54 protein-coding genes, 2 tRNA genes and 1 riboswitch (2 of these 57 only partly in view) are annotated in these 56,391 nt (G+C 58.0%); of the genes, 30 read left to right on the top strand and 26 right to left on the bottom strand.

Features of this window, described 5'->3' with window-relative positions; genetic code table 11:
• The 4 genes from ACEWZM_RS14560 to ACEWZM_RS14545 form a co-directional block, all read right to left on the bottom strand.
• Positions 1-2,353 carry the 5' portion of a sarcosine oxidase subunit alpha family protein gene (locus ACEWZM_RS14560; protein WP_414007119.1) on the bottom strand. The gene continues 572 nt to the left of window position 1, outside the view, so the window shows 2,353 of its 2,925 coding nt (coding positions 1-2,353); its start codon is at positions 2,351-2,353; the stop codon falls past the left edge of the window.
• Entirely contained in the window at positions 2,353-2,613 is a 261-nt protein-coding gene (locus ACEWZM_RS14555; protein WP_414007118.1) for a sarcosine oxidase subunit delta, read from the bottom strand. Before ACEWZM_RS14555 ends, ACEWZM_RS14560 begins: the two co-directional genes overlap by 1 nt.
• 81 nt (positions 2,614-2,694) lie before the next feature.
• Positions 2,695-3,948, bottom strand: coding sequence for a sarcosine oxidase subunit beta family protein (locus ACEWZM_RS14550; RefSeq protein ID WP_414007117.1), 1,254 nt, complete (start codon positions 3,946-3,948; stop codon positions 2,695-2,697).
• Between the two features lie 321 nt (positions 3,949-4,269).
• Positions 4,270-5,700 carry a Glu/Leu/Phe/Val family dehydrogenase gene (locus tag ACEWZM_RS14545; RefSeq protein ID WP_414007116.1) on the bottom strand — a complete coding sequence of 477 codons (1,431 nt, stop codon included), beginning with the start codon at positions 5,698-5,700 and terminating at the stop codon, positions 4,270-4,272.
• Between the two features lie 357 nt (positions 5,701-6,057).
• On the opposite strand from ACEWZM_RS14545, the gene ACEWZM_RS14540 reads away from it, so the two are divergent.
• Genes ACEWZM_RS14540 through ACEWZM_RS14530 form a run of 3 tightly spaced genes read left to right on the top strand, consistent with a single transcriptional unit; the run spans position 6,058 to position 8,900 of the window.
• Positions 6,058-7,740, top strand: coding sequence for a TadE/TadG family type IV pilus assembly protein (locus ACEWZM_RS14540; RefSeq protein WP_414007115.1), 1,683 nt, complete (start codon positions 6,058-6,060; stop codon positions 7,738-7,740).
• A complete protein-coding gene (locus ACEWZM_RS14535; protein ID WP_414007114.1) occupies positions 7,737-8,297 on the top strand; it encodes a TadE/TadG family type IV pilus assembly protein in 561 nt (186 codons plus the stop codon). The genes ACEWZM_RS14540 and ACEWZM_RS14535 overlap by 4 nt, the downstream gene beginning before the upstream one ends.
• A gap of 3 nt (positions 8,298-8,300) precedes the next feature.
• Complete coding sequence (locus tag ACEWZM_RS14530; protein ID WP_414007113.1) at positions 8,301-8,900, top strand: TadE/TadG family type IV pilus assembly protein; 600 nt, start codon at positions 8,301-8,303, stop codon at positions 8,898-8,900.
• Between the two features lie 95 nt (positions 8,901-8,995).
• On the opposite strand, the gene ACEWZM_RS14525 is transcribed toward ACEWZM_RS14530, so the two are convergent.
• Positions 8,996-9,484, bottom strand: coding sequence for a hypothetical protein (locus ACEWZM_RS14525; protein WP_414007112.1), 489 nt, complete (start codon positions 9,482-9,484; stop codon positions 8,996-8,998).
• A 281-nt stretch (positions 9,485-9,765) separates the two neighbouring features.
• Between ACEWZM_RS14525 and ACEWZM_RS14520 the strand changes: the two genes are divergently transcribed.
• Positions 9,766-10,677 (top strand): pirin family protein, encoded by a 912-nt coding sequence (locus tag ACEWZM_RS14520; RefSeq protein WP_414007111.1) that lies wholly within the window; start codon positions 9,766-9,768, stop codon positions 10,675-10,677.
• Between the two features lie 2 nt (positions 10,678-10,679).
• Here the strand turns inward: ACEWZM_RS14520 and ACEWZM_RS14515 are convergent, their stop codons facing one another.
• Positions 10,680-10,880 (bottom strand): hypothetical protein, encoded by a 201-nt coding sequence (locus tag ACEWZM_RS14515; protein WP_414007110.1) that lies wholly within the window; start codon positions 10,878-10,880, stop codon positions 10,680-10,682.
• An 8-nt stretch (positions 10,881-10,888) separates the two neighbouring features.
• Positions 10,889-11,524, bottom strand: a complete 636-nt coding sequence (locus ACEWZM_RS14510) for a TetR/AcrR family transcriptional regulator (protein ID WP_414007109.1) — start codon at positions 11,522-11,524, stop codon at positions 10,889-10,891.
• A 97-nt stretch (positions 11,525-11,621) separates the two neighbouring features.
• Here ACEWZM_RS14510 and ACEWZM_RS14505 point away from each other — a divergent pair, with 97 nt between their 5' ends.
• The 6 genes from ACEWZM_RS14505 to ACEWZM_RS14480 all read left to right on the top strand — a co-directional run bounded on the left by ACEWZM_RS14505 (position 11,622) and on the right by ACEWZM_RS14480 (position 17,048).
• A complete protein-coding gene (locus ACEWZM_RS14505) occupies positions 11,622-11,957 on the top strand; it encodes a hypothetical protein (protein ID WP_414007108.1) in 336 nt (111 codons plus the stop codon).
• 187 nt (positions 11,958-12,144) lie between these two features.
• Positions 12,145-13,431 (top strand): homoserine dehydrogenase, encoded by a 1,287-nt coding sequence (locus tag ACEWZM_RS14500; RefSeq protein WP_414007107.1) that lies wholly within the window; start codon positions 12,145-12,147, stop codon positions 13,429-13,431.
• A gap of 133 nt (positions 13,432-13,564) precedes the next feature.
• Positions 13,565-14,548: a class II fructose-bisphosphatase gene (gene glpX, locus ACEWZM_RS14495; protein ID WP_414007106.1), complete on the top strand. Its 984-nt coding sequence runs from the start codon at positions 13,565-13,567 to the stop codon at positions 14,546-14,548.
• A 132-nt stretch (positions 14,549-14,680) separates the two neighbouring features.
• Complete coding sequence (gene recJ / locus ACEWZM_RS14490) at positions 14,681-16,423, top strand: single-stranded-DNA-specific exonuclease RecJ (protein WP_414007105.1); 1,743 nt, start codon at positions 14,681-14,683, stop codon at positions 16,421-16,423.
• 134 nt (positions 16,424-16,557) lie between these two features.
• Positions 16,558-16,632, top strand: a tRNA-Glu gene (locus tag ACEWZM_RS14485).
• 341 nt (positions 16,633-16,973) lie between these two features.
• A tRNA-Glu gene (locus ACEWZM_RS14480) sits at positions 16,974-17,048 on the top strand.
• 325 nt (positions 17,049-17,373) lie between these two features.
• Here the strand turns inward: ACEWZM_RS14480 and ACEWZM_RS14475 are convergent.
• The 6 genes from ACEWZM_RS14475 to ACEWZM_RS14450 all read right to left on the bottom strand — a co-directional run bounded on the left by ACEWZM_RS14475 (position 17,374) and on the right by ACEWZM_RS14450 (position 24,043).
• Complete coding sequence (locus tag ACEWZM_RS14475) at positions 17,374-18,405, bottom strand: diguanylate cyclase domain-containing protein (protein WP_414008048.1); 1,032 nt, start codon at positions 18,403-18,405, stop codon at positions 17,374-17,376.
• Positions 18,405-18,992, bottom strand: coding sequence for a heme NO-binding domain-containing protein (locus ACEWZM_RS14470; protein ID WP_414008047.1), 588 nt, complete (start codon positions 18,990-18,992; stop codon positions 18,405-18,407). Before ACEWZM_RS14470 ends, ACEWZM_RS14475 begins: the two co-directional genes overlap by 1 nt.
• Positions 18,993-19,086: 94 nt before the next feature.
• On the bottom strand, positions 19,087-20,874 hold the full coding sequence (locus ACEWZM_RS14465; RefSeq protein ID WP_414007104.1) for a DUF4153 domain-containing protein: 1,788 nt from the start codon (positions 20,872-20,874) through the stop codon (positions 19,087-19,089).
• A gap of 93 nt (positions 20,875-20,967) precedes the next feature.
• Positions 20,968-22,527 carry a trimethylamine methyltransferase family protein gene (locus tag ACEWZM_RS14460; protein WP_414007103.1) on the bottom strand — a complete coding sequence of 520 codons (1,560 nt, stop codon included), beginning with the start codon at positions 22,525-22,527 and terminating at the stop codon, positions 20,968-20,970.
• Between the two features lie 209 nt (positions 22,528-22,736).
• Complete coding sequence (locus ACEWZM_RS14455) at positions 22,737-23,426, bottom strand: HAD family hydrolase (protein WP_414007102.1); 690 nt, start codon at positions 23,424-23,426, stop codon at positions 22,737-22,739.
• A gap of 332 nt (positions 23,427-23,758) precedes the next feature.
• Positions 23,759-24,043 carry a DUF3572 domain-containing protein gene (locus ACEWZM_RS14450; protein ID WP_414007101.1) on the bottom strand — a complete coding sequence of 95 codons (285 nt, stop codon included), beginning with the start codon at positions 24,041-24,043 and terminating at the stop codon, positions 23,759-23,761.
• 115 nt (positions 24,044-24,158) lie between these two features.
• On the opposite strand from ACEWZM_RS14450, the gene ACEWZM_RS14445 reads away from it, so the two are divergent.
• Positions 24,159-25,586, top strand: a complete 1,428-nt coding sequence (locus ACEWZM_RS14445; protein WP_414008046.1) for a diguanylate cyclase — start codon at positions 24,159-24,161, stop codon at positions 25,584-25,586.
• 321 nt (positions 25,587-25,907) lie between these two features.
• On the opposite strand, the gene ACEWZM_RS14440 is transcribed toward ACEWZM_RS14445, so the two are convergent.
• The 4 genes from ACEWZM_RS14440 to ACEWZM_RS14425 all read right to left on the bottom strand — a co-directional run bounded on the left by ACEWZM_RS14440 (position 25,908) and on the right by ACEWZM_RS14425 (position 28,059).
• Positions 25,908-26,393: a periplasmic heavy metal sensor gene (locus tag ACEWZM_RS14440; protein WP_414007100.1), complete on the bottom strand. Its 486-nt coding sequence runs from the start codon at positions 26,391-26,393 to the stop codon at positions 25,908-25,910.
• Entirely contained in the window at positions 26,390-26,890 is a 501-nt protein-coding gene (locus tag ACEWZM_RS14435; protein WP_414007099.1) for a hypothetical protein, read from the bottom strand. Before ACEWZM_RS14435 ends, ACEWZM_RS14440 begins: the two co-directional genes overlap by 4 nt.
• Complete coding sequence (locus tag ACEWZM_RS14430) at positions 26,883-27,491, bottom strand: RNA polymerase sigma factor (RefSeq protein WP_414008045.1); 609 nt, start codon at positions 27,489-27,491, stop codon at positions 26,883-26,885. Before ACEWZM_RS14430 ends, ACEWZM_RS14435 begins: the two co-directional genes overlap by 8 nt.
• A 64-nt stretch (positions 27,492-27,555) precedes the next feature.
• Positions 27,556-28,059: an EF-hand domain-containing protein gene (locus ACEWZM_RS14425; RefSeq protein WP_414007098.1), complete on the bottom strand. Its 504-nt coding sequence runs from the start codon at positions 28,057-28,059 to the stop codon at positions 27,556-27,558.
• Between the two features lie 234 nt (positions 28,060-28,293).
• On the opposite strand from ACEWZM_RS14425, the gene ACEWZM_RS14420 reads away from it, so the two are divergent.
• Together ACEWZM_RS14420 and ACEWZM_RS14415 are read left to right on the top strand one after the other, a co-directional pair.
• Positions 28,294-28,710 carry a DUF983 domain-containing protein gene (locus tag ACEWZM_RS14420; RefSeq protein WP_414007097.1) on the top strand — a complete coding sequence of 139 codons (417 nt, stop codon included), beginning with the start codon at positions 28,294-28,296 and terminating at the stop codon, positions 28,708-28,710.
• A 37-nt stretch (positions 28,711-28,747) separates the two neighbouring features.
• Entirely contained in the window at positions 28,748-29,515 is a 768-nt protein-coding gene (locus tag ACEWZM_RS14415; protein WP_414007096.1) for an NUDIX hydrolase, read from the top strand.
• A gap of 32 nt (positions 29,516-29,547) precedes the next feature.
• Here ACEWZM_RS14415 and ACEWZM_RS14410 read toward each other — a convergent pair whose 3' ends face one another.
• From ACEWZM_RS14410 to ACEWZM_RS14400, 3 genes are read right to left on the bottom strand one after another with little or no spacing between them, the layout of a single operon-like run.
• Positions 29,548-30,450 carry an EamA family transporter gene (locus tag ACEWZM_RS14410; protein ID WP_414007095.1) on the bottom strand — a complete coding sequence of 301 codons (903 nt, stop codon included), beginning with the start codon at positions 30,448-30,450 and terminating at the stop codon, positions 29,548-29,550.
• A gap of 17 nt (positions 30,451-30,467) precedes the next feature.
• A complete protein-coding gene (locus tag ACEWZM_RS14405; protein WP_414008044.1) occupies positions 30,468-31,406 on the bottom strand; it encodes a fatty acid desaturase in 939 nt (312 codons plus the stop codon).
• A 52-nt stretch (positions 31,407-31,458) separates the two neighbouring features.
• Complete coding sequence (locus ACEWZM_RS14400; RefSeq protein WP_414007094.1) at positions 31,459-31,665, bottom strand: DUF2061 domain-containing protein; 207 nt, start codon at positions 31,663-31,665, stop codon at positions 31,459-31,461.
• Between the two features lie 109 nt (positions 31,666-31,774).
• Here ACEWZM_RS14400 and ACEWZM_RS14395 point away from each other — a divergent pair, with 109 nt between their 5' ends.
• Entirely contained in the window at positions 31,775-32,638 is an 864-nt protein-coding gene (locus ACEWZM_RS14395) for a helix-turn-helix domain-containing protein (RefSeq protein WP_414007093.1), read from the top strand.
• Positions 32,639-32,714: 76 nt separating this feature from the next.
• Here the strand turns inward: ACEWZM_RS14395 and ACEWZM_RS14390 are convergent, their stop codons facing one another.
• Positions 32,715-33,524: an SDR family oxidoreductase gene (locus tag ACEWZM_RS14390; protein ID WP_414007092.1), complete on the bottom strand. Its 810-nt coding sequence runs from the start codon at positions 33,522-33,524 to the stop codon at positions 32,715-32,717.
• A complete protein-coding gene (locus ACEWZM_RS14385; protein WP_414007091.1) occupies positions 33,521-34,996 on the bottom strand; it encodes a carnitine 3-dehydrogenase in 1,476 nt (491 codons plus the stop codon). The genes ACEWZM_RS14390 and ACEWZM_RS14385 overlap by 4 nt, the downstream gene beginning before the upstream one ends.
• Before the next feature lie 74 nt (positions 34,997-35,070).
• On the opposite strand from ACEWZM_RS14385, the gene ACEWZM_RS14380 reads away from it, so the two are divergent.
• Positions 35,071-35,544: a DUF1203 domain-containing protein gene (locus ACEWZM_RS14380; RefSeq protein ID WP_414007090.1), complete on the top strand. Its 474-nt coding sequence runs from the start codon at positions 35,071-35,073 to the stop codon at positions 35,542-35,544.
• A 61-nt stretch (positions 35,545-35,605) separates the two neighbouring features.
• Here the strand turns inward: ACEWZM_RS14380 and ACEWZM_RS14375 are convergent, their stop codons facing one another.
• Positions 35,606-36,523 carry a 3-dehydrocarnitine:acetyl-CoA trimethylamine transferase BcoG gene (locus ACEWZM_RS14375; RefSeq protein WP_414007089.1) on the bottom strand — a complete coding sequence of 306 codons (918 nt, stop codon included), beginning with the start codon at positions 36,521-36,523 and terminating at the stop codon, positions 35,606-35,608.
• A gap of 132 nt (positions 36,524-36,655) precedes the next feature.
• On the opposite strand from ACEWZM_RS14375, the gene ACEWZM_RS14370 reads away from it, so the two are divergent.
• Positions 36,656-37,732 (top strand): GlxA family transcriptional regulator, encoded by a 1,077-nt coding sequence (locus ACEWZM_RS14370; RefSeq protein WP_414007088.1) that lies wholly within the window; start codon positions 36,656-36,658, stop codon positions 37,730-37,732.
• Positions 37,733-37,862: 130 nt separating this feature from the next.
• Here the strand turns inward: ACEWZM_RS14370 and ACEWZM_RS14365 are convergent, their stop codons facing one another.
• On the bottom strand, positions 37,863-38,906 hold the full coding sequence (locus tag ACEWZM_RS14365) for an aldo/keto reductase (RefSeq protein ID WP_414007087.1): 1,044 nt from the start codon (positions 38,904-38,906) through the stop codon (positions 37,863-37,865).
• 190 nt (positions 38,907-39,096) lie between these two features.
• Here ACEWZM_RS14365 and ACEWZM_RS14360 point away from each other — a divergent pair, with 190 nt between their 5' ends.
• The 12 genes from ACEWZM_RS14360 to glpD all read left to right on the top strand — a co-directional run bounded on the left by ACEWZM_RS14360 (position 39,097) and on the right by glpD (position 52,335).
• The gene (locus ACEWZM_RS14360; protein WP_414007086.1) at positions 39,097-39,492 is read left to right on the top strand and encodes a rhodanese-like domain-containing protein; all 396 of its coding nucleotides are present in this window, start codon (positions 39,097-39,099) and stop codon (positions 39,490-39,492) included.
• Between the two features lie 86 nt (positions 39,493-39,578).
• Positions 39,579-39,980: a rhodanese-like domain-containing protein gene (locus ACEWZM_RS14355; RefSeq protein ID WP_414007085.1), complete on the top strand. Its 402-nt coding sequence runs from the start codon at positions 39,579-39,581 to the stop codon at positions 39,978-39,980.
• Between the two features lie 119 nt (positions 39,981-40,099).
• Positions 40,100-41,323 carry an MFS transporter gene (locus ACEWZM_RS14350; protein WP_414007084.1) on the top strand — a complete coding sequence of 408 codons (1,224 nt, stop codon included), beginning with the start codon at positions 40,100-40,102 and terminating at the stop codon, positions 41,321-41,323.
• Positions 41,324-41,437: 114 nt separating this feature from the next.
• Entirely contained in the window at positions 41,438-43,159 is a 1,722-nt protein-coding gene (gene metG / locus ACEWZM_RS14345) for a methionine--tRNA ligase (RefSeq protein WP_414007083.1), read from the top strand.
• Positions 43,160-43,700: 541 nt separating this feature from the next.
• Positions 43,701-43,868 (top strand): hemin uptake protein HemP, encoded by a 168-nt coding sequence (hemP, locus tag ACEWZM_RS14340; protein ID WP_414008043.1) that lies wholly within the window; start codon positions 43,701-43,703, stop codon positions 43,866-43,868.
• Entirely contained in the window at positions 43,865-44,371 is a 507-nt protein-coding gene (locus tag ACEWZM_RS14335; protein ID WP_414007082.1) for a hypothetical protein, read from the top strand. Before hemP ends, ACEWZM_RS14335 begins: the two co-directional genes overlap by 4 nt.
• A gap of 67 nt (positions 44,372-44,438) precedes the next feature.
• The gene (locus ACEWZM_RS14330; RefSeq protein WP_414007081.1) at positions 44,439-45,707 is read left to right on the top strand and encodes an imelysin family protein; all 1,269 of its coding nucleotides are present in this window, start codon (positions 44,439-44,441) and stop codon (positions 45,705-45,707) included.
• A 295-nt stretch (positions 45,708-46,002) separates the two neighbouring features.
• Positions 46,003-47,568: a di-heme oxidoreductase family protein gene (locus tag ACEWZM_RS14325; RefSeq protein ID WP_414007080.1), complete on the top strand. Its 1,566-nt coding sequence runs from the start codon at positions 46,003-46,005 to the stop codon at positions 47,566-47,568.
• On the top strand, positions 47,568-48,746 hold the full coding sequence (locus ACEWZM_RS14320; RefSeq protein ID WP_414007079.1) for an imelysin family protein: 1,179 nt from the start codon (positions 47,568-47,570) through the stop codon (positions 48,744-48,746). Before ACEWZM_RS14325 ends, ACEWZM_RS14320 begins: the two co-directional genes overlap by 1 nt.
• 4 nt (positions 48,747-48,750) lie before the next feature.
• On the top strand, positions 48,751-49,851 hold the full coding sequence (locus ACEWZM_RS14315; protein ID WP_414007078.1) for a DUF1513 domain-containing protein: 1,101 nt from the start codon (positions 48,751-48,753) through the stop codon (positions 49,849-49,851).
• Between the two features lie 98 nt (positions 49,852-49,949).
• Complete coding sequence (locus ACEWZM_RS14310; protein WP_414007077.1) at positions 49,950-50,750, top strand: DeoR/GlpR family DNA-binding transcription regulator; 801 nt, start codon at positions 49,950-49,952, stop codon at positions 50,748-50,750.
• Positions 50,743-52,335, top strand: a complete 1,593-nt coding sequence (gene glpD / locus ACEWZM_RS14305) for a glycerol-3-phosphate dehydrogenase (protein ID WP_414007076.1) — start codon at positions 50,743-50,745, stop codon at positions 52,333-52,335. The genes ACEWZM_RS14310 and glpD overlap by 8 nt, the downstream gene beginning before the upstream one ends.
• Positions 52,336-52,582: 247 nt before the next feature.
• Here the strand turns inward: glpD and ACEWZM_RS14300 are convergent, their stop codons facing one another.
• Positions 52,583-54,154: an adenylate/guanylate cyclase domain-containing protein gene (locus ACEWZM_RS14300; protein ID WP_414007075.1), complete on the bottom strand. Its 1,572-nt coding sequence runs from the start codon at positions 54,152-54,154 to the stop codon at positions 52,583-52,585.
• 237 nt (positions 54,155-54,391) lie between these two features.
• The gene (cobO, locus tag ACEWZM_RS14295) at positions 54,392-55,027 is read right to left on the bottom strand and encodes a cob(I)yrinic acid a,c-diamide adenosyltransferase (RefSeq protein WP_414007074.1); all 636 of its coding nucleotides are present in this window, start codon (positions 55,025-55,027) and stop codon (positions 54,392-54,394) included.
• Positions 55,028-55,077: 50 nt separating this feature from the next.
• A riboswitch (cobalamin riboswitch) is annotated at positions 55,078-55,292 on the top strand.
• A 100-nt stretch (positions 55,293-55,392) separates the two neighbouring features.
• Between cobO and ACEWZM_RS14290 the strand changes: the two genes are divergently transcribed.
• Positions 55,393-55,818: a DUF1636 family protein gene (locus ACEWZM_RS14290; RefSeq protein WP_414007073.1), complete on the top strand. Its 426-nt coding sequence runs from the start codon at positions 55,393-55,395 to the stop codon at positions 55,816-55,818.
• 4 nt (positions 55,819-55,822) lie between these two features.
• Positions 55,823-56,391: the 5' portion of a cobalamin biosynthesis protein CobW gene (cobW, locus tag ACEWZM_RS14285; RefSeq protein WP_414007072.1), read on the top strand. Its footprint extends 466 nt past the window's final position; 569 of the gene's 1,035 nt are visible here — the first part of the coding sequence; it begins with the start codon at positions 55,823-55,825; its stop codon lies off the right edge, out of view.

Below are 56,391 nucleotides of genomic sequence, written 5' to 3'. Positions count from 1 at the left end.
TCCGGAACAACCGGGCAGTGATATCACCCAGCGCAATCTCGCCACACGCCATAAACGGCCAGTCAGCCGCAACGAAGGCATCGCCCAGAAGCTCCTGCAATAGCACTCGCGCCTTGGGTCCCGCGATGGAAAATTGCGCCCATTGCTCCGTTACTGAATTGATCCGCACATCCCAATCAGGGCGCAACACCTGGGTCACAAACTCTAGATGCGCCATCACCTGCCCTGCGGCGGCGGTGGTCGTTGTCATCACATAGTGGTTTGGCGCGAGACAGGCCGTGGTGCCATCATCCATGACAAAGCCATCTTCACGCAACATCAGCCCATAGCGAACCCGACCCGGTTTCAGCTTGGCAAAGCCATTGGCATAGACGTAGTTCAGCAGCTGTGCTGCATCCGGCCCCTGAATGTCGATCTTGCCAAGGGTAGAGACATCCGCAACGCCCACCGCCTTTCGCACATACCCAACCTCCCGATCACAGGATTGCCGCCAGTTGGTCTCACCGGGTTTGGGAAAATAGCTGGCGCGATACCACAGGCCAACCTCCATCATATGCGCGCCGAGATCTTCTGCGATGGCATGCGAAGTAAGCAACCGGCGCGGCGCAAACCCTTGATCCTGCGCACCCGCGCCCAACGCACCAATCGGCACAGGCACATAAGGCGGACGAAATGTGGTAGTGCCCGTCTCGGGAATACTGCGATCCATAGCCTCTGCCAATACCGCCAAGGCCACCACATTGGAGCTTTTGCCCTGATCCGTCGCCATGCCCTGGGTCGTATACCGTTTCATATGCTCGACGGAGCGGAAATTCTCGCCTGCGGCCTGACGGATATCCTTCACTGTAACGTCGTTCTGAAAATCTACCCAGGCGCGGCCCCGCCCCGGAACAGACCAAAGCGGGGTAATCCGGTATGGTGTGTCCTCACACTCGGGCAGATCGACAGATGCAGCCCGTTTGCCCAGCGCCTCCAACGCACGTGCAGCCATCTCAAGGCCATCCTGCACAGCTGCGGCAGTACTAAAGCGCCCGCGACAGGCACCGGCGGCCTCCAGCCCCGGTACGGCACCAGGTTCCGGCACGAAACAGGCCCGATTGCGTTGCCAGCGTGGTCGCCCGTTCAAATGGCAGGTCAGGTGCAGTGTAGGATTCCAGCCACCAGACATGGCAAGGCAGTCAGTCTGCAGCTTTTCCTCACCTGACACTGATTGCAGCGTCAGGCTTTCCAGCCTTCGTCGACCCGCAGCATCGCATACCTGCGCGCCCCGGATCACCCGGAATTCGTCGCTCTGAGGCGCATCATGTCGGCTGTCAATTAACGCTGCTACATGTACACCGGCTGCAACCAAATCGCGTGCAGTACGGTGGGCGTCATCATTGTTGGCAAACACCGTAATCCGCTCACCCGGCGCAACACCCCAGCGATTAAGATAACTCCGCACGGCACCCGCCATCATGATACCCGGCCGGTCATTATTGGCAAAAGCCACCGGCCGCTCAAGGGCACCAGTTGCAAGGATGGCGCGTTTCGCAACAAGCCGCCAGAAGCAGCTACGCGCACGCTGGCCTGAACCTGCTACGCCCGTTTCTAGCGCGCCATAGGTGCCCTGATCGTAAACACCCGTCACCGTAGTGCGCGCCATGCGGCGCACGTTGTCCATAGAATCGAGTTCCGCAACAGTCTCAGCCACCCACTCGTGCGCAGCCAGGCCGTTGATAGTCTGTCGCTCACTCAACAACCGCCCCCCCGGCTGGCTGTCTTCATCACATAGGATCACATCCGCACCGCTGCGCGCCGCGGTCAGCGCGGTCATAAGCCCCGCGGGCCCAGCGCCGATCACCAGCAGATCACAAAACCCGTAAGCCTTTTCATAGATCGCATCGTCCGGAGCGCCTGATAGTGCACCCAGCCCAGCGGCGCGGCGAATGATCGGCTCGTAAATCTTCTCCCAAAAGGCGGCGGGCCACATAAAGGTCTTGTAGTAAAACCCGGCCCCCAAAAAGGGAGCAGCCAGATCGTTGATCGCCATGGCGTCAAACCCGACCGAAGGCCAGCAGTTCTGGCTATGGGCTTCCAGCCCGTCATAAAGCCGCAGCGTCGTCGCGCGCAGGTTCGGTTCCTGCGATGGACCACCATCCCCAACGGTGACCAGTGCATTGGGTTCTTCACTGCCCGCTGTCAGAATGCCGCGTGGGCGGTGGTATTTGAATGACCGACCCACCAAGTGAATATCATTGGCCAGCAGCGCCGCCGATAGAGGTTCACCCTCACGCCCGCGCAGGTCCCTGCCATTAAAACTGAAGCCAACCTCAGGTGCCTCAGACCTCCTGCCCCATCCTGCAATGCGCATCAGAGTCCTCCCTGAGTGGCAGCAAGCTGGACGGCAAGTATTTCATGGCTGGTTGTGTCGCGACGAACTTTGACCCAGCTGCCGCAGCCATGCTGGTGATACCACCACTCCTCTACAGGCCCCGCCGGATTATCCCGCAGATGCAAATAGCCATGCCAAGCCTCATCTCCGGCACCTTCGGCCGGAGCGCTTACCGCAGCTCCCCGGTAGTAAAATTCCCGGCGATCACGCTCACCACATATCGGACAGGTAATCCTCATGGCTGCTGCCCCCTCGCCGGTCCATAGACACTCAATTTCGCTACTACGGCTACCTCTGGGATTACCGGAGAAGCCTTCCGATCAATGCAGGTTATGTTGCGCACCGGTCGCCTCCTCATCCATCAGGCCACGACCGGTCTCAAACCGATCAAGTCTAAACGCCTGCGCGGCCTCATGTGGCTGTCCAGTTGCAATCAGATGCGCATAACATTGCCCTGATGCCGGCGTTGCCTTGAACCCGCCATAACACCAGCCCGCATTAAGGTAGAGCCCATCGATGGACGTGCGATCAATGATTGGCGAACCATCCGGGGTCATGTCCATGATACCACCCCAACTGCGCAACAGCCTAGCCTTACCGATTGCAGGCAACATAGCCATGCAAGCCTCCATCGTGTGCTCCACCATCGGCAGATTCCCCCGCGCCGCATAAGATGCATAGAGGTCCAGATAGCTGCCAAAGACCAAGCCGCCCTTGTCCGATTGGCTGATATACAGATGCCCCTCGGCAAATGTGATCACGTGATCAATGATAGGTTTCAGACCTTCGGACACAAAGGCCTGCAAAACATGGCTTTCGATTGGCAGGGTCAAACCAGCCATCTCGGCCACTTGGCTTGAGCGTCCGGCGGCGGCCATTGCAACTTTACCGGCCCGGATCAAACCACGGGAGGTATCCACCCCCACGACCTTGCCGCCCTCGGTGCGAATTCCCGTCACTTCGCAGTTCTGCAGGATATCGACACCCCGCTGATCAGCGCCGCGCGCAAATCCCCATGCCACTGCATCATGACGCGCGGTGCCAGCCCGCCGCTGCAGCAGCGCCCCCTGAATAGGAAAGCGATTGTTGTCATAATTTAGCATCGGCACCATGTCGCGCAGCTGTGCCCGAGACAGGATTTCCGCGTCATCGCCCTGATTGACGATTGAGTTTGCCCGCCGAACCGCGCTGTCACGCTGCGCGTCATTGTGAAATACATTCAGGATCCCACGCTGCGACATCATCGCGTTGTAGTTCAGATCCTGTTCCAGCCCCTCCCAGAGCTTCAGCGAATGAGAATAGAACTCTGAATTGCCTGGCAGGTAGTAGTTTGCACGCACGATTGTTGTGTTGCGCCCAACATTGCCGCCGCCAATGTAGCCGCGCTCCAGCACGGCAATGTTGCGCATTCCATGATCCTTGGCCAGATAATAGGCCGTAGCCAGACCGTGTCCGCCACCCCCGATGATCACAGCATCATAGGCTGGCTTCGGATCAGGATCACGCCAGTGCACCTGCCAGCCTCGATTGCCTGTCAGCCCTTCGCGCAGCACGCGCCAGCCAGAAAATCGCATCCCCGCCCCCTATCGTCGTCTTGGCCCTTACGTTCCCGTCACTCATTCCAGGTTACAAGGTTTACCGCAGCATCTGCTGCCACAGTCTGGCGCGATCCACCTCTGGATACCAGCCCCGAGCGCAGCCACTCATATCGGAAAATCGCTCTTTCCGCTATCAGCAGCACATTCCGGACATATATGTCCAGTACTGAAACCGACCGAATATCATCACGCATGGTCGCATTCAGCCGAATAGTCGAAACACACCCCACAAACGAAAAAGAGGCGGGATACCCCGCCTCTCCTATATCATCTCTATGATTGCTCGATCTTAGCTGATCAGAGCCCTTTTGCGCGATAACTGCTGGCAACTTTGCCGATGGATACCAGATAAGCAGCGGTGCGCAGGTCGGTTACATCATTGCGGCCATGCCAGACTTCACGCATGGACTGATAGGCGGTCCGCATCGTGTCATCCAGACCGGAACGCACTAGCTCTAGCTCTCCAGCGCCACGCAAATAGCGCTCGGTGAACTTGGGGTTCAGAGACCAGGTGTTGCCCAAACTTGCCGACAACGCCTCCAGCTCATCCACCACCAGCTGGTGCCGCGCCTCTTCTTGCCGGCGCTGCATCCGGCCAAAGCGGATGTGGCTCAGGTTTTTGACCCACTCAAAGTAGGACACCGTCACACCACCAGCGTTGGCATACATGTCGGGAATGATCACAATCCCTTTTTCGCGCAGGATCTCATCAGCGCCGGCGGTCACAGGACCGTTCGCCGCCTCAATGATCAGGCGTGTCTTGATCTTGTCAGCGTTGGTGAGGTTGATAACCCCTTCCAGCGCAGCCGGGATCAGGATATCGCAGTCTTCTTCCAACAGCAGAGCACCGTTTTCAACGTAGCGTGCATCGGGATACCCGGTCACACCACCGTTGTTGGCGATCCATTGGAACACCGCTTCAATATCAAGACCCTTTTCGTTGATCAGGCCGCCGTCACGTTCGATAACCGCCGTGATCTTGGCGCCATCTTCGGACATCAGGAACTTGGCAGCGTGATAACCCACATTGCCGAGACCCTGCACAATAACGCGTTTGCCATCCAAGGTGCCTTCCATCTTGGCGGCAGCCACGTCTTCCGGATTCCGGAAGAATTCACGCAAGGCATATTGAACGCCACGGCCCGTGGCCTCAACCCGACCTGCGATCCCGCCTGCATTCAGCGGTTTACCGGTGACGCAGGCCTTGGCGTTGATATCCGTCGTGTTCATACGCGCATATTGGTCTGCAATCCAGGCCATCTCACGCTCGCCTGTGCCCATATCGGGCGCTGGGACGTTCTGAGACGGGTTGATCAGGTCGCGTTTGGCCAATTCGTAGGCAAACCGGCGGGTGATCAGTTCCAGCTCGTGTTCTTCATATTGTCGGGGATCAATGCAAAGACCCCCTTTGGAACCACCAAACGGCGCTTCAACCAGCGCACATTTATAGGTCATCAGAGCTGCTAGGGCTTCGACCTCATCCTGGTTCACGCCCATGGCATAGCGAATGCCGCCTTTTACCGGTTCCATATGTTCGGAATGCACCGAACGATATCCGGTGAAGGTCTGCATCTCTCCGCGCAGACGCACGCCAAAACGTACAGTATAGGTCGCGTTACAAACCCTGATCTTTTCCTCCAGACCCGGTGGCAGGTCCATCAGGGACACCGCCCTGTTGAACATCATGTCTACACTCTGGCGAAAACTGGGTTCTGTTGCACTGCTCATGGGCTGTACTCCGTGCTTCTGCGTCGACTCGGTAAGATAGTGTTCGGACACTATGACTCTTGGATTAAGAAGGTGCGACCTTTTTGACCATTCCCAAGCAAAAAGAATCAATTTTAGGCAAATCAAAACAAAAGGGCATTTGCGGTAGGAATCGCAGAATCGCCGCCGCCCACGGTTTGTTCACTGGCCCACAACAACGTTCCCTCAGGCGCTCTATTACCACTAAAATCAACGACAATTCGCCCGATTTGTCCAAGTATACGCCCCAATTCCGCCACCTTCACGAAGCATTAATAAGTAAGAAATTCCGTTTACAAAGTCGCTGTGCCAGGGGGTCAGCTGCTGGGGGTTCGCTACATGAGTACGCATTTTGACAAGATATCCATCACGGCCCAACAGGCCTGCATAGCGGCTTCCATTCGAGGCAGCGCAGAGTTGCGCGCGTTTCGGCGAGATGAATCGGGAGTGCTGCTGAAACCCATGATAGGCTTCTTGCTATCGATGCTGGCCGTCGGCGGCATCGGCGTCGATCTGATGCGCATGGAGCGTGATCGCACAATCTTGCAATACACCCTCGACCGCGCAGTGCTGGCCGCTGCAGATTTGGATCAACCACTCCCGCCAGCAATAGTTGTTCAGGATTACCTTAATAAGGCTGGCCTCAACAAATATTACACGCCACCCGTAGCCGAGACAGGTATCGGTTTCAAAAAGGTGCAGAGCACCATCGACACCACTTTTGAGACCCACATGCTGAAGTTTTCCAGCGGCCAGGACATGCCCCTCTATGCTACGTCGCGTGCGGAAGAGAGCATCGACGCGCTAGAGATCTCGCTGGTTCTGGATGTCTCCGGGTCAATGGGCTCCAACAGCCGACTGAGCAATCTCAAGGTAGCAGCAACAGATTTTATCGACACCATGGTTGCCAATACAACCGAAGACAAAATGTCGGTGTCAATCGTGCCCTATGCCACTCAGGTTAGCCTGCCGTCTGAGTTGTTGGACCAATACAATGCAACTGATGAGCACGAATATTCAAACTGCGTAAACTTTACCGGCAATCATTTCCAGTCCACCGCTCTGTCGACCACGGAGGAACTGAAACGCACGATGCATTTCAGCCCTTGGGCCAACGGCGATTATCGCACCAGCTCGCAGCTCGTAGGGTCTCCCGTTTGTGAACATGAGGCCCACCGGGAAGTGATGCCGTTTCAAAAAGATGCGAACACACTTAAGAATTTCATCAACGGCCTGGAGGCTAGGGGCAACACATCGATTGATGTCGGGATGAAGTGGGGAACGGCTCTGCTCGATCCCAGCGCGCGGCCGGCGATCAGCGCACTGACCTCCGGTGGTGGCGCAATGGTGCCTGCTACGTTCAGCAATCGGCCGGCGGCATTCAATGATCATGAGACCGTCAAAGTCATCGTGCTGATGACCGACGGTAGAAACACCAGTCAGTATTATGTCGAATCTGACCACCGTGAAGGCCCTTCTAATGTCTGGTACAACTCAGCGGTCACCGGCAGCAATCCGCGCTATTCGCTCTATGATCCGCAGCGTGACAGCTACTGGTGGGATAACTTCTACAGTTGGGAAGATCACGCCTATGGCCAGGGTAGCTATCGCGACTGCCGCTATAGCGGGTGCCCGTGGCGGGATGAGCAGGGTGAACCTGCGAATGTCCAACGGTTGAGCTACGGCGATCTCTTTGCGGAAACTTCGCTAAAGTATCTCTACAAGTATCTCTACGGCGATTGGATGGGGCAATATTCGGCTCGAAACACCTGGTATTATGGCGTCTACGACAGCTGGGGCACCAGCACTAAGAACGCGCGCACCGGTGCAGTCTGCGATGCAGCCAAGGACCAAGGTATTGTAGTCTATACCATCGGCTTTGAAGCCCCCAGCAGTGGCACTGCGGTCCTCAAAGATTGTGCCAGCTCGGATGCCCATCATTTCGATGTTCGCGGCCTTGAGATCCGTGACGCCTTTGCGTCCATTGCAACTTCGATCCGCCAGCTGAGACTGACACAATGACCTGCTTCGGCCTACATAAAGGAGCCACGCGCATCCGCAGAGCTATACGCCTGTTCCGCAAACACGAAGATGGCAACGCCACGGTTGAATTTGCCCTCGTGATCCCGGCCTTTCTGTTCTTACTGATGAACACGGTGGAACTGGGGATGATCACAATCCAGCAATCAATGCTGGAGCGGGCGCTGGATCAGACCGTGCGCGGATTGCGCCTCTCTACCGGCACCCCCAAGCAACACAATGAAATCCGCAACGAGGTCTGCAGCCGATCTGCCTTTATCCGCAACTGCGGCACCTCCCTGCGGCTGGAAATGGTTCAGGTTGACCCCTACGCTTGGACAGCCGTTGATCCGGAACCCGATTGCATAAACCGGGTAGAGGACGTGCAACCAGTCCGCAACTTTGTCACCGGCGATTCCAACGAGCTGATGTTCATCCGCGCCTGCATGGCGATGCAGCCGGTCTTTCCTCACTGGGGACTGGCAGATGATATGGACAATGACGCCGATGGCCGGATCCGTCTTTATGCAACGTCTGCCTTTGTTCAGGAGCCTCGGTAAGCCATGTTGACCAATCTCCGCACCCTGTTTCGCCGCTACAAACGAGAGACCGATGGGTCTGTCTCAATCGAATTCGCCTTCTATATGCCGCTGTTGCTTGGCGTCTTTGCAGCGATCTACACCTATTTCGATGCCTTTCGTCAGGAGGGCGTAAACCTTAAGGCCGCCTATACAATCTCGGATCTGATTTCGCGCGAAACCTCGACTCTGAATGAGACCTATATCGACAGCATGCATGAATTGGCCAAACTGCTGATCCGTGTCGACTCGTCGATCTCGCTCAGGATTTCTGTCATCCGTTGGGATGAAGACGACAATCGCTACTACGTCGATTGGTCCAAGGTCCGCGGCGGCCAGTTCGCCGAGTGGGAAGATGGCACGATTCAAAATGTTAAAGATGACTTGCCCAGCATGCCCGATCAGGAGCGGGTTATTCTGGTAGAAACCAAGAATGATATTGAACCCGCCTTCAAGGTCGGCCTGCCGGACATAGATATCGAGAACTTCGTCTTCACGCGCCCGCGTTTTGCGCCGCAAGTGAAGTTTGAAGGCCAGGATAGCGGTGGCGGCGGCCATGACGACGGCGGCGGTCCGATAGATTGACCCGATCTGTTCTTAAGTGGAAAAGGCGCTTCCGGTATCGGAGGCGCCTTTCCTTATTTGCGGATTTCTCCGCCAGTGGTATCTTATTCGCCCAGTCAGTTATTTGAAGGCTCGGCGTCGCGGCGAGCAATCATGATGGCAAGGATCTCAGCCATGGATTTGCTCTGCGCCCCGGGCGTCACGCCTCCAATACCGATGCGACGCCCCATGCGCCACCAAAGGCCCGGCCGCCAGTTGCGCGCGCCTTTTGTCGTGGTCCGGATCAGAAACCCATTTGAGGGTTTAAATGCAAAAACGCCACGATCTACGGCAGCGACATCAGCGACCTTTGCAATCACTGCCCCGTCGGAACTACGAAGCACCTGTTCGGTTAACTCGATCCGCAACGCCGTCGCCTGCCACAACCGCACAGCCAGCCATAGGCAAAACACACCGATAGCCAGCAGGAAGACCAGCCAATGCAACGCCGGTGGCGTGGCCAGCGCCACATAAATCGCCAACCCGCCCACTACAATCAACATAACCGTCGCAAGCACCCGTCGTGGCGCCGAGGCATCTACCGTTGCCAAAATCTCATCTTGCATGTCTTCCGGTCCATTGCTCTGACCCATCGCGCATTTCCCCAGCCTGTTCCACAAACCCCGATCTTCGTCGTAGGGTCCATCCCTGCGGATGTACCCTGATTGCACCGGTGGTCATAGCCCCCAGTTAACCCAAGGCACCTTCAGTCGCCACAGCGCAGCCGACACCACCGCGACACATCCAGAATGTGCACCCCCGCACAGGCAGCGTTTTTACCTAGGGATACCCGACCACACTGCACAAAGCTATTTATGCTAGGAGATTAAAAAACCGGAGACCTGCAATGTCGATCCGCCCCATCCTAGAGACCCGTCCCGCGACCCCAACACTTGAGGGAGCCGGGGTGAAGCTGCATCGCGCTTTCGGTTTTCACGACCCAAGCGAGCTGGATCCGTTCCTGCTGTTTGATGATTTCCGAAATGACCATCCCAAGGATTTTGAAGCGGGCTTTCCCTGGCACCCACACCGTGGGATCGAAACCATTACATATGTGCTGGACGGGACCGTCCACCATGGAGACTCGCTTGGCAACAACGGCACGCTGGGCGCGGGCGATGTGCAATGGATGACCGCCGGATCAGGCATCCTGCACCAAGAAATGCCCAAAGGAAATGCCAAGGGGCACATGCATGGCTTTCAGCTATGGGGCAATCTGCCCGCCAGTCAGAAAATGACGGCACCGCGCTATCAGGACATCACCGCCAAAGACATCCCGACAGTCATCGACGATGATGGAACCCGTGTGAAGGTCATCGTCGGTGATTTTTGGGGCAAGCGCGGGCCCGTGGACGGCATTGCCGCTGATCCGCAATATCTGGATATCTCGGTCCCGCCAGGTGTAAATAAGACCTTTCGCATAGATACTTACCGGCGTGCGTTTGCCTATGTATTTGCCGGTCAGGGCGCTTTTGTTGATGCCGCTGCACCTCAAGGCGTGCTGTTGGAAAAAGAGGTAGCCGGAGAAGAACTGCACATCCGCGATATGTCCGGGGATCGCACGCTAATCCGTTTTGGCAACGGTGATGACATAACCGTTCAGGCCGGCTCTGATGGGGTACGTTTCCTGCTCATCTCGGGCGCGCCGATTGAGGAACCAGTGGCCTGGCATGGCCCTATCGTGATGAACACACAGGAAGAGTTGCAACAAGCCTTCAAGGATCTGCGTAACGGCAGCTTCATCCGCCCTGCCCACTAAGGCTAGGAATTGGCGCGCCAGCTATAGATAACCCCAGCCTGCTGTTGCAAATCACTAAGATATGCACGCTGACCAATCTCGGTCAGCTTGTTCTGAAATCCGGGCCGCAACCATCTGACCACGTTTGGCGCAAACAGTTCTGCCAGCCGCACTGACGGGATATCGTCAGGGCTGACCGCAGTCAGACGGCTGCTGCGTAGCATCGAAAGGCTTATGCCCGCACCGACTTTTGCACCATATCCCAATAGATCGCTTCAACCTCTTCCAGCGACAGGCGCCCGCCGCTGCGATACCAGGTCATGACACCGTTGAGCATCGCAATCACTGCCAGCGTCGCAATCTTGGTATCCGGGATATGGAATACACCCATCCGTACGCCATCTTTCAAAATGGCCTGAAGCGCATTCTCATACTCGCGCCGCAGGGATTCGATGGCGATAAAGTTCTCTTCCGACAGGTTCCTCAACTCCATATAGGCGATGAAAACCGCATCTGGCCGTTCCAGGTGAAAGCGGATGTGAAACCGGGTAAAGGCTTCAAGCTGAGCAAGAACATACGCCTCTGTGGCGTCTGTCGTCACAACGGCCTGACCCTTTGAGGGATCTGCCGACACAAGATGATCCTGCCAAGCCTGCAACAACTCCGTCATGTGGCCTTCCATAAGGCTAAACAGCAGGCTTTGTTTGTCGGGTGTATAGTTATAGAGCGCCCCAGCCTGCACCCCAACCTCCGATGCGATCTGGCGCATCGAGACCGCCGCAAAGCCATGCTGGGCAAATAGCTGCAATGCCGCTGCACGAATGCGCGGACCTGTAATATCGGAGTGTGAACCTTGGGTGCGTGCCATGTCAAAATGATATCTGAACAAATGTTCAGATAAAAGCCCCGCTTGTGCCTTTTCACCAATATGTGCATCAAGGGAGCAGCTCACAAGGATGGTTTTGATGCAATCGCCCGCACAGTTCGAAATACGGCCTGAAATGCCCGAAAATCGTGCAGCTCCAGCCGGGGCCGTTGACGCAATACGCCAGGCCGTGCCCGCGCTGGCGATGATGACCGCTGCAGCGGTCATCGCCGGTTGCACCCGTGTACCGGAACTTGAGGATCACCTGACACCGGATCTGCGCAACGCACAATACCCCGCCCTTGTTCCACTGGAAGACGCACTGGAAGCCAGCACGCTTCCGGCTGAGGAAAGCAAGGCATTGGAAAACACGCTTGAGGCCCGTGCAGCGCGCCTGCAAGCCCGTGCTGATGCGTTACGTGCGGCCCAACCCTAACCCGATTGCCCTAACCCAATTGCGTGTGGGTTTCTGCGCTGGCAACGACCAGCAGATTTGCCTGCAAACACCGCTCGCAAGACCATTGTACCGGATTTGTCCGCCAGCTGCCGCCCCCGCCGTTGCACCGCTGCGCTGAACCCGCTAAGGCGGGGAGACGTCTTTCGGAATTAAAGGATCTCCAGCTATGACACAGCCGCTTCGCCTTGGTATTGCAGGTTTGGGCACGGTTGGCACCGGTGTGATCAAGATCATTCGCCGTCAAGCAGCCATACTGGAGGCCCGGACCGGGCGCAGGATTGAAATCACAGCTGTCTCTGCCCGTGATGCAAGTAAGGATCGCGGCGTACCGCTTGGTGACTACGCTTGGGAAACCGATCCGGTAGCACTGGCCACCCGCGACGACATTGATGTTTTTGTCGAATTGATGGGCGGCCATGAAGGCGCTGCCAAAGCGGCAACCGAGGCCGCATTGTCTGCGGGCAAAGATGTGGTAACCGCCAATAAAGCCCTGCTGGCCATCCATGGTCAGGCCTTGGCCGAACAGGCCGAGGGCGCAGAACGTGTCATTCGGTTTGAAGCTGCTGTTGCCGGTGGCATCCCGGTGATCAAATCCCTGACCGAAGGTCTGGCTGGTAATGAGATCACCCGCATTATGGGTGTCATGAACGGCACCTGCAACTATATCCTGACCCAAATGGAAGCCACCGGTCAGGGCTACAACGCTCTGTTCGAGGAATGCGGCCGTCTTGGCTATCTTGAGGCGGATCCAAACCTCGATGTGGGCGGCATCGACGCCGGTCACAAGCTTGCAATCCTGTCGGCCATCGCTTTTGGCACCAAGCCTGCATTCGACGATGTGCAGCTTGAAGGCATCCAGCGTATCAGCCTGGATGATATCCGCCACGCGGCGGATATGGGCTACCGTATCAAACTGCTCGGTGTCGCACAGCGCACTGGGCGCGGACTGGAGCAGCGCATGTCACCCTGTCTGGTTCCTGCGGATTCGCCACTGGGCCAACTGGAAGGCGGCACCAATATGGTCGTGATCGAAGGCGACGCCGTCGAACAGATCGTTCTGCGCGGCCCCGGTGCTGGCGAAGGCCCGACAGCCAGCGCTGTTCTCGGTGACATTTGCGATCTAGCACGCGGCTACCGTCTGGCAACCTTCGGCCAGCCGGCCAAGTCGCTTGAAGAAGCCCCCGCCGCACGAACCAGCCTTGCAGCACCGCACTACCTGCGCCTCGCGCTTTTGGACAAACCGGGTGCACTGGCCAAGGTTGCCGCCGCCCTTGGCGACGCCGGGATTTCAATCGACCGGATGCGGCAGTACGGCCATTCGGAGCCAACCGCCCCCGTTCTGATTGTGACCCACAAATGTACCTCCAGCGCGCTGCACACGGCCTTGGAAGACCTCGACAAAACTGATGTGGTTGCCAGCGAACCTGTAGCACTGCGCATCGAAGAGGTCTGAGAGCGGTCAGACTTAAAAAACACCGGTAACCGGGCTGATCTCCTTGGCCCGTTACCGCCAACTGCCCTTGCCCGCGCTGCCAGATGCAGGGTATGCGACGGTACCGACCCGGGATTGAGATAGGACACTGGCTATGACATCTGACACCAACGACGCCGCATTCAACGACCGCCTGCTGTCGCTCGGCCTGGCCCGTGTGGCCGAACAGGCTGCTTTGGCCTCCGCTCCGCTGATCGGGCGCGGCGACGAAAAAGCGGCCGATCAGGCCGCTGTGAACGCCATGCGCGAACAGCTGAACCTTTTGGATATTGCAGGTGTTGTGGTCATCGGCGAAGGCGAACGTGATGAAGCGCCAATGCTGTACATCGGCGAAGAAGTCGGCACGGGCAAAGGCCCCGGCGTAGACATCGCGCTGGATCCGCTGGAGGGGACGACCCTCACCGCCAAGGACATGCCAAATGCCCTGACCGTGATCGCAATGGGCCCACGCGGCTCTATGCTGCACGCGCCGGACACTTACATGGACAAACTGGCCGTTGGCCCCGGCCTGCCGGACAATGTTGTTTCGCTGAACATGAGCCCACGCGAGCGTGTGGAGGCGCTGGCCAAAGCCAAAGGCTGCCTGCCCTCAGACATCACGGTATGCATTCTGGAGCGGCCTCGCCACGAAGCGATGATTGCCGAGGTCCGCGAGACCGGCGCAGCTATTCGCCTGATCACCGACGGGGACGTTGCAGGCGTGATGCATTGCGCCGAAAGCGAAATCACCGGCATTGATATGTACATGGGCCAGGGTGGCGCACCCGAGGGCGTATTGGCAGCCGCCGCGCTGAAATGTATGGGAGGCCAGATCTTTGGCCGCCTGCTATTCCGCAATGATGACGAAAAATCACGCGCAGCAAAAGCCGGCATTAGCGATCTGGATCGCGTCTACAGCCGCGACGAGATGGTCACCAGCGATGTGATCTTTGCCGCAACCGGCGTCACAGGCGGCTCACTGCTCCCTGCGATCAAACGACAGCCCGGCTGGGTAGAAACTACCACGCTGCTGATGCGCTCCAAAACCGGCTCGGTCCGCCGCATGAGCTATCGTACACCGCTCAGCTCACACCAGTGATGCCGGGCCTTGCTGCTTGCAGCGCAAGACCGGATTTGAGTATTTGAAGATAAGGTTAAGGCCGGATCTATAGAGGTCCGGCTTTTGCTATGATCGGGCCGATGATTGTTGACGTAAAAAAGGGGTGCGGACATGAGCTTTCTGGGAGTTGAAACCTCACTAACCGGGCGTCGTTGGATTGGTCCCGATGTCGACATCGCTCGCGCAGCCGAGATGATGGAACAGCAAACTGCCCTGCCCTCTGCCGTCTGTCAGGTATTGGCACGGCGCGGTGTACCAGCGCATGAGGCAAGCGGTTTTTTGACCCCGCAATTGAAGGAACTCTTGCCAGACCCCCGCCGCATGAAGGACATGGAACAGGCCGCCGCCCGTTTCCTGAAAGCAGTTGAAGGACGCGAGCGCATTGCTGTCTTTGCCGACTACGACGTTGATGGCGGCTCTTCTGCGGCACTGCTGCTGGTCTGGTTAAATCAGGTCGGGCTCAACGCAACACTATATGTTCCGGACCGCATAGACGAAGGCTACGGCCCGAATGACGCCGCCATGTCAGCATTGGCCCGTGATCACGACCTGATTGTCTGTGTGGACTGCGGCACCCTGTCTCATGGCCCTATTGCCGCCGCCGATGGTGCAGATGTCGTAGTGCTGGATCACCACCTGGGCGGCGAAACCCTGCCCGACTGCGTTGCTGTGGTGAACCCGAACCGTCAGGATGAAGACGGCGAGCTGGGGTATTTCTGCGCAGCCGGAGTTGTGTTCCTGATGCTTGTTGAGCTGCGCCGTCAGATGCGTGACAAGGCGATGGGGACTGGCCCGGACCTGATGGCCCTGCTGGATCTGGTCGCATTGGCCACCGTCGCCGACGTAGCGCCACTGATCGAAGCCAACAGGGCGCTGGTCCGGCAAGGGCTAAAGGTTATGGCTGCCCGCCAACGCCCGGGTTTGGTTGCATTGGCTGATGTTTCGCGCATGGATTCCTCTCCCTCCACCTATCACCTCGGCTTTCTCCTTGGCCCGCGCGTTAATGCTGGCGGACGCATCGGCAAGGCTGATCTCGGCGCGCGATTGTTGGCCACGACCAATCCGGCAGAAGCCGAGGCCATCGCCGCCCGGCTGGACGAATTGAACACCGAACGCCGCGATATTGAAAACGCCGTACGCGCCGCCGCTCTTGAGCAGGCAGAGGCCCGCGGGTTGGATGCGCCTTTGGTCTGGGCCGCGGGCGAGGGCTGGCATCCCGGAGTTGTCGGCATTGTTGCCTCGCGCCTGAAGGAAGCCGCTGGTCGCCCTGCCATTGTGATCGGCCTTGACGGTGATGAGGGCAAAGGATCTGGCCGCTCAGTCAGCGGTATCGACCTCGGTGCCTCCATCCAGCGGACCGCCGCAGAGGGCCTGTTGATCAAAGGCGGTGGTCACAAGATGGCCGCCGGATTAACCGTGGCACGCGACCAACTGGAACCCGCCATGGAACGGTTAAGCGAACTATTGGCTAAACAGGGAGCTGGCGATCTGGGGCCAAGCGATCTGAAGCTTGACGGAATGCTGATGCCCGGTGCAGCCACGGTTCAGCTGATTGAGCAGATCGAACAGGCTGGCCCCTTCGGTGCCGGTGCCCCTGCGCCACGCTACGCCTTTCCGGATCTGCAGGTGCGGTTCGCCAAACGTGTCGGTGAAAGCCACCTGAAACTGTCACTCAGCGACGGATTGAGCAGTGGTATCGATGCAATCTGCTTCGGCGCTTTTGACACCCCATTGGGCCAGCGACTGCTAGACCACGGCGGCGCGCGGTTCCATTTTTCGGGTCGGCTGGAAATCAACACTTGGGGCGGACGCCAATCTGTGCAGATGCGCCTGGAGGATGCTGCCGAAGCCTAGCCGAGGCAACTATTCTTTGCGAGCTTGTCACCGGAAATCGCCATGACCGGCGGATCGGAAAATAATTTACATCGCCGGTGTTTTTTGGCTTGCGGGTTTCCGCGCTAACCACTAAATACCCGCTCACACCAAGTGGCCCGTTCGTCTATCGGTTAGGACGCCAGGTTTTCAACCTGGAAAGAGGGGTTCGATTCCCCTACGGGCTGCCACTCTTCCATATAGTTTTGAATGTGATGATCCAGTGTGATCTACTATGCAGCCTACCCTGCATTTCATTCGCTCTACACTAGATATAGATCAGTGCCGCAAGCCTTACAAAGACTTGGATAGGCTATGAGGCTGATTCATTCGCCTATAACACTCGGTACCGCAAACCGCTTATCATCGTAGCAGCAGCACCCCAGTAAACACTCCGCCAAGGCGCCATTTTATCCATACATTTTCAGTATCTTGCAGAATTTTCATGGAGTTGAAAAAAACTGAGTTTCACGTCAAAATCCCTCTTGCACCACAGCAATCTACTCAGTAAACACCCCCACACAGACTAAGTGGCCCGTTCGTCTATCGGTTAGGACGCCAGGTTTTCAACCTGGAAAGAGGGGTTCGATTCCCCTACGGGCTGCCACTTTCTTCCAAGAATTTTCGACGCCTCTATCTGCCAAGAGCAATGCTGCATCGCGGTTTTTTAAGACGCGACATACCGGCAATAATCTACAGTGCTAGAATAACCCGTCACTGCCTTCGCGATCTGCCAGTGTTGGATTTTCACAGGTAGTTTTAGCTGCCTCTCGCCACTTAAGATATCAACGATGACCGTACGGTCCCACACGACCAAGGGCGGTATGGGTGGGCACGCCAACTCATGACAATGGTTAGAAGACGCCAAGCAACCGCGGATGGAACGTAAACTTGTCCAGCAGAGATACAAGAGCCCCCTGCTAGACGACTCGTTACGCCGTCCCGGCCGTCGATTGCGAGGAGGTCTCGGTATCCTGTTCTTCCATACCCGGCTGATAGAAGAAATGTCGGGCGCGACCGGCATTCTTAGCGGCATATAGCGCTACATCTGCCTGATTGAGCAAAGTCCCCGCATCCAGTCCCGTCGAGAATGCCGAGGAAAGCGTGGTTCCGGCGCTGGCCGAGATCCTACAGGTCTTGTCCCCAAACGGGATTGGCTCTTCAATACTGGAAATCAATCGGCGAGCGATCCCCGATAGCTGGATCCGGTCGATAAGCCCTTCGAAAATAAGCACGAATTCGTCGCCGCCCACTCTGGCGACCGTATCGATCTGGCGGGTGCACTGCACCATCAGCTTCGCAACACGCTGCAAGACAGTATCGCCAGCCGCATGCCCCAGCGTGTCATTGACTTCTTTAAAGAAGTCCAGATCCACATGCATCAACGAGAAATCCCGACCGGAAGAGATCATCCGGTTCAGAATGTGATCCATCGCGCGACGGTTCTTTACCCCGGTCAAGGTGTCTGTAAAGGCTTGCTCTTCAGCGGCGATCTTCGCCCCCTGAAGACGCAGATTCAGCTGACGCGAAGCCTCCATCGCGGCGGATTTGGCCTCCACCAGATACAGCATCTCAATCGTCAGGTCCGTAGGTGAAAAGTCCGCGCTGGTCAGGTCATAGTCACGTACTGCCTCCAGGACGGAGATTCCAAAGGACAGGTTGATAAACCCGCCCTTGCCTTCCGGAAATGGTACTAGCACGCCTTTCAGCCCGGTCTGCGGCGCATCGCGGAAATTCAGATGCAGTTTAGCACCAGCTGTCTTAATCAGGTCCTCAGTCGAGCGCACCCGCCGCGGCCGCGCCAGATCAAAGATACGAAAGAAACGACTGCCCACCCAATCTGTCTCAGGGCGAAGCTTCTGCAAGGTCGGCCCCACGCCAGTGATCCGCCCGTCATGATTAATAACCACATGCATTGGGCAGATTTCATTCGCGATGTTAGAGATTTCCTGCATGTTGAGCATCATAGTGAATGCGCTCCCAGATCGAAGGCCCGGCCTTCCGCAAATTCGGCTTCCACCAATGTAATTGAAATCACCTCAGCGTTGTCCTGCGTTCCGGAATGGTCCAGGAATACCAGATCGCCATAGTCATCCGCCATAGCACGCAGAACACCCATCAAAACATGGGCATACCCCGGCAAACCAGGTTGACAGTGCAGTTCGAACTGCCCGGGGGCCTGTTCGATCAGCTCCAGTCCGGGCAGGTTCAGATCTGAAACCGCAAGGCGCGCGCGATCTGGCAAATCGTCCAAAGAATGCAGGAATTCCACATAGTTAACGCCTCCGAACCGCAGCAACCTGCGCAGCGCCTCCAACTGAGGATTTGAAACCAGAAAGGTCCCCATATCTTCCAGCATTTCCGGGAGAGGGCGACTTAGCAGATCTTCGGCGGTCCGCAACATGGTCTGAGACTGCTCATCGGTATAGGTGAGCATAGCCTCGAACTCGGTAAAACCGAGCTCTGCAGTATCCATAATCGCCTGCCAGCTCTCCTCACCGAAGGTGGTGCTGACGAACGCCTGGAATGCCCTGTTGATCAGACCGTGCATCATTGGTCCCTCGTTACGTGTCACTACTTTTGGCCTAGCCTGGTTAACAAAGGGCCAACAATTAAAATTGCTACGGTTTTCTCCTGAAGTGGCCTCAGGGAACGATCAGCACCTCCATGTTGCCTAGTTTTAACGTATTGCGTCGCGCTGGGGAGATCACAAAATCACCGTTCAAAGCCGTTTTCAGCAAAGCTTCGGCCTGTCCCGGTTCCAACTTCTCCTGGCCTAGAACGACACTGCCCGACACCACGATGCCCTCAGAGGTAGACAACATCCCAACACTCGCGAGCCGTTCGTCATCGCGCCCCTCTTTGAACAGCAATAAAGCATGTTGCCCCGTGGTATTTTCTGCGTCTGTTGCTGCCCCCAACGCGCCTTGGATCAGTACGCATCCGGCACCACCATCTGACGTCTGCCGTTTGCAACCGTCAATCCACCGCACCAGTTGGTGCCGCCTTGCGCCTTTGAAGAAATCAACCCCAACTGTCGCCCCTTTGGGACGTACAGGCAGCAGATCCGTCAGTTCTGTGCGTAGATCAGCCGTAATATCCTGAGCATCCCGTTCTGCCTCCCAAAGAGTAGCGGCCGTGCGCGCAAAACGCAGGCGGTCCGACAAACCGGTGTCCTGGGTCGCGATCGCATGAGCATCAAGCATTTCCAAACCCTCAAGACCGGATGTACCCCAGCGATGCGCCATGGCCCATAACGGCAGATCCGCCGCCTCGGCCTCACCCGAGATTACCCGCCCGATCTGACTGTTGGTCGAAATGCGGCCCGCGTCGATCAGCGGCGTCAGCATAATAGTGAATACCGCTAGGGTTGCAAGCGCTAGACCAACGATGCTGCGACGCATGAAATCCGGCCAACGGATTCCACCAATGGCAGCACATCCCACATAGACAAAACCATGCAACAAAAGAACGCCGGAAAGACACAGCGCATAGACCCGATCAGGTGTCCAGCCATATTGCCAGACACGCATCACAACAGCCCAAACAGCAAGCCCGGCAACCAGCATCAAGCCCACCGCCAGCAACCGTACAGCGATACCATTTGCGCCACGCGGCTGTTTGTACCGGATCAGCACAACGCAAACCAATGTCATCATAACCCCGGCCATCGCCATCAGCGTCGCCGCAGATGACAGTTGGCCAAAGGCGCTGGAAAGCCCTTGCAGTGGGATCGCCGCAAGAAACAGACCAACCACCAGCAGGACGGGGATCAACAATAGATTGAGCAAACGGAACAGCAACTGTGGTGCTCCACCTCCACCCAGCTCTTGAACAACCGCAAGACCGAGACCAAAAACCGCCCCGCTCAACATCAGCGCCAGCCAATCAATCTCCGCGATATCTTCCAGAATGGTGATATTTACGAGATCAAGCAGCGCGTCCGATAGAAATCCAAGGATCCAAAACACAGCGACAAAGCCAAGCCCACAGGCAAGGCGAAACGCGATCCCCCAACTGGCCGAAGAGAGATCAGAAAATTGGTTCCATCGGTCGGGCTCCGTCATCCGTAACAGTATGAACGGACAGGCAATCGCTCCCAACCCAAGCGCCAGCAGCACCAACACCTCATTCTCCATCAGGTCGGTCGCCACCACGAACTGCTGTGCTGCAAGCAGCATCAATGCGGTCAACGGCAAAGCGATCCAAAGCGCAGCGCGCAGCACACGCACGAGCGATAACGGGCCGACCATAGCCAAGGCTGAACCGCAAAAACTGGATAGAAAAGCAAACATTAGCAGAAACACGGTCTCTGACAGAGATGACTGTTCCCAGTTGCGTGCTAGCAACCAAAACGCAAAACCACTTCCAGCGCCCAATGCCACCACGGGTAGCCTGCCACGCAGTGCTGTCGTTGTATCCAAGTCGGTCATAACGGCGATTCTCTCGTTAGATCGGCCTGACTTATACAATTTCGTAAATACATGGCAGAGGTCTGAATCTCTGAAACTTCCCCTCAACTTCTACTAGAAATCGGTAGGCGCACCTCCCTCGGATTTGCGGCGCGCCACAAAGTCGGCCAACTCGTCACGCCTGGCAACGTCGAATGAGGGCGCCTCAAACTGAGCGATGATCTCCTTGAAGAGATTATGTGCTCGTTCCGGCGTCCAAACTGCACCTGCGGCCTCCCATGCCTCATAGTTGCGCCAATCGCTAAGATAGGGCTGATAGAACGCTGTACTGTAGCGATCCTGCGTGTGCTGAATGCCAAAGAAATGACCATCGTTGCCAACTTCGCGGACAGCCTCCAGAGCGATATCATCCACGCCGGTCCCCGTGACCTCAGGCTGCATGTATCGCTGGATCTGCTGAAGTATTTCGCAATCCATGATGAATTTTTCAGGGCTGGCAATAAGTCCGCCTTCCAGCCAACCCGCGGCATGATAGACCATATTGGTACCAGACTGCACCGCCGCCCAGAGCGAATTTGAAGTCTCCCACATCGCCTGTCCATCCGGCACATTGGCAGCGCAAACACCCGACGACCGCATCGGCAGCCCATAATACCGCGCCATCTGTCCGGTCATCTGAGTGGAGCGCATGTATTCTGGTGTACCAAAGGCCGGAGCGCCCGACTTCATATCAACGTTGGATGTAAAGGTGCCAATGACGCAGGGCGTACCGGGGCGCACATACTGAAACAGTGCAATGGCCGACAACGATTCAGCGACGGATTGCGCCACCGCGCCGGCCATAGTCACAGGCGCCATCGCTCCTGCCAGGGTAAAGGGCGTGACAACAATAGCCTGCCCCCGCCTAGCCAAACGCAAGCATCCGTCGATCATCGGCTGGTCGTGCTTCAGCGGCGAGGTGGAGTTTATGTTGGTGTACATATGTGGGCGGGCTTCAAATTCCTCATGTGTCAGCCCCCCGGCAATGCGCACCATTTCCATCACGTCTTCGACACGCTCCTGTCCCAGCGAATAGGCGTGCATCACCTTGTCACTCAAAGTTAGCTTGTCAAAAAGCACATCCAGATGCCGCACCGAAGCATGGATATCCACCGGCTCAACCGGGTAACCGCCCGCAAAATGGATGCAGTTGAAATACTGTGTCAGCTTCAGCAGGTTCTGGCATTGCTCGCGGGTGCCCGCGACTTTGGCGTTCAACGACATATCCCAATAATTTGGCGGTGAGGAAACATTACCAAAAAGGATGTGGTCGCCGCCAATAGGCAGGTGACGCTCCGGGTTGCGCGGCGTGATGGTAAACTCCGACGGCGCTTTGGCGACCATCTCCATCACAAACTCGCGGTCCAAATGGACGCGATCTCCGACAACTTTGCAGCCTGCATCTTTGAAAAGATCGAGCGCCTCGTCATTGAGGAACACAATACCGATCTCTTCAAGGATCCGCATGGCCCCGATGTGGATGGCTTCAACACCGTCCGGACCCAGCGGTTCGATAGGGCGGTCAATATTACGCGGGATAGACCACGGCATCTGCTCGATCACAGCATCCCCACGCCGGGCAGCAGCTCCTGCCCTGCCACCACCGCGCCTTCGGGTTCTTGTCTCGGATGTCATTGCGGCATTCCCCTCTTGTCACCGGACTGGCGGGGATCCACACGGGATCACGCCTGCCTTTGGTTCACGGCTCATGCCTCTAGCAGGCCCTGTTAACACAGGGTTCGAATGCCTGTTCCCGACAGGTTTGGTCGCTTTTCAGCAGCGATCCGGGTTAGATCGCATATTTCTGGGCATATGTGTCTAGTTCGCCAAATTCAAAGCGGCAACTACCGGTCAAGCCAGGCTGGAATATAGCCAATATCGGGAAGAACCACATCCGCGTGCGCTTCCAGATCAGCAGCCCCCGCAAGCCCAGTCAATACGCCAATCCGCTGCATACCTGCCGCTGAACCCGCAATCAGGTCATGCAGACTATCGCCCACCATGGCAGTACGTTCTGGCAACACGCCGGTGGCCGTACAAAACGCAAGCAACGGATCTGGATCAGGTTTCGCGCCGTGACCGCTGTCAAAACCCGCCACAAAGGCAAATCGATCCAGCACACCACTGCGGCTTAGCTGCGATTTTGCAGATAGCTCCGCATCATTGGTCATCACCCCCAACACCTTGCCGCGCGACAATAAATCATCAAGAAAGGCCGCCAGTGGCACCGCTTCTGCCAGATCAGCCTCGCCCGCACTTTCGGCCATGTATTGCTCCAGCGTATCCACATCCATTTGCGGGACGTAGGGGGCCAATTCTTCGGCAACCTGCCGGTTGGTTGATGCAATGACCATGCTGCTGGGTAAGATTTCTCCGGCCTCAGGATCGAAATCAATAGCCGCGGCCATTGCCCGCAATCGATCCGCATCCCCTTCGGAAAGCAACTCCAGCATCCGCCCGGTCCAGCGGTTCCAAGTTTTGGCAAAGTCGAACAGCGTACCATCTTTGTCAAACAGTAGAGCATCAACGGGCATGGGTAATCCTTGGTCAAAAACCTGAACCGCAGCGCCCCGGAAACAGGACTATGAGATCAGGAGAGAGGTGGACGACAATCGCCCCAAAAGGGAGCTTGCCCGATACATAGGGGATTGCTGTACACCGCGCCAGAGTAGAGCCTGCAAGGCACAACAGATCTTTCCCTATGCACCTCGACGGCGTTCATATTGATTAAGGGCATACGTTAACGCAGACCCGGATGTTTCTGCGCATCGCTGCCATATTCAAGCACCAACAATCTGATGCGATGAATGAGAAAACTGAGCATTGAAACCTGTATCAGAAAGGCGCGCGCCTCAGATCGAGTGTCTCAAGTCCAATGCACCTGCGCCCCACCCGGCAACGCCATCCGCGCCTGCATCGGCTGATCATAGGCCAGCCCTTCACTGTCACAAAACTGCATGACCCAGGCATCATCCATGGTCAGAAAGTCGAGAACGGACCCAAGAAACTCGGGATTGGCCGCCTGTTCGCGCAGGTCGGCCTCACTCGCCCCGGTTGCGCCCAGAAAGACAGGCAGCAACTCATCGTTACCTGCCAGCCAGGCAAGCGCTTTTAAGCCCAAAGTCTCGGCCGCATCGGCGGAAAATAGCATATCTGGGCACATTCCTGACACTTCACTGTCAAATTGATGAAAATACGAAAGGGTTTATTAACTAGTCTCATTAAAACTCGAGGCCAATCCAATGCAAGGGGCGAAAGGGCACCACGTGCAGGGCACTATCCTAATCATCGACGGTGTAGCGACCAACCGGATCATGCTGAAAGTTCAGCTTTCGGCTGCCTATTACCGGGTGGTTCAGGCAGAAACTGTCGCCGATATTGCCAAAACTGCACAACGCTGCCGTCCTGATTTGATTGTCACAGCCATGTCCCTGCCTGACGGCGATGCTGTTGATGTGAAGCACGCGCTGGCTGCAGATGAGCAACTCGCCGGCATTCCAATGATCGCGATCGACCGTGACAACGACCCGGAACACCGCCTCGCGGCACTTGCTGCCGGGGTAGACGATGTGCTCCACCGGCCGCTCGACGATACCATCCTGCAGGCACGGATCCGTAGCCTGCTGCGCGCCAGCAGCACGCAAGAAGAGCTGGATCTGCAGCGCGGCGGTCCTGGTTATGTACTGCCTCTGTCCAGCCCACATATCAGCGCCGGTCTAAGTGGTGCGCATGTGGCCCTTGTCACTGATCAGCCCGCAACCGGCGTTTACTGGCAGGCCCAACTGGCTCCTCGGGTGCCCTATCAACTCTGCCACCATCAGTTTAACGCGGTCCATCCACTGATGCGCGAGCCGGTACCGGATGCGATTGTTATCGAATTAGGGCGCAACACATTGGCCCAGGGCCTGCGCTTGTTGGCTGATCTGCGCGCCCGCGCCTCCACGCGCAAATCGGTAGTCATCGCCATTGTCCACCCCACAGATCCCGCCATCACCGCTGAGGCACTGGACCGGGGAGCCCACGATGTGCTGCAGGCGGGCTTCGATGTCGCCGAACTGGCGCTACGCCTCAATACACAGCTGCGGAACAAGGCCCGGATCGACCAGCTGCGCGACAATGTCCGCAACGGTCTGCGCGCCGCTGTCGAAGACCCCATGACTGGCTTGTTCAACCGCCGCTATGCCAAACCGTTTCTGGAACGTGTAGCCAGATCTGCCGCCAAAACCGGTGAGACTTTTGCGGTAATGCTGGCGGATCTCGACCACTTCAAAAAGATCAACGATCGCTATGGTCATCCGGTGGGCGATGCCGTGTTGGTCGAAGCCGCCAAGCGCCTGCAATCCGCGCTGCGTCCGGTAGATCTTCTTGCTCGTGTCGGCGGCGAGGAATTCATGGTCGTCATACCCTCCGTCGGTGAGGCAATGGCTGAATCCGCTGCCAGCGATCTCTGCAACCGCATCAATAGCCAGCCATTTCACATCCCCGGTGTCGACACGCCGATCTATGTAACCATCAGCATCGGCGCGGTAATTGGCGGGCGACGCCCGGCTTCCGACAACGATGCCAAAGGCGAACTTACACAACAGGATCAAGACAGCGCTGTCAGCGCCCTGATAGCCAACGCCGACCGAGCTCTCTATGCGGCCAAACACGCCGGGCGCAATCAAGTCTCCGTCGCAGAACTTGCCGCCTGACAGAACGCGTAATTACCGACCCTTTGCCACAGAGCAGCAGGGGGTACACCGCAGACCGGCACCGAAGCTGACGCAAGATCAGCAAGAGCGCCACCAGCCAAACACGGGACAGTGTTACGGGCGCTTCTTGTCACAGACCGGGACAACCCGGCAGACAAGGGGCGGAGATACAGGACAGACCGGCCGAGCAGCCAGACAGCCTCGCAATAGCAACGGGGCAGTGATTTTCTCACTGCCCCGTTCGATTTGATAAACTGGATGTGTCTAGGATGCGATCTTCAACCTCGCCACCCAACCTCTTCAGATGACAACCGTGACCGCTCAATCCCGCGGTTTTCGCCGCTTGGGATGCTGAATGCGCTGTTCCAATCTTTCAGCATACTCCGCCCGTTCCTCTGCGCTCATGGCGCCAATATGGCCCAACCAAGCCGTCTGAACAGACTGTTGGAAACCATGTCGACGCTCGGCCAGCGTATCCAGCATCTCGCTTAATGCGGCTTCGTCAAAGGGGGTCGCCCGCAACAGGTCCACCACCATAACGCCCTCGGCGCGACGGCGCCCTCGGTAGCTACCGTGGCCTGCCTCGGCTTCACTGCGCAAACTGTGCCGCGTGTCGGCATCCAGATCGCGAAACAGCATGGCCCCAATAGGTGGAGGCATTCCAAAACCCTTTTTGTGGTCGCTAAAGCGCCAGGCCGCACCGACAACGATACCGATCACGGCCAGATTCAGACCGAGAGACGCTATGAGCAGCCAGCGCACCCAGCGGCGGCGCTCTGGCTGGGTTTTGGGTTGCTCATTGCTCATTCCATCTCCTCGCTCAGCACCACAGCCAAGTCGTAACTATCATCGGGCAAGCCATCCGCGCTCAATTCTATCCCGGCAAGGCTAACCGGATCCGGCAAAAAGGACGGTGGCGCCAACCCAATCCACAGCCCCGCCGCGCTGGCGGTTGCGAGCCCGCCCAGGGCAGGCCATCCACCTAAGCCCGCCAGTAGATCACGTAGTCCCGCAATAAAACGACCGCCCATATCAACAGGCCCGGCTGGTACCGCTGCCCCAGATGTTGTCACCGCCGCCAGGTCGCTCTGAACAGAGCTTCGGTCAAGGATCGCAGACTGCACCGCATCGGCCTCATCCAGAATGGCCATCTCCAGCGTATCCGACAGCGCGGGCGCATCAGCACGCGCACCCGCGAACAGATCGTCCAGTGTCATTTCCGCAGCCCTAAGGTCTGTCAGATCCAGTTTATCTTCATCAGCGCCCATCTCGGCAGGCGCGGGTTTTCCAATTTTATCAACCATCGCTATACCCCAATTCAGATCGACGCCCCGCCAGGATCGCCGCCAATGCCCGTTTGCCCCGCGCAGTCAGACTTTCGACCGCCTCGACACTGATGTCCATAATCCCGGCAATCTCCGGGTTTGCCAGATCCTCGATATGACGCAGCACAACAGCCTGTCTCTGACGCTCCGGCAATTGCATCAGAGCGGCTTGCAACGCATCGTGCCGCGCTCCGTCCTGCATCTGATCTGTAACCGATTTCGATGGATCAGGCGGATCGGGGATCGCATCCAGATCCACATGCCCGCCACGCAGCCGTCTCTTGTGATCAATGCACAGGTTCATCACCACCCGATACAGCCAGGTCGAAAGCCGCGCACGCCCCGGCTCCCAGTGTTCCGCCTGCCGCCAGAGCCGCACCATCGCCTCCTGCGTGATATCCTCCGCCTCGGCCCGATTGCCCAGAACCCGCATCGCCACCCCCAGCGTCCGCGGCGCAAGCCTTGCAGTCAGCGCCGCCGCCGCCTGCGGATCACCCGCAGCAAAGCAAAGCAACAACGCCCCGTCGGGGTCGTCCACAGCGCCAGTGTCAGGCGCAGTCTCGGCCTGAGTTTGCGGCATCAGCGAGCCCTGTTTCGGGGCTCGCTGCGCAGTATTGGCAGACATATACACGTTCCGTATCGGATCAGTTCTGCTCCGTTTCGTTGCCATGCGCCCCATCGCGCGATTTGTGGCCCGCCCCACGACGGTCACGGAATTTCGCTTGGGCAGTTTCAAATTCTTCCTTGCTGATGGCACCATCGTCATTGGCATCCACCCGGTCAAACATCTTTCCCATCCGGCGTGGTTTTGGCAACTCCTCCAGGCTCAGTGAGCCATCATTGTTGGCATCCATCCGCTCCAGCATCTTAGCTGCGCGTGTTTTGGCACGGGCCTGTGCCGCTGCTTCCATTTCACCGAGCGTCAATTGGCCATCACCGTCCGCATCTGCCTCGGCAAAGCGCGCCGCGCGCAGACCTTCCATTTCGCTCTTGGTGATCTGTCCGTCGCCATTGCTGTCCATCTCCTCAAAGCTGATCCGTGGACCATGGCCGCCTTTGCCACCAAACCACGGCTTAGCGTAGGTTCCGGTGGCCCCGATCAGCGCTCCAACGGCAACAACAGCGGCGATAAACTTGGTATGTTTCATGTCTGCGTTTCCTTTTGCAGCAGGCAGCCCGTTGCTGCCCATGACAAAGACAAAACGCAGCGCCGGCAAATTTCCGTCGCAACAATCTCAAAATCTCTGAAGAAAGATTCACCTGCGCATTGCACCGTTGATGTAAGCAGCGCAATCTTGCGGCATGCCGACGCACGGCGGGGGACGGCCCTTTAAACTTTTGGTCAATACGCTCAGATAAGCAGGCAAAAGATAGGATTTGTTATGACCGAGTCATCTGCGGCCCTTTCGGCCGATATCAAAACTGATAGCAAAGAAGACCGCCCCACCATGCCTGCCGTATTGCGGGGCTGGCGGTGCAAATGCCCAAAGTGCGGCAAGGGTAAACTGCTCCATTCATATCTGAAGGTAAATGACAGCTGCTCCAATTGCAGCCAGGACTTCACCCATGCGCGCGCCGACGATGGCCCGGCCTATCTGACCATTCTTTTGGTCGGTCACGTTATGGCCGTGCTCCTTCATGTGGTTTATTTCACTTGGCGCCCCGAGCCCATGGTCACTTTCACGGTGTTCTCGCTGGGGTGTGTTCTGTCCTCCCTGTTTCTGCTACCACGCATGAAAGGCATAGTGATTGCCTATCAATGGGCGCGTCGGATGCATGGCTTCGACAAAGAAAGCTAACATGCGCCTGCCGGAAGCCCCGTACAAAGGCCCCTAAATGAGCAAATCGCCCTCTCCAGCCAAAGCAGCCATCGACACTGGCTATGCCGATGCCCAAACCGCCAAGCTGGACACAACACCGATCCGCGATGCCGCAACCATTATTGCGGTGCGGGACCGGATGGGCGATGACCCTCAGGTCTTGATGGGCCAACGCGGTGCCAAGGCGGCCTTTATGCCCAACAAAGTGGTATTTCCCGGCGGCGCCGTCGATCCGGGAGACGCAGGTATTCCTCTGGCGACACTGCTGCCAGAGATCTGCCAAAACCGGCTGAACGAGCAGTCGGAAACAGATTTGCATCATGCCCTAGCGGTAGCTGCCATCCGCGAACTCTGGGAAGAAACCGGGCTGATCCTTGGGCAACCCGGCACATGGCCAACGTCACCGGACCATGACTGGGTTGATTTCGCTTCCACCGGTCACCTACCCGCCGCCGAGATGCTGCAATTCGTCTTCCGGGCCATTACACCACCCGGTCGGCCACGACGGTTTGATGCGCGGTTTTTCCTGGTGGATGCCGCCCATATCAGCAGCGATGTAGACGATTTTTCCCGCGCCTCTGATGAGTTGTCGCATCTGCAATGGATCCCGCTCAGCCAGGTGCGTACCTATGATCTGCCCTTCATCACCGAGGTCGTTCTGGCAGAGGTCACAAGACGCATCCGTTACGAAGAGCCGCCCGAAAGTGTGCCGTTCTTTCATAACGATGCCGAATCCAGCCACTTCCTGCGCCTGAAGGGCTATCCCATGCCCCAGGACGACTAGCGACTGACGACAGGCAAACTCGCCCAAGTTCTTCAGATTGCCAGCAGCAGCGCCAGAATGGACAGGATCAGCAGCCCCATGCCAACGATCTCGCGCCGGGTGATCTGCTCTTTGAAGAACAGCAAACTGGCCAGCAGCGACAACAGCAGTTCAATCTGACCCAGCGCTTTGACATAGGCCGCATTCTGCAGCGTAAAGGCCCAGAACCAGCAGAAAGACCCTGCCATGCTGGTCAGCCCGATCCAGACGGCAACCCGGCGTGCCGCCCAGACGCGGGCAATCTCGCCCGGTTCCCGCCAATGGAGCCAGGCCAGCATAAACAACGTCTGCAGACTGACCACAATGGCCAGTGTCACACCGGCCCGAAATGCAGGCTCCAGCCCTCCCAGCTGCAATGACGCGGCACGGTAACTCACTGCTGAGACGGCAAACAACACCCCCGATCCGAGCCCCAGCAGGGAGGCTGGACTGGACAGATGACGCCACCACGGCCCCTTGCTCTCAGGCGTTTTTGACAGCACCAGCACCGCACAGAGGCCAATAACAATCGCCAACCACCCCAGAAGCGTGATCTGGTCTCCCAGCACTACGAGGCCAATCAAAGCGGTCTGGATCACCTCGGTTTTCTTGAACGTAATTCCGACCGCAAAATTGCGCTGACGAAAAAGCGCCACAACACAGACCGTTGCAAGGATCTGAGCCGTCCCGCCAACGGTTGAAAACCCCCAGAAAGTGGCATTCAGCGCGGGCATACTCTGCCCCGAAAGCGCCAAATACCCCAGCAGCCCGGCCCATATAACCGGTGCGGAATAGACAAACCGAGCAAATGTTGCCCCCGCCGAGGACAGTGCGGCGCTGCTCAATACCTTTTGCAGCATAAAACGAACCGTCTGGAAACTGGCGGCGGCGATGGCGATGGGAATCCATAATGTCATGCGGCCCTTATGGGGGCTTATTTAGGCTCTGACCATATCGGATGCGCGACCGGATCCTTGGCGCGCCACGCATAACTGAGAAACACACGGCCGTAGGATGAATACGCATACCCCTGATTGTGGTCTAAGAACTGCGTCCGCTGGGAATGGTACAGCGCTGGAAGGTCATGCCAAGGCACCCCCGGATGACAGTGGTGCACCACATGCAGATTGTTGTTCAGAAACAGAAACCCCAAGACACCACCACGCTCGATAATCACCGTACGCGCCTCTGGGCTGATATGTGCGCGATGCTCAAGAAAGGTTCGGATCTTCAGGATCGCAAGGCCCAGATAGGCCGCCCCAAGATAGCCCGACAACGGCAGAGCCGTTTGCATGACCAATCCCAGCGTCAGCCCGACGCCCAACATGTGCAGCAGCCAGTCTCGCAATACTGCCTCGTCTCCATTACGGATCAACCGCCAATCCTCGGCCATGAACCGGATCTGCCCCAGCAATGGCCCCAGCAGCATCCGCCCCAGCAACGTGTTATTGAACCCCAAAAGGACGCGCACAACTCGCCCCTGACGTCGCCAATAGGACGGATCCAGATAGTTGCTCTCGGGATCATCATAGGGATCTGTCAGCCGGTCATCATGATGATGCGCCAGATGGGTATCGCGAAACCGCCCATATGGCACAGCGAGGTTCAGCGGCAGGAACATCAATGCCTCATTCAACACCCGCGATCGAAATGGGTGACCGTGCAGAGCCTCGTGACAAAGCGAGGAATGCAATGTGATCAGACAGGCGAGAACCGGCACCGCAAGCCAGACCGACACCAAAGGCAAGATCACGAGCGCTGCCAACCAGGCAGCATAGCACCCAATCATCAGTGCCAAAGTCCCCCGCTCGACACGAGGAACAGCTCGCTGAGGCCGGTCAGGTGCAACCGGATGTATGGCAGCCCCTGCCATGGGATGTTTGATAGTACCTGCCAGATCGACTGCCTCTTTGATAGCCTGTTGATCAGACATGTCGCCGCCCCCAGCGCACACCGGCCCACACACGTTCATATGCGACGTAACTCAGAAACCCGATGCAGGTGTTGACGGCAGCCAGCGTGCTACCCAGGGCAGCCGATCCGGTGACGAGCCAGCCAACTCCAGCCATCATCGCCAGCCCCAACAGGTTCCAGATCATTGCCTTCACCACCGATCGCGCCCGCGTTTCCATCTGCACCTTCCTGTTTGTATTATGTCTCCTCACGCCTATCGCAGTAATGGGCGGTGCAGAATTCCGAATGTGATTAACAAAATTCAGCAACTGTGATAAAATACATCACATGATCGAAATTATGGACAAACGCCAGCGCGCCGAGCAATTCCGCCTGCGGCTCATCCGTGCCCTCAGCGACAGCGGTCTCAGCCAAAGCGCACTGGCCCGCGCCGTCGGGGTGGATCGCTCAACCATTTCGCAACTTTTGACCGACACCGGCGCACGACTGCCAAACGCCCATGTTGTAGGTGCTTGTGCCGGGGCGCTTGGGGTGTCTGCCGACTGGCTTCTTAGCCTGTCTGACCGGCCCGAAAATGCAACCGATCTGGTTGCCGCAAGCCTGTCTATGACTCGCGCCCCGCGCGCACTGGTGGATGAGCGGATTTTTGGATGGCATCAGGAGGCACAGGGCTACAAAATCCGTCATGTGCCCGCTGCCCTACCCGATATGTTAAAAACTCGAAGTCTGCTGGAATGGGAATATGCGCCGCATTTGGGCCGCACAGCGGATCAAGCCATCGGCGCATCTGATGATCGCCTGACCTGGATGCGCCAATCAGCGTCAGACTATGAAATCGCCATGCCCATTTATGAATTGGACAGCTTTGCCCATGCGGTCGGTTACTACGATGGGCTGCCTTTGGATATCCGGTTGGAGCAATTGGAGCAATTCGAACGCCTCTGCACCCAGCTTTATCCGCGCCTGCGCGTCTATCTCTTTGATGCCAAACGGCTCTATTCCGCGCCTCTCACAGTGTTTGGCCCGCTCCTGAGTGTCTTTTATGCGGGCAGCCAGTACCTTGCCTTCCGGGACAAGGAGCGCGTTGAGACATTCACCAACCATTTCGACAATCTGGTACGCGAGGCCGATATCACAGCTCGGCAACTCCCAGACCACCTGCGTGCTCTCCGCAATGCAATCAGCCGCTGAAAACCAATGCTTTTGCCTACACGCCACCACCAGGGTGCAGAGTGTGGGGCCATTCCTTGTGGATCAGATCACCAGCTTACACCTTCGGGTCCGGGTTCACCGTATGCCCGTCCACCGCAATCACCTGCCCTGACACCAACCGCGCCCCGTCCGACCCTAAAAACAACGCCATATTGGCAATGTCGCGTGCCTCGACAAAGGATTGCATAGACGTGCCGCTGGCATAGCCATCATAGACCTGATTGCGGGTCATCCCTTTGGCGGCGGCCTCTCGTTCCAACACGCCCTCCATACGCGGTCCTTCCACAGCGCCGGGGCAGATCACATTGGCCCGAATGCCAAAAGGTCCCAATTCCATTGCCAGCGTCTTCATCAGACCGATGACAGCCCATTTCGCCGCCGCATAAGGCGCCCGATTGGGATAGCCATAGAGACCGGCTGTCGATGAGGTCATGATGACCGACCCTGACTTTGCCGCTTTCATCATCGGGGCCGCATATTTCGCCGCCAAAAACGCGCCTTCCAGATTGACACTCACGCAGGCCTGCCAATCCTTCAACGCGACGTCTTCGACCAGCGCGGTGGGGCCCGCAATGCCCGCATTGGCGCAAAGCACATCCAGCCCACCCCAGACCGCGGTGATGTCAGAAAACAGCGTCTTCACCCCACCCTCATCCGTCGCATCAACCGCGGTGGCATGCCAACCGTCGGGCACATCGGCCAAGGCTCTAGCATTTACATCTGTGACCCAGACCTGATGTCCCGCTGAGGCAAAACCCTCAGCCATAGCACGACCAATGCCCGAACCGCCTGCGGTGACCAGAACCCGGCTTTTGGTGTCTTTTTCCATTGAGGTGTCCACGTTCATTTCGGCCTCAGTGTTCATCTTGGCGCGCCGATTGCACGGCCCAGCCCCTCCGGCGCGGGCAAAGCGGAATGCGCCTCAGCGAGCTTGACCAGATCAGCCTCAATATGCGGCGCAGGTGGGGCCGAACGGCGGGTCGCCAGATCTACATGCAACAGCATATGCTCGCCGGTGGCCAACAGACGCTCACCCGAATACATCTCATGCCAGAGATGCATCTTCTTGCCCTGCCCCATGATCACCTGCGTCCTCACCTGAATAGGGTCGCCCGCGTGGACTTCATCAAGGTGGCGAATATGGGTTTCAGCGGTGAAGTAGCTGCCACCCGAGGCGATGTATTCTGCATCACATCCGATGATCATCATCAACCGGTCGGTGGAGTGCGCGAAGGCGTCCAGATAACGGCTCTCGGTCATATGGCCATTATAGTCGGTCCAATCCAGCGGCACGATCCGGCGTTGAGTCAGAACCGGTTTACTCAGGTCCGACAGCTCGCTGAGGTTCGAAGCCAGCCCGGCGTCTGCCTCCAGTGCCTTATCATGGGCATTTTGAAGCGCGCCTGCGCCCCAGTCATTTGCGCCCAGCGCCCGCATCATCCCGACAAGGTTGTCGTCGCGGATCTGTTCCATCTTGCGGATCGGCAAATGGCCAGATTGCGCATCAGATTGACCTGCGATCAGATCGACCAGCTCTTCGTTAAACTCCGGCACATCCATCAGCTTGGTCCAGGGCCACTCCAGCGCCGGGCCAAACTGCGCCATGAAATGCTTCATCCCCGCCTCGCCACCGGCAACACGGTAGGTATCAAACAGACCCATCTGCGCCCAGCGAATGCCAAAGCCATAGCGGATGGCATTATCGATCTCTTCGGTGGTCGCAATACCGTCCTTTACCAGCCACAAGGCCTCGCGCCAGACCGCCTCAAGGAAACGATCCGCTACATGTGCATCGATTTCTTTCTTCAAATGCAGAGGATACATACCGATCCCGGTGATGATCGCCTTTGCTCGGTCAATCGCCTCCGCACTGTTGGCTTCCGTGGTGACCAGCTCAACCAGCGGCATCAGATAAACCGGGTTAAAGGGGTGGGCGACAACGATCTGCGCCGCATTGTCGAACCCCTCCTGTAGCTGAGACGGCTTATAGCCCGAGGTTGACGAGCCGATCACGGCATCCACCGCCACATGTGCCTGCAACGCGCCATAGACTTTCTGCTTCAACTCCAGGCGCTCCGGCACGCTCTCCTGCACCCAAACAGCGCCTTCAACCGCCTCAGCGAGTGTATCGTGGTACGTCAGATTGCCTTCGCTTGGCAGCGCCACATTGCCGAGCCCCGGCAGCGAGCGACGCGCATTGGCCAGAACTTCGCCAATCTTGCGCTCGGCCTCGGGGTCTGGGTCGAACACCCGCACGTCCCAGCCATTCAGCAGGAACCGCGCAGCCCAGCCGCCGCCGATAACCCCACCGCCAATGATTGCTGCTGTTTTTGTCATGGCTCTTTCTCGCATGTTTCGGGTCGCCTCGCTTGCGGTTGCTCTGTCAGAACAGCCAAGGAAGGAGACATCTTATGAGACTTGAATTTAACGCATTGCCCAGCGACGTGGTCGAAGCGATCCACCACACAGGGCTTGATTCCTACGGCGATCCGGTTGAACGCCACCCCAGTGCCGAGTTGGACGGCATGCCCTGTCGTCACTGTTTGCAGAACGTGCCCGAAGGCGCGCCCTATCTGGCGTTGCCGCACCGTCCGTTTCGCAGCCGCAACCCCTTTGCCGAAACGGGGCCGATCTATCTCTGTGCGGACATGTGTACGCGCGCGGCCCCCACGGAGGTGCCACCAACGGTCCTGCAGGCCGACGCCTATATCCTGCGCGGCTACTCTGCAACGGAGCGCATCGTCTATAGCACCGGCGCGGTGATCCCTCGGGCCAAGCTGACGGATTACGCCGCCGAGCTGCTGGCCCGCCCTGAGGTGGCCTTTGTGGATCTGCGCAGCGCCAGCAACAATTGCTTTCTCTGCCGCATTCACAGCGCAGACTGATCGAAGAGACCGCGCGGCACATCGCGGCGCGGCTCCCGCCAAAGGCCTCGTCATCGACAGATCACTTCGCCAAAGGCGCGCGCTTTACCAGACCGAGCTGTTTGCGCACCTCGTCCGGACCCATTAGCGTGGCCCCCATGTTTTCAATGATGGTGCCCGCGCGTTCGACCAGCTGCCAGTTCTCTGCCAGTTGCCCCTTCCCAAGCCAGAGATTGTCCTCCAGTCCAACACGCACATTACCACCAGCCAGAACGGATGCTGCCACATAGGCCATCTGATCGCGGCCCAGCGAGAACGCCGACCAGTCCCAATCATCCGGCACATTGTTGACCATCGCCATAAAGGTATTGAGGTCATTCGGCGCGCCCCATGGCACTCCCATGCACAGCTGCACCAGCGCGGGACTGGTTAGCACGCCTTCTTTCACCAACTCCTTTGCAAACCAAAGATGGCCAGTGTCAAAGGCTTCGATCTCGGGCTTCACACCCAGATCCGTCATCATCTGGCCCATGGCGCGCAACATACCAGGCGTATTGGTCATCACGTAATCGGCTTCGGCAAAGTTCATTGTGCCGCAATCCAGCGTACAGATTTCGGGCAGACATTCCGCTACATGCGCCATCCGTGCCGTCGCACCGATCATGTCAGTCCCGGTTTGGCTGAGTGGGAGCGGGTTTTCGGTGTCGCCAAACACCATATCGCCCCCCATACCGGCGGTGAGGTTCAGCACGACATCTGTATCGCTGTCACGCACCCTTTCGGTCACTTCACGGTACAAGGCCAGATCACGAGAGGGCGCGCCGGTTTCCGGATCGCGCACATGGCAGTGGACAATCGCCGCACCGGCCTTGGCTGCAGCCATCGCGCTTTCAGCGATCTCTTTCGGTGATCGTGGCACATGCGGACTGCGATCCTGGGTGCTCCCAGAGCCTGTCACGGCGCAGGTGATAAAGACGTTTTTGGTCATATTCAGAGGCATTTTGGTTTTCCCCTCCATGTACAGGGTTGTGCCCGAGTTATCCCCAAGCCTGCCCCCAGATTCCTGTTTGTGTTGTGTTAGACAGTGGCGCAGCCTTGACGGACCCACTAGTCAACATGCGAATCGAACTTGATGAAATCCGCAAAAAACATCCTCCAGCCCGAGAATCAGCCGTTGAAAACGGCCGTTTTGGTGCTTGATGAGAGCAACACACTGTCCTTCGCCGCAGCCGTCGACCCGATGCGCGCGGCCAATCGCCTGGCCGGACGCGGGGCGTTTGACTGGGATTATGTCACCGCCACCAGCGAACCTGCGATGCTGACCAGTGGCCTGTCGGTACCCGGCATTCCGCTGGCACGTCTGCAAAGCTGCGAACTGCTGATCGTGATTGCCGGCTTCCAGCTGGCCCGCCACGCCACCCCCAGCCTTCTGGCCGGGTTACGACGTCTCGCCGCAGGCGGTGCCACGATTGCGGGCATCGACGGTGGCCCCTGGCTGATGGCCGAGGCCGGTCTTCTGGACGGTCATCCCGCCACCACCCATTGGGAAGATCTGGACAATTTCGCCAACCGCTTCCCCGGTGTGCAGTGCCGCAATGACCGCTTTACGCTGTCTGATGGCCGTATGACCTCCGGCGGGGCCACCCCCGCTATTGAGATGATGCTGCATATTATCAGCAGCCGTCACGGTGGGGGCTTTGCTTCCCGTGTTGCCGGGCTGTTCCTCTATGATGGTCCCGCAGCCCCGACGCGCCCGCAAAGCCGCCTTGGCAATTCCAAACATTCCTCTCTCACAGCGCGTGCCAATGCGCTGATGGAAGCCGCGCTGGATGATCCCAAGCCGCTGAGTGAGATCGCTGATGAACTGGGCACCAGCACGCGCAGCCTGCAACAGCAGTTCCGCCTGCGCCTCAATACCACACCGCAGGACCACTATCTGCAGCTCCGTCTGGCCGAGGCCCGCCGCCTGGTCACCGACACCGATCTACCGATCATGGAGGTGGCGCTGGCAACTGGTTTTGCGTCACAATCCAGCTTTGCCCGGGCCTTCCGGCTCGCACATTCCACCAGTGCCCGCGAACTGCGCCAGCTGAGTATGACCTCTGCCGAAGGTCCGAAACTGGTGGCAGAAACACCAACATTGAAACCGGCACCGCTCAGCCAAAGGCAAAGCGGCCCGCTGCCGCGCTATTCAAGCGGATCATACTAAACCAGCTCAAAGACAGGCCGAAAATAGCGATTTCACAGCCTGCCAGAAACGCAAAACGGGCGGCCAATTGGCCGCCCGTTTTGTATTCCGCTCTATATCTCTCGCCAGCGTATTTTTACTCAGAGTACCGTCAATAGGGCATCGGATGGGCGCGGTGGACCACATCGATTTCGGCCAACACCTCCTCTGACAACGTCAGATCGCAACCGGCCAAGACATGCTCCAACTGCCCGATAGTGGTTGCACCAAAAATCGACGAGGCCATGAACGGCCGGGTGTGACACCACGACAGCGCCATATGCACCGGGTCCAACCCATGCCGGTTGGCAATATCCAGATAGGCCGCCACCGCAGGATAGACCCGCTCCGTATCGCGACCTCCCAGCTCGGGGTTTAGCGTCTTGCGTGATTTCTCTGGCAGCGCCCCACCCTGATATTTGCCCGTCAACAAACCTGTTGCCAACGGTGAAAATGACAACAACCCAACATCCTCAAACAGGCTCAGCTCCGCCAAATCCGTGTCATAGAGCCGGCACAGCAACGAATATTCATTCTGAATAGAGGCGACGCGCGGGCCACCCGTCTTCTCAGCCAATCGCAGCCACTGCGCAGTGCCCCAAGCGCTCTCGTTCGACAGGCCAAAGGCACGGATATTGCCTTTCTCCACCTGCGCTTTCAGCGCCTCCAGACACGCTTCCATATTCTCCAGAACTGCCGCCTGATCAGCGCCACTCGGATCATATTGCCAGTTCTTGCGGAACATATAGCTGCCCCGATTGGGCCAATGGAACTGATACAGATCGATGTAATCCGTCTGCAACCGCCGCAACGACCCTTCGATGGTGGGCGCGATGGTCTCGGCCGTAATCGCCGCACCGTCGCGTACAGCCTGCAACCCCTCACCCGAATGTTTGGTCGCCAACACATAGTCACCGCGCCGCCCGGTTTTAGCGTTCCAGCTGCCGATGATCGCCTCGCTATCGCCAATTGTCTCAACGCTGATCGGGTTCACCGGGTACATCTCGGCGGTATCAAGAAAGTTCACGCCCGCCGCCAGCGCCATATCAATCTGGGCGTGGGCTTCTGCCTCCCCGGTCTGAGTACCAAAAGTCATCGTGCCAAGGCACAGTTCAGACACCATCATGTCGGTGCGGCCTAACTGGTTCAGTTTCATCTCGCTCAGATCCTTCGTGTTGCAGTCTGCTGCAGACCCTAGCTTACCCTCAGACCAACGCAACCGAATGCGGCCCAGCATCGTGCGGCCCGGCAAACGATGGCGTTAACCTTTACCGCGGGGCCAGGACCTGAGGCCGCGTAAATATGGTATGTTTAAAATTCTAACAGTTCTGGCAAGGGAGTGGCCTATGACGATGTCTATCATCAACACCTCTAAAGAGCTGATTGGCGAAGCCGTGGTGGCAACCACATCGCTCGCACAAGCGGCAAACCTCCATGAGAGCGACGATAGTCTTTTTGTGGACCTGCGGCTCGTCCGCGAGGTCGAACGCACCGGCGTTATACCAGGCGCACTATCCTGCCCCCGCGGACTATTGGGGCTCTGGATTGCCCCCACAAGCCCCTATCACAATACTATATTTACCGAGAACAGAGCGTTTGTCTTTTACTGCGACAAGGGCTGGCGTTCCGCCCTGGGTGCCCGCACGGCAATCGAGATGGGATTGCAACGTGTGTCAATCCTAGATGGTGGATTTAACGCATGGGCCTCGGCAGGCGGAGCCTCCATTCCCCACAAGTGGTAAATACCACAAGAGAACCGGGTATCGACGCTTGTAACCGGCAATAAAACTCTGCAGCCTGTGCCTCCAACAGCACCGGAGAGCTGAGCATGCCACAAACCATCACCAAAGGTGTCAAAACCCTCATTGACGAGGCCAACGCCGTCGTCGACACGATGCCGATTGAAACGGCTAAATCTGCTGTAAAAGACGACGCCTACGTCTTCATCGATCTGCGCGACATTCGAGAATTACAGGCCAGCGGAATGATACCCGGTGCGTTCTCCTGCCCGCGGGGGATGCTGGAATTCTGGGTCGACCCGGACAGCCCCTACCACAAGCCGGTGTTCAATCAGGACAAAACCTATGTGTTCTATTGCGCCAGCGCCTGGCGTTCGGCCCTCGCGGCCAAAGCCGCTATGGAGATGGGCCTGTCCCCAGTAATGCATCTGGAAGGCGGGTTTACGGCCTGGAGCAAATCCGGCGGCGACGTCGCCCAACGCGACGACTGATCCATCCCAGAAACACGGCGCGGCAGATTTGCCGCGTCTGACACAATACGACACCCGACTTGGGAAAATGTCGGAAACACCCGTGCATTCCCGGCCCGCAACGGCGATGACTGTTCACTATGCGGATGATGATTTCCTTTGCGGCGCTGTTTCTCTCGGTGATCCTGTTGCAGCTTTCGACCGGCGGCGTCGGCCCGCTGGATGCGATCTCCGGCATTACACTTGGGTTTGACAAGGAACAGATTGGCTTTCTCGGCTCCGCGCATTTCGTTGGCTTTTTCCTTGGCTGTTGGTGGGCGCCACGCCTGATGGGCAATGTCGGACACAGCCGTGCATTCGCAGTCTGTACAGCACTTGGCGCGATGGGGTTAATCGGCCATACCCTGACCGAGGATCCCTTGGCCTGGGCCGCCATGCGCATCGCATCCGGCCTTTGCGTTGCGGGCTGTTACACCGTGATCGAAGCCTGGCTCAATGCCAAGGTCACCAATGAGACCCGTGGCCGCGCCATGGGCACATACCGAATTGTGGATCTCTCGGCCTCTCTAGTCGCCCAACTCCTGATCGCAGTTCTTCCTCCGGCCGCTTATGTCTCCTATAATCTCCTGGCGATCCTCTGCTGTGCAGCCCTGCTGCCGCTTACGATGACCAAGGTCAGCCAGCCTGAAATTCCCAAGGCCCCCCGCCTGCGCCCAAAACTGGCCTGGGCCTGTTCCCCGCTGGCCGTTGCTGGCGTGATCGTAGCAGCTCTCAGCTCAGCGTCATTTCGTATGGTCGGTCCGATCTATGGTCAGGAGGTCGGGCTCGAGGTTGGACAGATCGCCTTCTTCCTCGCCACATTTGTTCTGGGCGGCGCGCTTGCACAATATCCGCTGGGCTGGCTGGCCGATAAATACGATCGGCGCTGGGTGCTGATCTGGCTGTCGGTGGTGGCGATCCTGTCTTGCGGTATCACCATGGTTGCCAGCGGCATGGGCACTTTGGCGGTTATGGCCTCTGCCGCCTTCTTCGGCTTTACCACGATGCCGATATTTTCGGTCTCTGCCGCTCACGCCAATGATTTTGCAACCTCACAGCAACGGGTTGAGCTGTCCGCAGCTCTGATGTTCTTCTACGCCCTCGGCGCTATCGCGTCGCCGCTGATCTCCTCGGCGCTGATCGAAAGCTACGGCCCCGGCGCACTCTTTGCCTTCGTCGCTGTTGGTCATGTCGGGCTGATCATCTTTGGCCTTGCCCGTATGCGCGCCCGTCCCGCCCCAGAGGATCGCACCCGCTACGTTTATGCGCCACGTACATCCTTCACCATTGGACGTCTTCTGAAGCGCGCCCGCGAACGCCGATAAACCCACTGTCGCGCCGTCCAGAGCAGGGAAAATAGCTGCAATGCGCTCAGCGGGGTTTCCGCCGGCAGCGCCATGCGCTAGACGGGCCAGCAGAGCTTTAGTTGGATGGATGATATGGCGCGCTTTCTCATTACCTCGGCGATCCCCTATATCAACGGGATCAAGCATCTGGGCAATCTGGTCGGCAGCCAGCTGCCCGCGGATCTCTATGCCCGCTACCAGCGGGCGCGCGGCCATGAGGTGATGTTCCTCTGCGCCACCGACGAACACGGCACCCCCGCCGAACTGGCCGCCGCCAAGGCAGGCAAGCCGGTGGCCGATTACTGCGCCGAGATGCACGACGTTCAGGCCGGTATCGCCAAGGGCTTTGGCCTGAGCTTTGATCACTTCGGTCGCTCCTCCAGCCCGCAGAACCACGCTTTGACCCAGCATTTCGCCGGCAAGCTGGCCGAACAGGGTCTGATCCGCGAAGTCACTGAAAAACAGGTCTACTCCCACGCTGATGGGCGCTTCCTGCCTGACCGCTATATCGAGGGCACCTGCCCTAACTGTGGTTACGAAAAGGCCCGTGGCGATCAGTGCGAAGAATGCACCAAACAGCTGGACCCCACAGATCTGATCAACCCGCGCTCGGCGATTTCCGGCTCCACAGATCTGGAGGTCCGCGAGACGAAGCACCTCTATCTCTGCCAGTCCCAGCTGAAAGACCAGCTGGATGCCTGGATCGACAGCAAATCCGACTGGCCCGTTCTCACCACCTCCATCGCCAAGAAATGGCTGCATGATGGAGACGGATTGCAGGACCGGGGCATCACACGTGATCTTGACTGGGGTATCCCGGTCAAAAAGGGCGATCAGGACTGGCCCGGCATGGAAGGCAAAGTCTTCTATGTTTGGTTCGACGCCCCCATCGAATATATCGCCGCGTCCCGCGAATGGGCCGATGCCAATGGCAAGGGCGACGCCGACTGGCAGCGCTGGTGGCGCACCGACATGGGTGCGGAGGATGTGAAATACGTCCAATTCATGGGCAAGGATAATGTCCCTTTCCACACGCTCTCCTTCCCGGCCACGATTCTGGGGTCTGGCGAGCCGTGGAAAATGGTCGACCACCTCAAGAGCTTCAACTACCTGAACTATGACGGCGGTCAGTTCTCGACCAGCCAGGGCCGAGGCGTCTTTATGGATCAGGCATTGGAGCTCCTGCCCGCTGATTACTGGCGCTGGTGGCTACTAAGCCATGCTCCTGAAAGCAGCGATTCTGAATTCACCTGGGAGAACTTCCAGCAATCTGTGAACAAGGATCTGGCCGATGTACTGGGCAATTTCGTCAGCCGCATCACCAAATTCTGTCGCTCCAAATACAGCGAAGCCGTGCCTGTAGGTAACGAGTACGGCGAGGCTGAGCAGGCCCTGATCGATGAGCTGAGCACCCGCGTCAGAACATATGAGGGCCATATGGCCGCCATGGACGTTCGCAAATCCGCTCAGGAGTTGCGGGCAATCTGGGTTGCAGGCAATGAATACCTGCAGTCTGTCGCCCCGTGGTCAGTGTTCAAAACCGACCCTGATCAGGCCGCAGCACAGGTGCGCCTTGGTCTGAACTTGATCCGGCTCTATGCGGTGCTCTCGGCGCCGTTCATTCCCGACGCGACCGAGCGTCTGCTAGCAGCTCTCAATACCGATGACCGCAGCTGGCCCGACGATGTCGCCGCTGCGCTCAGTGCGCTGCCAGTCGGCCACATCTTCTCGGTGCCTGATGTCCTCTTTGCCAAGATCACCGACGAGCAGCGTGAAGAGTGGCAAGAGCGTTTCTCCGGCACCCGCGAGAGCTAATCTGCACCTTCCTTACCGCTGCAACACAGCAAATAAGGCCGCCCCACTCCATTGGGCGGCCTTTTGAGTATGGCCGTGCTGCACCGCAGAATCACCATCGCCCACTGCCCGACACGCGCTATACTTGGCCGCGTAAGTTGCATTCTAAGCAGCAAAATCCCAGCCGCGTACCGGAACACCGGTCCTTCAGCGCATATGCAGTTGGATTTTTGACGGTTTTTCGATTGGGTAAATTGGATAATCGCACAATAAATTAATCTGACTAAAAAAGTCAGGTTGACGATTCCGATCAAATCAGTCAGGTTCAAAACAGTTCAGCCAACCTGTGATTGTGCAGCCAGCCCAACTGATCGCAAACCAACTGAGATCGTCTAGTGTCTTACCTTCTTCAATTCTTTTCATTGCGCCATCGCCCCGCAGAGGGCACGCGCGCACCGGTCACCCTGCATGCCTATGGCCTGCCGCGCGGAGACCAGGGGTTTTGCTTGGAGTGGTATCTGGATCGGTCGGAAAACAGAAACGGGTGACCCTGATGAACCAGATGAATTTTGAGCACGCCGCCACCACAACAACTGCGGCTACCGAAGTATTTCCGACCTACCATGCCGAGGAATTGGCACGGGGCGGAAACCAGGCCCGCATCCTGCTGAATGGCCAGATCTATAGCTTGCGGATCACCCGCGCCGGAAAGTTGATTCTGACAAAATGATCTCCGACAGCACATCCGCCGCTTCTGCGGCACCACGGGGCGGGGCCACTGTTGGCCTGCTGACAGACTTGCCCGCCCTGGAAGCCACCGCCGTACGCCACCTGCGCCATTGGTTCAGCGGTGCAGAAACCCGGATTGCTCTGCAGCACGAGCTGCAAACATCGCTTGGTCCGGTTCTTGGTCGTCAGGCCTATGAGAATTTTGGCCGCCTGTGCAATTTCTGCGTCTCCGAAGGCCGCCGTCCACTGGTACGCCACGGAATGACCTGCACCTGCCTTGGTGCTGATGAGAATTGTTTTGCCAATCTCGTCGCTGCGGCCGCGCACGGCGAATACGAAGACGCCACTCTCTTTGCCGCGCTCATTGTTCAGCCTGCGAAAGCTCAGCGTGCTGCGGTTCTGGCTGCAAAAATTGGCATGGTGCTCGACAAAATGGGCGAGCAGCAAACAAGCCCCGCCGCGCATCCGCCAGCGCATATGCCGCTTTCGGCAACACTTCACTGACGGTCTCGCGCCGCCGCCAACAAACCTTCAACACAACCCCTTTCACGACACCTCAAGGACCAATCAAATGACATCGCATTTTCTCGCAGGCACCGCTATTGCAGCGCTCGCCACAGTTGCGGCTCCCGCTATTGCGGCAGACAAGGCTGAGGTGCTGACAACCTACGCAAATATTGCGCAAGCCAAATATCAGGACAGCCTGAAAACAGCCAAAACCCTGCAGACCGCAGTTGACTCGTTGATCGCCGAACCCTCAGCCGAGGCGCTTGAAGCCGCCCGCAAGGCCTGGCTCGCCGCTCGCGTTCCCTACCAGCAGTCCGAAGTGTTCCGTTTTGGCAATGCCATCGTCGATGATTGGGAAGGCAAAGTGAACGCTTGGCCTCTGGACGAAGGTCTGATTGACTATGTCGACGCCAGCTACGGTGGTCCAACCGACGAAAACACGTTCGCAGCGTTGAACATTGTCGCCAACCCAAGCTTCGAGCTGTCCGGTAAATCCATCGACGCAAGCGCCATCACACCAGAGCTGCTGGAAAGCACTCTGCACGAAGCAGACGGCGTCGAGGCGAATGTTGCAACCGGCTATCACGCGGTTGAATTCCTTCTCTGGGGCCAGGATCTGAATGGCACCGACCACGGCGCCGGCAACCGCGTCTGGACCGATTACGCCGCAGCAGAAGATTGCACAAACGGCAACTGCGACCGTCGGGGCCAGTACCTGAAAGCCGCGACCGATCTGCTGATCGCCGATCTGGAGTGGATGGCCGCGCAATGGGGCAACGAAGGCGAGGCGCGCAGCACTCTTCTGGCCGATGAAAACGCAGGCATCACCGCCATGCTGACCGGTATGGGCTCCCTCTCCTATGGGGAAACCGCGGGCGAGCGGATGCGTCTTGGCCTGATGCTGAACGATCCAGAGGAAGAGCATGATTGCTTCTCCGATAACACCCACAACAGCCACTACTACGATGGTCTGGGCGTACAAAACGTCTATCTGGGCGAATACATCCGCTCCGATGGCAGCATGGTCTCCGGTGCGTCGCTCTCTGATCTGGTTCAGGAAATCGACCCCGCACTGGACAGTGAAATGCGTGGCAAGCTCTCTACGACCATGCGCGCATTGGGTCAGATCAAGACCGCAGCCGAGGCCGGGTTTTCTTACGACCAGATGCTGGAACAGGGCAACAAAGCCGGTGAAGCGCTGGTCATGGGCGGCGTAAACGGTCTGGTGGATCAGACACGCTCCATCGAACGCGTCGTAACCGCGCTAGATCTGGACGGGGTCGCCATCGAGGGATCTGACTCCCTCGACAACCCCACGGCTGTCTTCCAGTAAAACAATCCATCGCTGCACGAGCGGCGGAAGACATGGCAGGGGCGGCGTATCACGCGGCCCCTGCCATTGTCGTTCTGAACGCCCCCATAAAAAGGTCGGATTGACCTCCCGGACAATATGTCCAACCAGCAAGAGTTGATGCCGGGCGCAGTTCCTCCTATCCAAGGCCAGGAGGCCCAGCGCCCCGCCCAAGAAAAGTGGTCCTACCTGCATGCGAGTATTCCCGTCGCCCCGCCGCCTGCACCCATTCCGCATGTCGATAGGCCTTTGCCTCATCACGGTGGTTGCATCACTCATGGCACCGCAATACCTGGCCGCACAGACACCACCGATACCGCCATCGTTGACCGGGAGCACATTGGGTCATTCCACACTCAATACGCCTGATATCGAGCCCTTATATGCGAACCTCGGTGATCCCCATCTGGCCACCCTGCCCCGAACGCATCAAGAACTGGACCGCATTCGTCGCGTTACGCGCCCGGCCACTGCATTCGACCAGCCAGAACCGTTCGAGGCGCTCCCAGCAGGCGCCGCCACCGTGCGCGCCCGGCTGGATGACGAGGCGTTTTCACAGCACAGCAAGACCCTCAGCTTTGAGGAAGAGTTGGAATTCAAACTCGGCAATGGCCTGTTCAAGAAGATCTGGGTCTTCTCCCCGGCGTCCACCCTTGCCTCCGACGGGTTGGGACCGCTCTATAATGCCCGCTCCTGCCAGCGCTGCCACCTAAAAGACGGGCGCGGTCATGTGCCTGAAGGCCCTGATTACACCTCGACCACCATGTTCTTGCGGGTTTCGATTCCCGGCCCGGTGCCAGATCAGATGCAGGCAATCACCGATTACATCGGTACCGCACCCGAGCCGACCTATGGCGGGCAGATGCAGGACTTCTCGGCCCCCGGCATCGCGCCCGAATACCGCCTCGGCGTCGCCTATTCGCAAGAGGTTATCCCCCTCGCCGGGGGTGAAACTGCGACCTTGCAACGCCCGACCTACAGCGCCGATGATCTGGGTTATGGCCCGCTGCACGAGGACGCCATGCTGTCTCCCCGCGTCGCCCCCACAATGATCGGTCTTGGCCTGCTGGAGGCGATCCCCGCAGCGGATATTCTGGCGCAAGCGGATGAGGCCGACAGCGATGGCGATGGCATCTCCGGTCGCCCCAATCTGGTCTGGTCCAAGGAGCAGGATCAGGTGATACTGGGTCGGTTTGGCTACAAGGCCGGCCAGCCCACGGTGCATGAACAATCCGCGGCCGCCTTTCTCGGTGATATCGGCATTTCCACACCGCTGTTCCCAAGCCATTCCGGGGATTGCACCTCTGCCCAGATCGACTGCCGCACAGCCCCCCATGGTGGTGGCGATGTGCGAGAGACCGAGATCGACCAGCCCAATATGGATCTCGTGACATTCTACAGCCGCAACCTCGGCGTGCCTGCCCGCCGCACACCGGATGACCCGGCTGTGCTGCGGGGCAAGGCGCAGTTCTATGGTGCAGGCTGCACCGGCTGTCACACACCCAAGTTCGTCACCAATCGACTTGAGGCGCAGCCCGCACAAAGCTTTCAGCTGATCTGGCCCTATAGCGACCTTCTGCTGCATGACATGGGCGAAGGTCTGGCTGATAATCGCCCCGAGGCGCGCGCGACAGGGCGCGAATGGCGCACTGCACCGCTTTGGGGCATCGGATTGGTACAACACGTGAACCCACGTGCGGGTTATCTCCATGATGGCCGCGCCCGCACCCTGCTTGAGGCCATCCTCTGGCACGGCGGCGAAGCCCAATCCGCCCGCGACACGGTAGTCAGCCTTGCACCAAAAGACCGCGCCGATCTGATCCGTTTCCTGGAGTCGCTCTGATGTTGAAAATACCCTCCCTGCCAGCTGTCCGCCTGTTGCCAGCTATCCCCGCGACCCTCGCCATTGCTCTGACCTTCAGCACATGGCACCCACGGACAGGGAATGCTCAGACGGGGAATGCTCAGGCCGGGATCGTGCAGAGTGATCCAGAGACCGTCGCCGCACCCGCTATGCCGCCTGTCGCACTGGCCAGCGATCAGCAAGTGGAATGGATCCTGACCAACCACATTCTTCCCGGCTTTGACGGGCTCGCAGAGACCAGCGCCGAACTGGCCAAGACCGGCTCCAGCCATTGCTCTCCAGATGATCCCGCTCTGCGCAAGGCGTTCGGCCTCGCATTTGATGCCTGGGTCACTGTCAGCCACCTGCGCTTTGGCCCGACCGAGACTGAAAACCGCGCCTTTGCCCTCGCCTTCTGGCCCGACAGCCGGAACAAGATCCCCGGAGCCCTACGCCGCGCCATCACCGAAACCAACCGCGCCAGCCTTAGCAACCCCGACACATTCGCCAGCCAATCGATTGCCCTGCGCGGCTTTTATGCGCTGGAGTATCTGCTGTTTGATGACGCAATCCAATCCGACGTCAGCCCAGATCAACACAGTACTGATCAACACAGTGCAGACCGACACTGTGCGTTGGTTACCGCAATCGCCACCGATATCGCGCGCACCACCGCGTCAATCCGCGACGATTGGCACAGAAGCTATGCAACCACACTGCGGACCCCCGGACCGGACAACCGCTATCAGTCCAGCGCCGAAGTGCGCCAGGAATTGTTCAAGTCCCTCACCACCGGATTCCAGGTGTTAAGCGACATGCGACTGGGTCGCCCGCTGGGGCAGTTCGACTCCCCGCGTCCAAAACGTGCAGAGGCCCGCCGTTCCGGTCGCAGCCTGCGCCACATCGTACTGAACCTTACCTCGATGGAGCCGCTCGCCCTCGCGCTTGCCGCAGGTGATGCAATCCTCTCTCAGGACATCGAGGATGGTTTTGCCAAAACGCTGAACCGCGCCATGGTACTTGACGACCCGTCGCTGGCTGGCGTCGCGGATCCGGCCCGGCGCTTTCGCATTGAGTCGCTGCAACAGGATGTAAACGACCTGCGCGACCTCATCACCACAGAGCTTGGCCCAACCCTTGGCGTCACGGCCGGTTTCAATTCCCTAGACGGAGACTAAGCACATGGCAGGCCCCTCCCGTCGCGGTTTTCTGGCAGGTCTGTTGGCCGCAGGCATGGCGCCGCAGGCCAGCTGGGCTGATCTTGACCACCCCGACTACCTCTCTGCGGGCAAAGCGACGGATGGTCGCTTTCTCCTCGCTGGGCTGGATCGCAACGGCACTATCCTGTTCCGCCATCCGCTACCTGCTCGCGGCCATGCCGCAACCGCGCACCCGACCCGCCCCGAGGCCGTTGCCTTTGCCCGCCGCCCCGGCCAATTCGCTGATGTGATCGACTGCCGCAATGGCACCGAGCTGGCCCGGCTAACCCCTCCCAAGGGCTATCATTTCTATGGCCATGGCACATTCTCGCCGGACGGCGCGCAGCTCTTCACCACCGAAAACGACTATGAAAACGGCGCTGGCCGCATCGGCATCTGGGATACCAACGATGGCTACCGTCGTATCCACGATGTGTCATCCGGCGGTATCGGCCCCCATGACATCCGACTACGCCTACCCGGCACCGGTCCCGCTGGTCTTGTGGTCGCCAATGGCGGCATTCAGACACATCCGGACAGCGGCCGGGCCAAGCTGAACCTGGCGACCATGCAACCCAACCTCAGTTATCTTGGCCTGGATGGCACAGTACAGGATCAGCTGGTCCTTGATCCCGAGTTGCGCCCGAACTCGATTCGCCATCTCGCGCTCCGTATCGATGGCACCGTTGGGTTCGCGATGCAGTGGCAAGGGGACACTGGCGCAGATCTGCCTATCATCGGATTACATAGCCCCGGCCTCCGGTCCCGATTGATGGGCGAAGAGGATCCACGCATACGCAATCTAAACGGCTATGGCGGTTCGGTTGCGTTCTCCCGTGACGGTAGGCAAATCGCGGTTACCTCACCACGCGGCGGCGTCATTCAAATCGCCGATTGCGCCACAGGTACCCTACTACAGGAAACCCGGCTTTCCGATGTCTGCGGACTGGCCAGCGACCAAAGCGGTTTTATCGTCACAACCGGCAAGGGCCTGATCGCCCGACTGTCTTCTGAAGATGGCGAACCCGCGACCATCTCCCGTTCTGATCTTGCATGGGACAACCATCTGGTCCCAATCGGCTGACATACGCCACCCCAAGGAAAGTAAAACGAAAGTAAAACGAAAATAATCCGTGACTTCTCGCAGACGCAGTCCTAGATAGGCTTGCGAAAGGATCTCTCATGGATGCAGCAGACCGACAGGCGGCAATTTTGGACCTGCTCACCCGGCAAAATCGGGTCGAGGTCGAAGACCTAGCGCAGCGCTTTGGCGTCTCGTTGCAAACCGTTCGAACCGACCTGCGCGATCTCTCAGCTCGCGGCGCACTCTCCCGCGTCCACGGTGGTGCGGTGCGCAGCAGCAGTGGGGCCAGCCGCGACTACGCCGAACGGCGCAAGCTGAACGCCCCCGGCAAACGCGCCATGGCGGCGCTGGCAGCAGATCTGATCCCAGACAACTGCGCCATCACACTCAATATCGGAACATCAACTGAGCAGGTCGCACGCGCCCTTTCTGGCCATCGTGGCCTGACCGTAATTTCAAATAATATCAACATTATCAATATGATGATGAATGACGAGAGCAAAGAACTGGTCCTTGTTGGCGGCGCAATCCGGCAAAGCGACGGCGCGATCGTCGGTGAAGACGCCCTAGAGTTCATTGCCCGCTACAAGGTGGATATTGCCATCATCGGCGCTTCCGCCATGGATGCGGACGGCGCTATCCTTGACCATGATCCACGCGAAGTCTCTGTCGCCCGCGCGATTCTGAAGAATGCTCGCAAACGGGTTCTGGTCTGTGATGGCAGCAAGTTTGACCGCACCGCCCCTGTGCGCATCTGTGACATTGCTGATCTAGACGTGGTGATCACCGACCGCCCTGTTCCAACCGAATTTTCTCACGCAGCAGCGGCTGCAGAGACGCAAATCCTCTGGGTTGGCGAAAACGAAAGCAGCGAAAATGCCGAACACAAACATGCCTGACACACAAAACGCCAACACCGATATCACCGATCTCTTTATCATTGGTGGCGGCATCAATGGCTGCGGCATTGCCCGTGATGCGGCCGGGCGCGGACTCTCCGTAGCGCTGGCCGAGATGGACGATCTAGCCTCAGCCACTTCCTCGGCCTCCACGAAACTGTTCCACGGCGGACTGCGCTATCTTGAATACTTCGAATTTCGTCTGGTCCGCGAGGCCCTGATCGAACGCGAAGTCCTGCTGAAAGCAATGCCACATATCTCATGGCCAATGCGGTTTGTGCTCCCTTTCCACCAGGACATGCGGTTCGACAATACCACGCCAACCTCCAAGCTGCTGACCACTCTCATGCCTTGGATGAAAGGTCGCCGCCCGGCCTGGCTGATCCGTCTGGGCCTGTTCATGTACGACAGCCTCGGCAAGCGCGGTATCCTGCCCGGCACCTCCAAATTGGATCTGGGAACCGATGCCGCAGGGCGTCCGCTTAACCCCAAATTCAAAACCGCCTTTGAATACTCCGATTGCTGGATCGAAGACGCCCGCCTCGTCGTGCTGAACGCCCGCGATGCCGAGGCACGTGGCGCAAAGATCATGACTCGGACCAAGGTCACCGGGGCTACCCGCGGCGATGACCACTGGGTGATCACCCTTGAGAACACCCGCACCGGAGAAACCAGCGAACGCAGGGCAAAGATGGTGGTCAATGCTGGTGGCCCCTGGGTCGCAGATATCCTGCGCCAAAAACTGGGCCAGAACAGTCGCGAAAGCGTGCGCCTTGTGCGCGGCAGCCATATCGTGGTGCCCAAACTCTATGACCATGGGCGCTGCTACTTCTTTCAGGGTACTGATGGACGTATTATCTTCGCCATCCCCTATGAGGAAGACTACACCCTGATCGGCACCACCGACGCTGATCATCCGGATCCGCAAACGGCCCCGACCTGCACACCCGAGGAACAGGACTATCTGGTCAATTTCGCATCGCAGTATTTCGCCAACCCGCTTAACCGTGACGATATTGTCTGGACCTACTCCGGCGTGCGCCCGCTTTATGACGATGGTGCCAGCTCCGCCACCGCCGCCACCCGCGAATATGTGCTGACATTGGATGAGAGCGCCGCGCCGCTGCTGAACGTGTTTGGCGGCAAGATCACCACCTACCGCAAACTCGCTGAGGCCGCGATGGACAAGATCGGAACTGTTTTCGACGCGCTGCCGTCGAAATGGACCGCAGGCGTTGCCTTGCCCGGCGGTAAGTTTCCGGTGTCGGAGGTGGCAAAGCTCACGGCGAAGCTGGGGCAGGATTACCCCTTCATCAGCCCCTACGCGACCCGCCGCCTCATCCGTGCCTACGGGACAGAGGCCTGGGACGTGCTAGGCAATGCCTCATCCGCTGATGATCTTGGGCAGGCCTTTGGCGCAACCATCACAGCACGCGAACTGGACTGGACCATAGCACATGAATGGGTCCGCACTGGCGAGGATTACCTGCTGCGTCGCACCAAACTGGCCCTACGCCTGAATGAAGATGAGCGCGCCGCCGTCGATACCTATATCCGCGCCAACGCCGCAGATTACGTCGCCTAGAAAACGCAAAGGCGACACCCCGATTTCGTGTTGCGCACCTTAACCCGTCTGCAACACATCCAACCCATATGCGCCCGCCAGGTACGCAACGCCTACAAAAAGTATCAGCCCCTCTGCCCGAATGTTTCGTACGCGAAACAATTGGTCAGAAAGGCTGACGTTGCTTGGTGGGTTGACGTGATTGGAGAACAGCACGGGTAGCGCCGCCAAGGGTAAGTAACCGCGTGCATGAAGGCTAATAAACTCTCTACCCGGCTGGTTCAGGCTGCTGTGCTTTGGTCAACGCCTCTCGGATAGCCGCCCGCATCAGCGCACGCGTAGGTTCATCAAGAGATGTCAAATCTACTGTCAATTTGTCTCCATCCTCTACCTGAGGAATCTTTGACGTTTGCGTTTCCGAAACCTGAATTTTTTTAATGTGGTAAGGTATGATTTCACGCGCGATGCCCTTGAAGTGAGCGGCCTCCATTGGCTCTGCATCAATAATATCGCGGACATGGGCATAGGTTTCATAGCTGAGAACAATGCCGCCCGGTTCCGCTATGCTTTCCAATCGAGCAGCCAAGTTCGCCTCGGCACCTATAATCGTATAATCCATCCGCTCATCTGAGCCGAAGTTCCCAACGTTACAAAACCCGGTGTTGATACCCATCCGTGCCCTGAACGGATGCTCAAGTCCCTTTTCCTTCCAGGTTTCGCCAAGATCCGCCAAACGCTGCTGCATTTCCAGCGCCATTCGCACACAGGCGCGCGCGTCTTCGGTCGTGCCTTTTGTCTCTGGGTCACCAAAAAACGCGACAATTGCGTCGCCGATGAACTTGTCAATCGTCGCCCCATGGGCTTCGGCAATATGGGACATTTCAGTAAAGTATTCATTCAAAAGAGCGGTTAGCTCTTCCGGCTGCATACGTTCGGTTGTGGCTGTAAAGTCTTTGATATCAGAGAAGAAGACCGTCAGCTTTTTCCGCTCGGTCGAGATCGAAGCGTCTTTCTCTCCCGAAAAGATGGATTTGTAGACTTGCGGTGAAAGATACTTCGAAATCTTCAACGATATGCCAGCTAAAAACTCGTTGTTTGCCGTAAGCTCATCATTCATCCGGCTGAAACTGCCTGCAAGTTTGTACTGCATCGCGGCAAAGAAAAGCCCCATGGTTCCAGCGGCTGCAAAATACAGCAACAACCACTTAAATGACCAAAGGTTGAGGGCGACGGGCTGCCGAACAGTAACGGTTTGCAATGCACGAACGTCACCAACCTTCCAATCCGTCTTGGGGCTCTCGGCATGGGAATTATGACAACTGACGCACCCCCCTGCCATCACCACCGGCGTCATGAGGGTGATTTCGCGGTTCCACGCATTTCCGGTTGAGTTTACAACGAATTGGGCGCCCTGAGGCTCGGTGCGAAATTGGAGCAACGCATTGCGTTCAAATTCGCTGAGCTTGTGTGGCGGCCGGTTCGCGAATGTGAAATCTGAGACAAAACGATACTCGACATCTCCCTCGACCGCACCAATTTCCGCCCCTAGCTCAAGCGAAAGCGTAGCCGGGATTGGGATAGCCCCATTTACGTCTAGATAATTGTGTAACGCCTGCGTCTCAGCCTGCGAATTCACCACCCGCGACACCACATTCGTCGCATAATATGACCGTACTGATGTGATGATCCCATTCAGGCTGGTCGCCTGCCGACGTAGCGTCTCGTCCGACAGGTTGCGCAGATCGAGCCAGATAGTCAGAGGAAGACCGACGAGTGCAACTATTACTACGACGACCAACCAATATGGCCGCGCCAAAAGAAAACGCCCAAAATGGTCCATAAAATACCCTTGCTGCCGCATTTCTCTGCTGGAAACCCCAGTTATGCACGATCCCGTTTTGCGCATCTTACAAACATTCAAAGCAATGCTTCCAGGTTTTCTGCATTGCCGTTTTGAACGGCTACTACCTGCAAGCGCCGCTAGCAGAGGATGGATCTGTATCGCCCTGCTGCGCCCCTTCAAATAATCCCCCGCAAATTCTTGCGAGGGATTTTTATTTATCATTACCCCAGGTGATCAGAATTCCACGCCCTTCTGGGCTTTGATGCCGTCACGGAAAGGGTGTTTGATCTGACCCATCTCAGTGGCCAGATCGGCGATCTCGAGCAGCTCTTCTTTGGCGTTGCGGCCGGTCAGCACCACGTGGGTCATTGGTGGTTTTTCGGTTTCCAGAAACTCCACCACATCCGCGATGTCGATGTAGTCATAGCGCAGGGCGATGTTGATCTCATCCAGGAGCACCATGGTGTTGCGCTCGTCGCGGATCATTTCCTTGGCCTTTTCCCAGCCCTTTTGTGCTGCGGCAATATCGCGGGCCTTATCCTGGGTCTCCCAGGTAAAGCCTTCGCCCATTGCGTAAAACTGGCATAGCTCGCTGAAGTTTTCTTCGATCAGAGTGCGTTCTCCGGTCTGCCACGCACCTTTGATAAACTGCACAACGGCCGAGGGCATTTCATGGGCGATACAGCGCATAATCATGCCAAAGCCAGAGCTGGATTTGCCCTTGCCCGGCCCCGTGTGAACAATGATCAGCCCTTTTTCGCCGTCCTTGTTTTGCATCATGCGATCGCGGGCAGCTTTCTTCTTGGCCATCTTCGCCGCATGGCGTGCCGCTTCTGCTTCGGAAATGTCGGTATCGGGCTTATCGCTCATTGGGGCTCTCCTAGTGGTCCGCCCATGTCTTGACAAAGACAGGGGCAATGGCGCAAGGGGGTTTTGTTGGTTCCTGCCATTTGGCAGGCGAAGAGGGAATGTGACAGTTGGGCCATTTGGGCCCGATCAAGCGCAGCCGCCCCCGCGACCGTGACCGGAGAGGTCTCCGATGCCACTGAGGAAACTCGGGAAGGCAGGATGACCGTCAGAGCTGATTGCTCTGGCATCCGCAAGCCGGGAGACCTGCCAACAGTAAGAAACGCAACGGGCGGACGGGGTGTTCCGCGACCGGCTGGGATACCTGCGCTTCTTTGCGCTCCCGCTGGCACGCAGCCCCCATCGCTGAAACCAAGTGAAGGGCGCTCATGGACGAGGTAACTTTGACGATCTGCACCACCTGCCGTCGCGGCGAGGTGACCGACCCGGAGGCCCCCCGCCCCGGCGCACGTATGCTCTCTGCCTTGCAGGAGGCCGACCTGCCCGAAGGGGTTGCCGTACGCGGGATCGAATGCCTGTCCGCCTGCACACGTGGCTGTTCCATGGTTCTCAGCGGCGGTGATGCGCGCTGGAGCTATATCTACGGCGACCTCGACCCGGATGAGCATGTACCCGACATCCTGTCAGGCGCGGCTGCCTATGCTGCCACCACGGATGGTCTGGTGCCCTGGCGCGAACGCCCGGTCGTGTTCCGCAAACAGTCCATTGCCCGCATTCCGCCCGCACCTGTCACGGCCCCTGCAGAGGCTCCGGCCCCCAAAATTTTCCTCTCCCCCTCTTCGTCCAAGGACTAAGCACATGAGCGACCTGAATAAAATCCCAGTCACCGTCATCACCGGCTTTCTTGGTGCGGGCAAAACTACGCTGATCCGGCATCTGATGCAGAACCCGCAAGGCAAACGTCTGGCCGTGCTTGTCAACGAATTCGGCACCGCGGGGGTGGATGGCGAGATTCTGAAATCCTGTGCTGATGAAAACTGCCCGGAAAACAACATTGTCGAGCTGGCCAACGGCTGTATCTGCTGCACTGTCGCGGATGATTTCATTCCCACGATCGAAGCATTGATGGCTCTGCCCGAGCAGCCCGAACACATCCTGATTGAAACCTCAGGTCTGGCGCTGCCCAAACCGTTGCTGAAGGCCTTTGACTGGCCTGCGATCCGCTCCCGCATCACTGTGGATGGCGTCATAGCGCTGGCTGATGCTGAAGCTGTCGCCAAGGGCCAATTTGCCCCCGATCTGGACGCCGTTGCGGCCCAGCGCGAAGCCGATGAGAGCCTGGATCACGAAACACCTCTGTCCGAGGTGTTTGAGGATCAGATCTCCTGCGCAGATATCATCCTGTTGTCTAAAGCCGATCTGGCTGG

Origin of the sequence: Phaeobacter cretensis (genome assembly GCF_047372505.1) — a bacterium.
Lineage (GTDB): Bacteria > Pseudomonadota > Alphaproteobacteria > Rhodobacterales > Rhodobacteraceae > Phaeobacter > Phaeobacter cretensis.
This window is presented reverse-complemented; position numbering and strand designations above follow the sequence as displayed.

Bases quoted from the DNA above. Each gene is read 5' to 3' on its own strand.
- ACEWZM_RS14555 (WP_414007118.1), bottom strand. From the start codon at position 2,613: ATGAGGATTACCTGTCCGATATGTGGTGAGCGTGATCGCCGGGAATTT.
- ACEWZM_RS14550 (WP_414007117.1), bottom strand. From the start codon at position 3,948: ATGCGATTTTCTGGCTGGCGCGTGCTGCGCGAAGGGCTGACAGGCAAT.
- ACEWZM_RS14545 (WP_414007116.1), bottom strand. From the start codon at position 5,700: ATGAGCAGTGCAACAGAACCCAGTTTTCGCCAGAGTGTAGACATGATG.
- ACEWZM_RS14540 (WP_414007115.1), top strand. From the start codon at position 6,058: ATGAGTACGCATTTTGACAAGATATCCATCACGGCCCAACAGGCCTGC.
- ACEWZM_RS14535 (WP_414007114.1), top strand. From the start codon at position 7,737: ATGACCTGCTTCGGCCTACATAAAGGAGCCACGCGCATCCGCAGAGCT.
- ACEWZM_RS14530 (WP_414007113.1), top strand. From the start codon at position 8,301: ATGTTGACCAATCTCCGCACCCTGTTTCGCCGCTACAAACGAGAGACC.
- ACEWZM_RS14525 (WP_414007112.1), bottom strand. From the start codon at position 9,484: ATGCAAGATGAGATTTTGGCAACGGTAGATGCCTCGGCGCCACGACGG.
- ACEWZM_RS14520 (WP_414007111.1), top strand. From the start codon at position 9,766: ATGTCGATCCGCCCCATCCTAGAGACCCGTCCCGCGACCCCAACACTT.
- ACEWZM_RS14515 (WP_414007110.1), bottom strand. From the start codon at position 10,880: ATGCTACGCAGCAGCCGTCTGACTGCGGTCAGCCCTGACGATATCCCG.
- ACEWZM_RS14510 (WP_414007109.1), bottom strand. From the start codon at position 11,524: ATGGCACGCACCCAAGGTTCACACTCCGATATTACAGGTCCGCGCATT.
- ACEWZM_RS14505 (WP_414007108.1), top strand. From the start codon at position 11,622: ATGCAATCGCCCGCACAGTTCGAAATACGGCCTGAAATGCCCGAAAAT.
- ACEWZM_RS14500 (WP_414007107.1), top strand. From the start codon at position 12,145: ATGACACAGCCGCTTCGCCTTGGTATTGCAGGTTTGGGCACGGTTGGC.
- glpX (WP_414007106.1), top strand. From the start codon at position 13,565: ATGACATCTGACACCAACGACGCCGCATTCAACGACCGCCTGCTGTCG.
- recJ (WP_414007105.1), top strand. From the start codon at position 14,681: ATGAGCTTTCTGGGAGTTGAAACCTCACTAACCGGGCGTCGTTGGATT.
- ACEWZM_RS14475 (WP_414008048.1), bottom strand. From the start codon at position 18,405: ATGCTCAACATGCAGGAAATCTCTAACATCGCGAATGAAATCTGCCCA.
- ACEWZM_RS14470 (WP_414008047.1), bottom strand. From the start codon at position 18,992: ATGCACGGTCTGATCAACAGGGCATTCCAGGCGTTCGTCAGCACCACC.
- ACEWZM_RS14465 (WP_414007104.1), bottom strand. From the start codon at position 20,874: ATGACCGACTTGGATACAACGACAGCACTGCGTGGCAGGCTACCCGTG.
- ACEWZM_RS14460 (WP_414007103.1), bottom strand. From the start codon at position 22,527: ATGACATCCGAGACAAGAACCCGAAGGCGCGGTGGTGGCAGGGCAGGA.
- ACEWZM_RS14455 (WP_414007102.1), bottom strand. From the start codon at position 23,426: ATGCCCGTTGATGCTCTACTGTTTGACAAAGATGGTACGCTGTTCGAC.
- ACEWZM_RS14450 (WP_414007101.1), bottom strand. From the start codon at position 24,043: ATGCTATTTTCCGCCGATGCGGCCGAGACTTTGGGCTTAAAAGCGCTT.
- ACEWZM_RS14440 (WP_414007100.1), bottom strand. From the start codon at position 26,393: ATGAGCAATGAGCAACCCAAAACCCAGCCAGAGCGCCGCCGCTGGGTG.
- ACEWZM_RS14435 (WP_414007099.1), bottom strand. From the start codon at position 26,890: ATGGTTGATAAAATTGGAAAACCCGCGCCTGCCGAGATGGGCGCTGAT.
- ACEWZM_RS14430 (WP_414008045.1), bottom strand. From the start codon at position 27,491: ATGCCGCAAACTCAGGCCGAGACTGCGCCTGACACTGGCGCTGTGGAC.
- ACEWZM_RS14425 (WP_414007098.1), bottom strand. From the start codon at position 28,059: ATGAAACATACCAAGTTTATCGCCGCTGTTGTTGCCGTTGGAGCGCTG.
- ACEWZM_RS14420 (WP_414007097.1), top strand. From the start codon at position 28,294: ATGACCGAGTCATCTGCGGCCCTTTCGGCCGATATCAAAACTGATAGC.
- ACEWZM_RS14415 (WP_414007096.1), top strand. From the start codon at position 28,748: ATGAGCAAATCGCCCTCTCCAGCCAAAGCAGCCATCGACACTGGCTAT.
- ACEWZM_RS14410 (WP_414007095.1), bottom strand. From the start codon at position 30,450: ATGACATTATGGATTCCCATCGCCATCGCCGCCGCCAGTTTCCAGACG.
- ACEWZM_RS14405 (WP_414008044.1), bottom strand. From the start codon at position 31,406: ATGGCAGGGGCTGCCATACATCCGGTTGCACCTGACCGGCCTCAGCGA.
- ACEWZM_RS14400 (WP_414007094.1), bottom strand. From the start codon at position 31,665: ATGGAAACGCGGGCGCGATCGGTGGTGAAGGCAATGATCTGGAACCTG.
- ACEWZM_RS14395 (WP_414007093.1), top strand. From the start codon at position 31,775: ATGATCGAAATTATGGACAAACGCCAGCGCGCCGAGCAATTCCGCCTG.
- ACEWZM_RS14390 (WP_414007092.1), bottom strand. From the start codon at position 33,524: ATGAACACTGAGGCCGAAATGAACGTGGACACCTCAATGGAAAAAGAC.
- ACEWZM_RS14385 (WP_414007091.1), bottom strand. From the start codon at position 34,996: ATGACAAAAACAGCAGCAATCATTGGCGGTGGGGTTATCGGCGGCGGC.
- ACEWZM_RS14380 (WP_414007090.1), top strand. From the start codon at position 35,071: ATGAGACTTGAATTTAACGCATTGCCCAGCGACGTGGTCGAAGCGATC.
- ACEWZM_RS14375 (WP_414007089.1), bottom strand. From the start codon at position 36,523: ATGCCTCTGAATATGACCAAAAACGTCTTTATCACCTGCGCCGTGACA.
- ACEWZM_RS14370 (WP_414007088.1), top strand. From the start codon at position 36,656: ATGAAATCCGCAAAAAACATCCTCCAGCCCGAGAATCAGCCGTTGAAA.
- ACEWZM_RS14365 (WP_414007087.1), bottom strand. From the start codon at position 38,906: ATGAAACTGAACCAGTTAGGCCGCACCGACATGATGGTGTCTGAACTG.
- ACEWZM_RS14360 (WP_414007086.1), top strand. From the start codon at position 39,097: ATGACGATGTCTATCATCAACACCTCTAAAGAGCTGATTGGCGAAGCC.
- ACEWZM_RS14355 (WP_414007085.1), top strand. From the start codon at position 39,579: ATGCCACAAACCATCACCAAAGGTGTCAAAACCCTCATTGACGAGGCC.
- ACEWZM_RS14350 (WP_414007084.1), top strand. From the start codon at position 40,100: ATGCGGATGATGATTTCCTTTGCGGCGCTGTTTCTCTCGGTGATCCTG.
- metG (WP_414007083.1), top strand. From the start codon at position 41,438: ATGGCGCGCTTTCTCATTACCTCGGCGATCCCCTATATCAACGGGATC.
- hemP (WP_414008043.1), top strand. From the start codon at position 43,701: ATGAATTTTGAGCACGCCGCCACCACAACAACTGCGGCTACCGAAGTA.
- ACEWZM_RS14335 (WP_414007082.1), top strand. From the start codon at position 43,865: ATGATCTCCGACAGCACATCCGCCGCTTCTGCGGCACCACGGGGCGGG.
- ACEWZM_RS14330 (WP_414007081.1), top strand. From the start codon at position 44,439: ATGACATCGCATTTTCTCGCAGGCACCGCTATTGCAGCGCTCGCCACA.
- ACEWZM_RS14325 (WP_414007080.1), top strand. From the start codon at position 46,003: ATGGCACCGCAATACCTGGCCGCACAGACACCACCGATACCGCCATCG.
- ACEWZM_RS14320 (WP_414007079.1), top strand. From the start codon at position 47,568: ATGTTGAAAATACCCTCCCTGCCAGCTGTCCGCCTGTTGCCAGCTATC.
- ACEWZM_RS14315 (WP_414007078.1), top strand. From the start codon at position 48,751: ATGGCAGGCCCCTCCCGTCGCGGTTTTCTGGCAGGTCTGTTGGCCGCA.
- ACEWZM_RS14310 (WP_414007077.1), top strand. From the start codon at position 49,950: ATGGATGCAGCAGACCGACAGGCGGCAATTTTGGACCTGCTCACCCGG.
- glpD (WP_414007076.1), top strand. From the start codon at position 50,743: ATGCCTGACACACAAAACGCCAACACCGATATCACCGATCTCTTTATC.
- ACEWZM_RS14300 (WP_414007075.1), bottom strand. From the start codon at position 54,154: ATGGACCATTTTGGGCGTTTTCTTTTGGCGCGGCCATATTGGTTGGTC.
- cobO (WP_414007074.1), bottom strand. From the start codon at position 55,027: ATGAGCGATAAGCCCGATACCGACATTTCCGAAGCAGAAGCGGCACGC.
- ACEWZM_RS14290 (WP_414007073.1), top strand. From the start codon at position 55,393: ATGGACGAGGTAACTTTGACGATCTGCACCACCTGCCGTCGCGGCGAG.